At 57.6% G+C, this 57,671-nt stretch carries 43 protein-coding genes, 1 tRNA gene, 2 rRNA genes and 3 pseudogenes (1 of these 49 running past the window's edge); 20 read left to right on the forward strand and 29 right to left on the reverse strand.

What is annotated here, in order from left to right; translation table 11 throughout:
- The first annotated feature begins 306 nt into the window (after nucleotides 1–306).
- The 8 genes and pseudogenes from ASTEX_RS02615 to ASTEX_RS02645 all read left to right on the forward strand — a co-directional run bounded on the left by ASTEX_RS02615 (nucleotide 307) and on the right by ASTEX_RS02645 (nucleotide 7,423).
- Nucleotides 307–3,084: ribosomal RNA gene (locus tag ASTEX_RS02615) — 23S ribosomal RNA — on the forward strand.
- 70 nt (nucleotides 3,085–3,154) lie between these two features.
- Nucleotides 3,155–3,269: ribosomal RNA gene (gene rrf / locus ASTEX_RS02620) — 5S ribosomal RNA — on the forward strand.
- A gap of 109 nt (nucleotides 3,270–3,378) precedes the next feature.
- A tRNA-Met gene (locus ASTEX_RS02625) sits at nucleotides 3,379–3,455 on the forward strand.
- Between the two features lie 158 nt (nucleotides 3,456–3,613).
- The gene (locus ASTEX_RS20780) at nucleotides 3,614–4,309 is read left to right on the forward strand and encodes a tyrosine-type recombinase/integrase (RefSeq protein ID WP_174266568.1); all 696 of its coding nucleotides are present in this window, start codon (nucleotides 3,614–3,616) and stop codon (nucleotides 4,307–4,309) included.
- A gap of 119 nt (nucleotides 4,310–4,428) precedes the next feature.
- Nucleotides 4,429–4,839: pseudogene (locus ASTEX_RS02635) on the forward strand (transposase); the annotation flags it as partial.
- A gap of 763 nt (nucleotides 4,840–5,602) precedes the next feature.
- A pseudogene (locus tag ASTEX_RS19750) lies at nucleotides 5,603–5,860 on the forward strand (integrase core domain-containing protein); the annotation flags it as partial.
- Nucleotides 5,827–6,183: a hypothetical protein gene (locus ASTEX_RS20230; RefSeq protein ID WP_013478056.1), complete on the forward strand. Its 357-nt coding sequence runs from the start codon at nucleotides 5,827–5,829 to the stop codon at nucleotides 6,181–6,183. The pseudogene ASTEX_RS19750 and the gene ASTEX_RS20230, both read left to right, overlap by 34 nt.
- Before the next feature lie 640 nt (nucleotides 6,184–6,823).
- On the forward strand, nucleotides 6,824–7,423 hold the full coding sequence (locus ASTEX_RS02645) for a Fic/DOC family protein (protein ID WP_013478057.1): 600 nt from the start codon (nucleotides 6,824–6,826) through the stop codon (nucleotides 7,421–7,423).
- Between the two features lie 128 nt (nucleotides 7,424–7,551).
- On the opposite strand, the gene ASTEX_RS02650 is transcribed toward ASTEX_RS02645, so the two are convergent.
- The 5 genes from ASTEX_RS02650 to ASTEX_RS02670 all read right to left on the reverse strand — a co-directional run bounded on the left by ASTEX_RS02650 (nucleotide 7,552) and on the right by ASTEX_RS02670 (nucleotide 13,364).
- Nucleotides 7,552–8,367 (reverse strand): alpha/beta hydrolase, encoded by an 816-nt coding sequence (locus ASTEX_RS02650; RefSeq protein ID WP_245532521.1) that lies wholly within the window; start codon nucleotides 8,365–8,367, stop codon nucleotides 7,552–7,554.
- A gap of 360 nt (nucleotides 8,368–8,727) precedes the next feature.
- Complete coding sequence (locus tag ASTEX_RS02655; protein ID WP_013478059.1) at nucleotides 8,728–10,419, reverse strand: serine hydrolase; 1,692 nt, start codon at nucleotides 10,417–10,419, stop codon at nucleotides 8,728–8,730.
- Between the two features lie 90 nt (nucleotides 10,420–10,509).
- Nucleotides 10,510–11,406 (reverse strand): HEPN domain-containing protein, encoded by an 897-nt coding sequence (locus tag ASTEX_RS02660; protein ID WP_041658461.1) that lies wholly within the window; start codon nucleotides 11,404–11,406, stop codon nucleotides 10,510–10,512.
- Nucleotides 11,396–13,072: a type IV secretory system conjugative DNA transfer family protein gene (locus tag ASTEX_RS02665; RefSeq protein WP_013478061.1), complete on the reverse strand. Its 1,677-nt coding sequence runs from the start codon at nucleotides 13,070–13,072 to the stop codon at nucleotides 11,396–11,398. Before ASTEX_RS02665 ends, ASTEX_RS02660 begins: the two co-directional genes overlap by 11 nt.
- Before the next feature lie 22 nt (nucleotides 13,073–13,094).
- Nucleotides 13,095–13,364 (reverse strand): hypothetical protein, encoded by a 270-nt coding sequence (locus ASTEX_RS02670; RefSeq protein WP_013478062.1) that lies wholly within the window; start codon nucleotides 13,362–13,364, stop codon nucleotides 13,095–13,097.
- 403 nt (nucleotides 13,365–13,767) lie between these two features.
- Between ASTEX_RS02670 and ASTEX_RS21040 the strand changes: the two are divergent.
- Nucleotides 13,768–13,860: pseudogene (locus ASTEX_RS21040) on the forward strand (ATP-binding protein); the annotation flags it as partial.
- 522 nt (nucleotides 13,861–14,382) lie between these two features.
- On the opposite strand, the gene ASTEX_RS02675 reads toward ASTEX_RS21040, so the two are convergent.
- From ASTEX_RS02675 to ASTEX_RS02745, 15 genes are all read right to left on the reverse strand, one after another.
- Nucleotides 14,383–16,455 carry a phosphocholine-specific phospholipase C gene (locus tag ASTEX_RS02675; RefSeq protein ID WP_013478063.1) on the reverse strand — a complete coding sequence of 691 codons (2,073 nt, stop codon included), beginning with the start codon at nucleotides 16,453–16,455 and terminating at the stop codon, nucleotides 14,383–14,385.
- A 1-nt stretch (nucleotide 16,456) separates the two neighbouring features.
- A complete protein-coding gene (locus ASTEX_RS02680; RefSeq protein ID WP_245532522.1) occupies nucleotides 16,457–18,007 on the reverse strand; it encodes an alkaline phosphatase D family protein in 1,551 nt (516 codons plus the stop codon).
- Between the two features lie 115 nt (nucleotides 18,008–18,122).
- Nucleotides 18,123–20,378 (reverse strand): TonB-dependent receptor plug domain-containing protein, encoded by a 2,256-nt coding sequence (locus ASTEX_RS02685; RefSeq protein WP_013478065.1) that lies wholly within the window; start codon nucleotides 20,376–20,378, stop codon nucleotides 18,123–18,125.
- A gap of 164 nt (nucleotides 20,379–20,542) precedes the next feature.
- Entirely contained in the window at nucleotides 20,543–21,421 is an 879-nt protein-coding gene (locus ASTEX_RS02690) for a MurR/RpiR family transcriptional regulator (RefSeq protein WP_013478066.1), read from the reverse strand.
- Nucleotides 21,422–21,805: 384 nt separating this feature from the next.
- Entirely contained in the window at nucleotides 21,806–23,005 is a 1,200-nt protein-coding gene (locus tag ASTEX_RS02695) for an IS256 family transposase (RefSeq protein ID WP_013478067.1), read from the reverse strand.
- A 264-nt stretch (nucleotides 23,006–23,269) separates the two neighbouring features.
- Nucleotides 23,270–25,237, reverse strand: a complete 1,968-nt coding sequence (locus tag ASTEX_RS20945; protein WP_013478068.1) for an AAA family ATPase — start codon at nucleotides 25,235–25,237, stop codon at nucleotides 23,270–23,272.
- A gap of 433 nt (nucleotides 25,238–25,670) precedes the next feature.
- Nucleotides 25,671–27,263 (reverse strand): MFS transporter, encoded by a 1,593-nt coding sequence (locus ASTEX_RS02705; protein WP_013478069.1) that lies wholly within the window; start codon nucleotides 27,261–27,263, stop codon nucleotides 25,671–25,673.
- Nucleotides 27,260–27,688: a DoxX family protein gene (locus tag ASTEX_RS02710; RefSeq protein WP_013478070.1), complete on the reverse strand. Its 429-nt coding sequence runs from the start codon at nucleotides 27,686–27,688 to the stop codon at nucleotides 27,260–27,262. Before ASTEX_RS02710 ends, ASTEX_RS02705 begins: the two co-directional genes overlap by 4 nt.
- A gap of 45 nt (nucleotides 27,689–27,733) precedes the next feature.
- Nucleotides 27,734–28,957: an alginate export family protein gene (locus ASTEX_RS02715; RefSeq protein ID WP_013478071.1), complete on the reverse strand. Its 1,224-nt coding sequence runs from the start codon at nucleotides 28,955–28,957 to the stop codon at nucleotides 27,734–27,736.
- Nucleotides 28,957–29,109, reverse strand: a complete 153-nt coding sequence (locus tag ASTEX_RS02720; RefSeq protein ID WP_013478072.1) for a DUF1427 family protein — start codon at nucleotides 29,107–29,109, stop codon at nucleotides 28,957–28,959. Before ASTEX_RS02720 ends, ASTEX_RS02715 begins: the two co-directional genes overlap by 1 nt.
- Entirely contained in the window at nucleotides 29,109–29,345 is a 237-nt protein-coding gene (locus ASTEX_RS02725) for a DUF1427 family protein (RefSeq protein ID WP_013478073.1), read from the reverse strand. The genes ASTEX_RS02720 and ASTEX_RS02725 overlap by 1 nt, the downstream gene beginning before the upstream one ends.
- 11 nt (nucleotides 29,346–29,356) lie before the next feature.
- The gene (locus ASTEX_RS02730) at nucleotides 29,357–31,303 is read right to left on the reverse strand and encodes an amidohydrolase (protein WP_013478074.1); all 1,947 of its coding nucleotides are present in this window, start codon (nucleotides 31,301–31,303) and stop codon (nucleotides 29,357–29,359) included.
- 118 nt (nucleotides 31,304–31,421) lie between these two features.
- Entirely contained in the window at nucleotides 31,422–32,108 is a 687-nt protein-coding gene (locus ASTEX_RS02735) for a hydrolase (protein WP_013478075.1), read from the reverse strand.
- Between the two features lie 209 nt (nucleotides 32,109–32,317).
- Nucleotides 32,318–33,787, reverse strand: coding sequence for a catalase (locus ASTEX_RS02740; RefSeq protein WP_013478076.1), 1,470 nt, complete (start codon nucleotides 33,785–33,787; stop codon nucleotides 32,318–32,320).
- Nucleotides 33,788–33,867: 80 nt separating this feature from the next.
- Complete coding sequence (locus ASTEX_RS02745) at nucleotides 33,868–34,707, reverse strand: alpha/beta fold hydrolase (protein ID WP_013478077.1); 840 nt, start codon at nucleotides 34,705–34,707, stop codon at nucleotides 33,868–33,870.
- A gap of 414 nt (nucleotides 34,708–35,121) precedes the next feature.
- On the opposite strand from ASTEX_RS02745, the gene ASTEX_RS02750 reads away from it, so the two are divergent.
- From ASTEX_RS02750 to ASTEX_RS19175, 5 genes are all read left to right on the forward strand, one after another.
- Nucleotides 35,122–35,499: a response regulator transcription factor gene (locus ASTEX_RS02750; protein WP_013478078.1), complete on the forward strand. Its 378-nt coding sequence runs from the start codon at nucleotides 35,122–35,124 to the stop codon at nucleotides 35,497–35,499.
- On the forward strand, nucleotides 35,496–40,271 hold the full coding sequence (locus ASTEX_RS02755) for a trifunctional serine/threonine-protein kinase/ATP-binding protein/sensor histidine kinase (protein WP_013478079.1): 4,776 nt from the start codon (nucleotides 35,496–35,498) through the stop codon (nucleotides 40,269–40,271). Before ASTEX_RS02750 ends, ASTEX_RS02755 begins: the two co-directional genes overlap by 4 nt.
- A 75-nt stretch (nucleotides 40,272–40,346) precedes the next feature.
- Nucleotides 40,347–40,967, forward strand: coding sequence for a response regulator transcription factor (locus ASTEX_RS02760; RefSeq protein WP_013478080.1), 621 nt, complete (start codon nucleotides 40,347–40,349; stop codon nucleotides 40,965–40,967).
- 187 nt (nucleotides 40,968–41,154) lie between these two features.
- Nucleotides 41,155–42,354 (forward strand): IS256 family transposase, encoded by a 1,200-nt coding sequence (locus tag ASTEX_RS02765; RefSeq protein WP_013478081.1) that lies wholly within the window; start codon nucleotides 41,155–41,157, stop codon nucleotides 42,352–42,354.
- Nucleotides 42,355–42,805: 451 nt separating this feature from the next.
- Complete coding sequence (locus tag ASTEX_RS19175) at nucleotides 42,806–44,287, forward strand: serine hydrolase (RefSeq protein ID WP_013478082.1); 1,482 nt, start codon at nucleotides 42,806–42,808, stop codon at nucleotides 44,285–44,287.
- Nucleotides 44,288–44,384: 97 nt separating this feature from the next.
- Here the strand turns inward: ASTEX_RS19175 and ASTEX_RS02775 are convergent, their stop codons facing one another.
- The 3 genes from ASTEX_RS02775 to ASTEX_RS02785 all read right to left on the reverse strand — a co-directional run bounded on the left by ASTEX_RS02775 (nucleotide 44,385) and on the right by ASTEX_RS02785 (nucleotide 47,700).
- Nucleotides 44,385–46,544 (reverse strand): TonB-dependent receptor, encoded by a 2,160-nt coding sequence (locus tag ASTEX_RS02775; RefSeq protein ID WP_013478083.1) that lies wholly within the window; start codon nucleotides 46,542–46,544, stop codon nucleotides 44,385–44,387.
- A gap of 227 nt (nucleotides 46,545–46,771) precedes the next feature.
- A complete protein-coding gene (locus ASTEX_RS02780) occupies nucleotides 46,772–47,347 on the reverse strand; it encodes an HAAS signaling domain-containing protein (protein WP_013478084.1) in 576 nt (191 codons plus the stop codon).
- A complete protein-coding gene (locus ASTEX_RS02785; protein ID WP_013478085.1) occupies nucleotides 47,344–47,700 on the reverse strand; it encodes a PadR family transcriptional regulator in 357 nt (118 codons plus the stop codon). The genes ASTEX_RS02780 and ASTEX_RS02785 overlap by 4 nt, the downstream gene beginning before the upstream one ends.
- 413 nt (nucleotides 47,701–48,113) lie before the next feature.
- On the opposite strand from ASTEX_RS02785, the gene ASTEX_RS02790 reads away from it, so the two are divergent.
- Nucleotides 48,114–48,491 (forward strand): hypothetical protein, encoded by a 378-nt coding sequence (locus tag ASTEX_RS02790; RefSeq protein ID WP_013478087.1) that lies wholly within the window; start codon nucleotides 48,114–48,116, stop codon nucleotides 48,489–48,491.
- A 147-nt stretch (nucleotides 48,492–48,638) separates the two neighbouring features.
- Here the strand turns inward: ASTEX_RS02790 and ASTEX_RS02795 are convergent, their stop codons facing one another.
- The 5 genes from ASTEX_RS02795 to ASTEX_RS02815 are packed head-to-tail and all read right to left on the reverse strand — an operon-like array spanning nucleotide 48,639 to nucleotide 51,002.
- Nucleotides 48,639–49,139 (reverse strand): hypothetical protein, encoded by a 501-nt coding sequence (locus tag ASTEX_RS02795; RefSeq protein WP_013478088.1) that lies wholly within the window; start codon nucleotides 49,137–49,139, stop codon nucleotides 48,639–48,641.
- A gap of 42 nt (nucleotides 49,140–49,181) precedes the next feature.
- Nucleotides 49,182–49,646, reverse strand: coding sequence for a hypothetical protein (locus tag ASTEX_RS02800; RefSeq protein ID WP_013478089.1), 465 nt, complete (start codon nucleotides 49,644–49,646; stop codon nucleotides 49,182–49,184).
- A gap of 33 nt (nucleotides 49,647–49,679) precedes the next feature.
- Nucleotides 49,680–50,126, reverse strand: coding sequence for a hypothetical protein (locus ASTEX_RS02805; RefSeq protein WP_013478090.1), 447 nt, complete (start codon nucleotides 50,124–50,126; stop codon nucleotides 49,680–49,682).
- Nucleotides 50,127–50,155: 29 nt separating this feature from the next.
- Nucleotides 50,156–50,524, reverse strand: a complete 369-nt coding sequence (locus tag ASTEX_RS02810; protein WP_013478091.1) for a hypothetical protein — start codon at nucleotides 50,522–50,524, stop codon at nucleotides 50,156–50,158.
- Between the two features lie 22 nt (nucleotides 50,525–50,546).
- Nucleotides 50,547–51,002, reverse strand: a complete 456-nt coding sequence (locus ASTEX_RS02815; protein ID WP_041658471.1) for a hypothetical protein — start codon at nucleotides 51,000–51,002, stop codon at nucleotides 50,547–50,549.
- 178 nt (nucleotides 51,003–51,180) lie between these two features.
- Here ASTEX_RS02815 and ASTEX_RS02820 point away from each other — a divergent pair, with 178 nt between their 5' ends.
- The 5 genes from ASTEX_RS02820 to ASTEX_RS02840 all read left to right on the forward strand — a co-directional run bounded on the left by ASTEX_RS02820 (nucleotide 51,181) and on the right by ASTEX_RS02840 (nucleotide 57,532).
- A complete protein-coding gene (locus ASTEX_RS02820; protein WP_013478093.1) occupies nucleotides 51,181–51,825 on the forward strand; it encodes a hypothetical protein in 645 nt (214 codons plus the stop codon).
- A 74-nt stretch (nucleotides 51,826–51,899) separates the two neighbouring features.
- The gene (locus ASTEX_RS02825) at nucleotides 51,900–54,833 is read left to right on the forward strand and encodes a CHAT domain-containing tetratricopeptide repeat protein (RefSeq protein WP_013478094.1); all 2,934 of its coding nucleotides are present in this window, start codon (nucleotides 51,900–51,902) and stop codon (nucleotides 54,831–54,833) included.
- Between the two features lie 82 nt (nucleotides 54,834–54,915).
- Nucleotides 54,916–55,617: a response regulator transcription factor gene (locus ASTEX_RS02830; protein WP_013478095.1), complete on the forward strand. Its 702-nt coding sequence runs from the start codon at nucleotides 54,916–54,918 to the stop codon at nucleotides 55,615–55,617.
- Nucleotides 55,614–56,993, forward strand: coding sequence for a sensor histidine kinase (locus tag ASTEX_RS02835; protein WP_013478096.1), 1,380 nt, complete (start codon nucleotides 55,614–55,616; stop codon nucleotides 56,991–56,993). The genes ASTEX_RS02830 and ASTEX_RS02835 overlap by 4 nt, the downstream gene beginning before the upstream one ends.
- Complete coding sequence (locus tag ASTEX_RS02840) at nucleotides 56,990–57,532, forward strand: hypothetical protein (protein WP_049781588.1); 543 nt, start codon at nucleotides 56,990–56,992, stop codon at nucleotides 57,530–57,532. The genes ASTEX_RS02835 and ASTEX_RS02840 overlap by 4 nt, the downstream gene beginning before the upstream one ends.
- Here ASTEX_RS02840 and ASTEX_RS02845 read toward each other — a convergent pair.
- Nucleotides 57,529–57,671, reverse strand: partial view of a hypothetical protein gene (locus tag ASTEX_RS02845; RefSeq protein WP_013478098.1) — the 3' end only. It continues 301 nt past the right edge of the window; 143 of the gene's 444 nt are visible here — the last part of the coding sequence; the start codon falls outside the window, past its right edge; it ends in the stop codon at nucleotides 57,529–57,531. The two genes, ASTEX_RS02840 and ASTEX_RS02845, sit on opposite strands and share 4 nt — an antisense overlap.

The raw sequence follows: 57,671 nt of genomic DNA on the forward strand, positions 1-57,671 counted from the left end.
TGAGAACGACTTACGATGCGAATGAGTTTCGTCGGATTATGAGGGTGACCTCTGATCTGGCGGTTGTGGGTCGATTGACCTACTTTCTTATTGTGAATGAAGGGTTATCCCGCCGGTCTGGTTCATAGACCACAGGGGAACCTGAAGACATTGTCTGACTAGACGCTTTTCGTCTGGCTGAGAGGCCAGATGTTAAGTCCACTGTCGTCCATACCCTCTTTCCAAGGGCGACGGTGAGTGAAGCGTCTGAAACAAGAACGAACGCGGCCAACGACGGATGTCGTCGGTGCGTTTAGTTGAGAGAACGATCAAGCGTTGAAGGGCTTCTAACGGATGCCTTGGCGCAGAGAGGCGAAGAAAGACGTGGCAAGCTGCGATAAGAACCGGGGAGGCGCTAGCACCCTTTGATCCGGTTATTTCTGAATGGGGAAACCCACCTTTGATTGCCCTCTCATTTTAGTGTTCTGCACTAAAATGAGTTGGTGGTTTGAAAGGTATAATAGACTGAATACATAGGTTTATTAAGCGAACCCGGGGAACTGAAACATCTCAGTACCCGGAGGAAAGGACATCAACCGAGACTCCGAAAGTAGTGGCGAGCGAAATCGGACCAGGCCAGTGATCTTGTGATATAAAGCCGAACAGCTTGGAAAAGCTGACCATAGCGGGTGATAGTCCCGTAGGCGTCAACTAGCAAGATCCTCGAGTAGGGCGGGACACGTGAAATCCTGTCTGAATATGGGGGGACCACCCTCCAAGCCTAAGTACTCCTCTGCGACCGATAGTGAACAAGTACCGTGAGGGAAAGGTGAAAAGCACCCCGACAAGGGGAGTGAAACAGAACCTGAAATTGGAAGCCTACAAGCAGTCGGAGCCCCCGAAGCGGGGTGACGGCGTACCTTTTGTATAATGGGTCAGCGACTTCATGTGCCGAGCAAGCTTAAGCCGATAGGTGTAGGCGTAGCGAAAGCGAGTTTGAATAGAGCGTTAAGTTCGTCGCATGACGACCCGAAACCAGGTGATCTATCCATGAGCAGGATGAAGGTACGGTAACACGTACTGGAGGTCCGAACCGGTGTCTGTTGAAAAAGACTCGGATGACTTGTGGATAGGGGTGAAAGGCCAATCAAACCTGGACATAGCTGGTTCTCCGCGAAATCTATTTAGGTAGAGCGTCGGATGTATTCCTTGGGGGTAGAGCACTGGATGGATGCGGGCGGCGCGAGCTGTACCAATTCTAACCAAACTCCGAATACCCAAGAGAACTGTCCGGCAGACACACGGCGGGTGCTAACGTCCGTCGTGAAAAGGGAAACAACCCTAACCATCATCTAAGGCCCCCAAGTTATGGCTAAGTGGGAAACGATGTGGGATTGCATTGACAATCAGGAGGTTGGCTTAGAAGCAGCCATCCTTTAAAGAAAGCGTAACAGCTCACTGATCAAGCGATCCTGCGCGGAAAATGTAACGGGGCTCAAGCCATACGCCGAAGATATGGGTTCACGTAAGTGAGCGGTAGCGGAGCGTTCCGTAAGCCTGAGAAGGTCAATCGTGAGGTTGGCTGGAGGTATCGGAAGTGAGAATGCTGACATGAGTAGCGATAAAGAGTGTGAGAGACACTCTCGCCGAAAGACCAAGGGTTCCTGCGTAAAGCTAATCTGCGCAGGGTTAGCCAGCCCCTAAGGCGAGGCCGAAAGGCGTAGTCGATGGGAATCCGGTGAATATTCCGGAGCCAGTATGAAGTGACGGATGGTGTAAGTTGTACGTGCTTATTGGATTGTACGTGCAGCGAAGCTGTCCCTGGAAATAACTCATACATAGACTGTACCCGAAACCGACACAGGTGGTCAGGTAGAGCATACCAAGGCGCTTGAGAGAACTATGCTGAAGGAACTCGGCAAATTACACGCGTAACTTCGGGATAAGCGTGACTCACCTTGCGCAAGCAGGACTGAGTGGCACAAGCCAGGGGGTAGCGACTGTTTATCAAAAACACAGGGCTCTGCGAAGCTGTAAAGCGACGTATAGGGTCTGACGCCTGCCCGGTGCCGGAAGGTTAAAAGGAGGGGTGCAAGCTCCGAATTGAAGCCCCGGTAAACGGCGGCCGTAACTATAACGGTCCTAAGGTAGCGAAATTCCTTGTCGGGTAAGTTCCGACCTGCACGAATGGCGTAACGACTTCCCCACTGTCTCCAGCATAGGCTCAGCGAAATTGAATTCCCCGTGAAGATGCGGGGTTCCCGCGGTCAGACGGAAAGACCCTATGAACCTTTACTATAGCTTCGCCTTGGCGTTAGCAGCAACATGTGTAGGATAGGTGGGAGGCTATGAAGCAGGGGCGCCAGTCTCTGTGGAGCCATCCTTGAAATACCACCCTTATTGCTGTTGGCGTCTAACCGCGGCCCGTCTATCCGGGTCCGGGACATGGCGTGGTGGGTAGTTTGACTGGGGCGGTCGCCTCCCAAAGTGTAACGGAGGCGCGCGATGGTGGGCTCAGAACGGTCGGAAATCGTTCGCTGAGTGCAATGGCATAAGCCCGCCTGACTGCGAGACTGACAAGTCGAGCAGAGACGAAAGTCGGCCATAGTGATCCGGTGGTCCTGCGTGGAAGGGCCATCGCTCAACGGATAAAAGGTACTCTAGGGATAACAGGCTGATTTTGCCCAAGAGTCCATATCGACGGCAAAGTTTGGCACCTCGATGTCGGCTCATCACATCCTGGGGCTGGAGCAGGTCCCAAGGGTATGGCTGTTCGCCATTTAAAGTGGTACGTGAGCTGGGTTCAGAACGTCGTGAGACAGTTTGGTCCCTATCTGCCGTGGGTGTTCGAGACTTGAGAGGATCTGTCCCTAGTACGAGAGGACCGGGATGGACATACCTCTGGTGGACCTGTCGTGGCGCCAGCCGCGCAGCAGGGTAGCTAAGTATGGAATAGATAACCGCTGAAAGCATCTAAGCGGGAAACTAACCTCAAAACAAGGTCTCGCTGAGGATCGTGGAAGACTACCACGTTGATAGGCTGGGTGTGGAAGCTCCGTGAGGAGTGAAGCTAACCAGTACTAATAATCCGATCGGCTTGATCGTTCCCTCAAATAAACGCACCGTACAGTGCTCGTTCTTCAAACAATGTCTTCCTTAACTTGTGTTCGATTGACCTGGTGGCTATGCCGGCCGGTCCCCACCCGATCCCATTCCGAACTCGGTCGTTAAGCCTGCCTGGGCCAATGGTACTTCGTCTTAAGGCGCGGGAGAGTAGGTCGCCGCCAGGTCTATCAAACACAAGTCCTAACCCTTCAATCACAACTCTCAACACAAAGACCGGTCCAAAAACTCAGGCCGGTCTTTTGCTTAACCAGACATACCTCTGGTTAAACGTGTCGCGGGATGGAGCAGCCCGGTAGCTCGTCAGGCTCATAACCTGAAGGTCGTCAGTTCAAATCTGGCTCCCGCACCCAAAATCTTAAACAAATACATATGTTTGCAAAACCGGCTCTTCCTCGGAAGGGCCGTTTTTGCGTTAGCCCAAACCTAGCCCAGAAATCAGCCCCGATTGATCTGGTCGCGCAGTGGTGGTATAACGCTATCGCATAAGGCGATTTATGGTGAGGGGGCTATGCAAACGCACACCATTCTGGGCGGTAAGGTTCAGCTGTTTAAGCGCGGCCAGGTGTGGTTCGCGCGGGCGAGCGTCAACAAGCAGCAGATCAAGAAGAGTACGGGCAGTGACAGCCTGTCTCTGGCCCAGCAGGTGGCTGAGGACTGGTATCTCGGCTTGCGCGGCAAGTCGCGGGCCGGTCTTCCCCTGAAGGAGGTGCGCGAGGCGACCTTCAACGATATGGCTGACCTCTTTGAGGTCGAGTATGAAATCATCACGGAAGGCGAGCGCAGCCCGAAATGGGTGGCGGGCCATAAGGCAAGGCTCCGGCTACACCTGCGGCCCTTCTTCGGCAAGATGGGCATATCGCAGATTACGAGTGGCGACATCCAGAACTACCGCCTGCACCGCGCCCAGCAGCATGGGCGCCTGCCGGCGAAGGACGGGGAGGGGGCCTATGTGAAGCCGCTCAAGCCGCCGTCACGCAGCACGCTTCATGACGAGATTGGCACCTTGTCTCTGGTCCTGCAAACGGCCGTACGGCACGGCAAGCTCGGGGCGATACCGATGCTGTCCCCGCCCTATAAGAAGCAGAGGAAGGTGATCCACCGCCCGTGGTTCACGGGCGAGGAGTACAAACAGCTCTATAAGGCCACGGCAGCGGCTGCAAAGGCGGCCCCTGAGGCCTATCTGTTGGGTTTCACCAAAAATTGACCCTTTTAAGCTCGAAATTTTCGTTTCAAGTTGACCCTAGTTTTGGCGACGAACCCGCTGCAGGATCAGGAGAGGCTTGGGTCAATCCTCGGCACACATAGGGGGGCAACTTTTGGTGAAAATCAACAGTCTCGGCCTTCATCGGTACCGCCTTCGCTCAGGAAACGCCTGAAGCCGCCAGCGCACAATGGCGAAACGTCGCCGATCAGCTCAGGCCCAAAATGCCAAAGCTGGCAACGATCATGGACGAGGCTGAGCATGACGTCCTGGCCTACATGACCTTCCCAAAGGAGCACCGCATCAAGCTTCACAGCACAAACCCGATTGAGCGTCTCAATGGCGAAATCAAGCGCCGTTGCGATGTCGTGGGCATCTTCCCGAACGATGATGCCATTATACGCCTCGTTGGGGCTATCCTGCTGGAGCAGAACGACGAGTGGACGGTTCAACGCGGCCGCTACATCACCCTTGAAACCATCGCACAACTCAGCGATGATCCCGTTCTCAGCATGCCAGCCGTGGCAAGCTGACGAAAATCCGGACCCGTCCGGAAACCACTGATGCCTAGCGCTCAGTTACACCACGTCACGGGACACGATCTCTCTTAGTCGCCACAACTTCCTCGACAGTTATGGCATGACTACGATCACGCGCCAATGTCGCGGCAACATAAATCTCCGATGCCATGAATCCTTGTGTAAGCGGCGGTGAAAAACCGACCATGGAAGCACCGGAATCGTGCCGGTGCGGGCGGTGTAAAAATCATCCACCTATTTGCTGTCTCCAGGTCGCAGGGAGGACGGAAAGATTTGAGCGAAATGCGTTGCCCGAAAACGAACCGTTAAATGACAAAAAGTCCCGCTATCCTCACTCCAGAAGTTGAGTGGTCGCGCGCATTTCCGTCGTATCCTATTTGACGCAAGCCGATTAGGCGACGTGGGGGTGCACAGGCACGGATGGCTGCACATTGGGTGCGAATCCAAACGTTTCCAATAGTGCTGTGAGAAGCGAGGCCCGGTATTCATTTAACTGTGCCGTGCTTATGACGTCCGGCCCTGATCTCAGTGTCCGCTTACGGAGATGGCAATCGGTTGAAAGGAGAATGTCCGACTTGGGCGCTAGGCTGCACTTTACGGGGAGGGTATGCATCAGGCCTGTCAAGTCGCATTCAAAGTCGCCCCCTCATAGTCTTTTAAGGTCCAAACTTTAGAAACGGGGAATGCACAGCCTAATGGGGCGAGTTGGACCCAAAAATCGAGCTCGAGGAGGCCAGAATTGCGCGCGAATTTGCACCCGGAATCTAAAGGTATGGCCGAGGCCTTCGTGTAGACCTTCAAACGCGACTACGTACGCGTGAACCCCCTGCCGGACGCCGAAACCGTCATCCGCCAACTACCGAAATGGTTCCAGCACTATAATGAGCTTCGCCCGCAAGAGGCTTTGCGATATCTCTCACCCAGAGAGTTCAGAGCACTGCAAAGCAACCTGAATCGGATTTATGTTGAAAAAATTCTCACATGGCAAAAGAGAATATTGACCCCAGTCTATTGAGATGCCCGAACATCAGAGATGAATTGCTGGCATACCTGAAAGACTGTTCGGAGGTGGCACACTTTGAATCAAGTCAAGACGTTGATTTCGATGTGCATTTCTTCTTTGATGACCATGATTTTGCCAGCAACCCCAACGGCATGATAGGAGAGGTGTTCTACGATCTCGACGAAGTCGAGGCCCTCTCCATCTTCATTCATGAATTTGAGAAGGCAATTGGTCCTGGAAGATCTATGCCGAACCCAGCCAATGTAGATTGGTCTCCGGTTGCCGCCGCCGCGCATTCGGCCTACCAGGCAATTGCAAAAACGAGGTTGAAGTGAGCGCACCGGTTCGACACTCTGTGAACGCAGCGTTATAGCCAACCAACGAAAATCCCCGACTTTGTCCGGAAATTTGGAGGCAACTCCAGAATGATTTTCGGTATCGTCGCGGAGCTGAAGATCTGAACTATCTCTATCGATTGTTGTCCGGATCAACGCCCTGCTAGTAGGAGTGGTCGCTAGTGGTCATGTGATCGTTTGAGGAAATGTCGCTGCTCTAATCCGGTGTCGAGTTAGGGTGGCGGTGGCTATTTTGTCCGGTTTCGGGCGCACCAAACCATCCACACTCAAATGTCCGCAAGGGGCGCGAAAGGGACGCGGGGGGTATGGCCTTTAGGCGCGATTTCGGTGCGCTTTAGCGTGGTTTGGCGCTGAGACGTGATTTCCAAGTGGATGGATGGGGCAGCTTGAGGTATCCTAAATACATGACTCGGTCCCTCTCACGTACGAATACAATCACAGGCCTGACAAAGGCGGTAATGGAGGCTTCCGCTTTTGCCGCGATTTCGGCTGTGGAAGGACTTGTGCCCAGCGAAGAGAGCCAGCGCCGCTTGGACCGCCTCTGGGCAGATAAGACGCTGTCTCCAGACGAGCGCCGTGCTGCCGTTCGAGCTGCCTACCTTGCCCGCCAGTTCAGGGAATGAGCGTTGATGAGGAGAGGTACGAGGCGTTTGACGACCCGTACTGTTATCCTAATTCCGAAGTTCTGAGAAATCTTGCTGATCTTCGCGACGAAGCACTTCTCGACAGCTTTGAAATCGAAATGACCTTCCTGCGTTCGACCGAACCTCTACCAGAGGGTAACTTCGATTTCGAACACTATAAGGCGATTCACCATCACCTGTTTCAGGATGTTTACGGATGGGCTGGGCAATGCCGTACGGTTCGCATTTCGAAGGGTGGCAACGCCTTTTGTTATCCTGAGCATATCGACAATCAGGCGGCGGCCGTGTTTCGAATGCTCAACAGACCTGCGTTTCAGGGGCAGTCCAATTTATCTGACTTCGTTGCTGCCGCCGCAGATTTTCTTGCCGAGCTGAACGCAATCCACTGTTTCCGTGATGGGAATGGGCGATCGCAGTTGGCCTTCATGTACCTTGTTGGACAGCGCGCCGGGTTTCCCTTCAACTTCGAAGGGGTTCAGCGTGACACCTTCCTGCCCGCGATGATCGCCAGTTTCAATGGAGACCTCACCCCCCTGAAGAGTGCGTTGGCCGCACTTTGCTCAGACGGTTTCTGATCGTCTTTTAGCCGCTTTAAGCGTGTTTAATTCTTTGGAAAGTTAATGTCCGCAACGGGCGCGAGGTGGACCTTCCTGACAAGGGGCTTGGTCAGTTCAAGGTATGGCTTCCCTATGCTGCTTTCTGGTTATCCGGCATCACCAGGAAAAAGGAAGCGGACTCCTTGCGTTGCCGCCGGATGATAAATGGTCGCGTGGCTTTCGTCCTTGAGCGGACGATAGCTCCAGGCGATGTTTTCGGCCGCGTTGTCTTTCAGCGCGGCCACCAGACGATCCACACCCGCCTGCATGGTGCCGCCTTCATTGCCGATGGAAAGCCACAGGGTTCGCGGCGTTGTCGTTTTCGTCTTCAATAATGAATCGGACATTTTGGACAGATTGCCATAGTCCCACCACAGGCTGGGGCTGACGGCGATGTACTTCTGAAACTGTCCGCCAAAGCGCAGAAAGGTATCGACCACAAACAGGCCCGCCAGCGATTCCCCCATGATCGCGTTCACCCCGTCTGTGCGGTAGGCTGCATCGACCAGAGGCCTCAATTCTTCGACCATGAACCGGCGGAAAAGATCGGCCTTTCCGCTGGTCGGCAGCTTCTTTATTTCCTCCGGATCAGTCGAGGGCGTGGTGAGCTCGGCCTTGCGGTCCTTGCTTTCGATGCCCACAACGATCACGGGCGCGTTGGCCCCCCATGTCCCGCCCTGCTGGACCATACTTGCGATGTGCGCAAAATCCTGCCAGCCGTCTCCGCCGTCGAGGAGATAAAGGACCGGATAGCGTTTGTGAGCGGTTGCCGGATCGGCATATTCGGTGGGCAGGGATATGTTGACCCTACGCATGTCGCCCAGAATATGGGACGTGATGCGATAGCCCTTGCCTATTTCTACGGGGATCCCAGCACCGATGAAGCCCGTTTCCTGAGGTGTGGCAAAGGTGACAGTCGCCATAGCGCTGCAAGCCGTGCTTAGAAGAAACACCCGCCGCGACGAGACGGAGGCCGGTGTACCGGAACCGAGGGCACGGGAGCTAAAACTGTCCATTTCGTCCAAAACACACCCCCCTTTTGACCGCACTCATGCGGTAGCTCGTTGGATGATAAACATTGCAAGTGTCCTTGGGAAGTCGAGAAGCAGCGGGCAAGCTTGGGCATCAAAGCCAGCTTTTTCCCATCAAAATCCATTCGTGGCACCGTTGCGCCGTTCCTCTGTCAGTATGGCAGGGGAAACTGGGTGTTAATGATCGCTTGCGGGCGTTCGGGCCTTAAGATCGAAGGATGCCAGCCTCGTGCGCAAATGCATCCCCAACGGTTATCGCCTGATCCCAGGGATGCGTTGTCCGGCCTGATGTAATATGCAACCCATCTTCCCATCGTTGTCCCTCACAAACTCCAGCCTCGCCTCAACGGATCTGGCAAAGAACATGGTTTCTGACTCCGGGTAGGCCCTTACACTGTCCTGGCCTGTCGCCGTCACCAAAAGGTGGCTACCTTCAACAGTTACAGCCAGGCTCAGATCAGGCATCAGCACATAGGTGCCGGCATATTGCGCCAGGACCTCCGGAGCGACCTCGATAGCCTTTGGCAAAGGAACGACCTCAGCCGGATAGCCGTGGGCGATTGTGGCAAGCGCCTTTGATATCCACACGGTTGAGCTATTGTCGAGATTGCCGAGGACGATGACTGACAGACCAAGCTCGGGCTGATAGGCTGCGTCACTGACATAGCCTGGAAGATGGCCGCTGTGGCTATACAAGGTCTGTTCGTCAAGGATCGTACGCGAGAGGCCAAGTCCCTGGGCCTTCATTTCGGCAAGGGCCCTTTTCGAGATCAGACGACCTTCAAACAGGCCCTGCTGCCATTTCAACAAGTCATGTCCGGTCGAAACCAGGCCACCTGCGGAAAAGCTGTTGGTCAAGTCTCGATGCGCGGCGGCGACCGGCGCATCGTCCCCCATCTCATAGCCGACGGCGTCCTCCGCGCTGGGCGCTGGGTTGTAGTCGGTGGCATCCATATGGAGCGGCCTGAAAATGTTTGCACGCAGGAAATCCCCGTAAGTCTGCCCACTGACCTTTTCAATCACGAGGCCTAGGATAGAAAATCCAGCGTTGCTGTATTGGTATTTTTCACCGGGCTCGGACGAAACGGGGAGAGTTCGGAGGAGGTTCCAAAGTTGTTGGGGGGTGAAGGCCTCGCCGAATTTCCCGGCCAACAGGTGATTATAGTCCCCCAGACCCGAAGTGTGGGCAAGCAGATGACGGAGGGTTATGCGCCTCCACGCAACGGGAGCATCGGGCAGGTATTGGGTGATTGGATCATCAATGCTGAGCTTTCCACGGTCTTGCAGTATCAGGATCGCCGTCGCGGTGAAGGGCTTGGTGATTGAGGCAATATGGTAGCGTGTGTCTGGCGTGTTTAGTGTTCCGGCCGACCTGTTGGCCATGCCATATCCCTTGTCGATTAGGGGGCTCCCGTTTCGAGTAACCAGAATAGAACCGGTGAAGCGGTCGTCACGGACATAGCCGTCGATCAGCGTCGCCATTACAGCGCTTTCCTCGGCCGCGCTTTCGTAAACACGAGGTTTTCGGGAAGCCGCCCAGGCGTCTGCCAGCGTGGCCGCGTCAGTTTTACGGAGGCTCAAGAGCGATTTATAGCCGCCCTTACCCCATTGAAATGTCCCGACCCACTGGCGGCTGGCAGGGTTCCACCTGGCATTGAAAAGGGCGCCGCCGATCGCTGGGACTTCGAAAGCGAAGTGGCCAGTATCGGCTTTGATGTGTGCAAGTGGTGCATTTGAGACGGCGTGAGCGTCACGGGTCGTCAGCGGGAGTTCGTGGCTGGAATAGGTGCCGTTGTAGGTGCCGTCCGAGGACTTTTCTATTGTGATCAGGGCAATGAGATGGTTATCGATCGCGCCTATCCATCGGCCTGAAACGTCCTGTGCGTGGGCCGGCAATGCCACCAATAACGCCGCCAGTATAAGACCGCATAAAAACCGCTTCATTTCTCCCCCTCGCGGCTATCTGGGCCGCAGCAAAAAGCATCATTCGCACGACACTTGCCGGCCCGTTGCTTAAACGCCCCGAACGGAGCTCTAAGCCAGGCGATCCTGGCACACGGCCTCTATTGTTTTTTGCAGTAATCCGACCCGTTCGCTCAGCCACGAGAGTTCGTCTTCGCCGATGCTGTAGCTCGCTGAGTATCGGGCCTCGACATAAGCCCGCCGAAGCCGATCGAATGCCTGTCGGTGTAGCTTTGTCTCATTCGGCCAAATGCCCTTCAGACGGTCATCCAGCACCTCAGCCTGCGACCGCAGCATGGTTATGCGGTGGCTCTTCGGGCTGTAGAGGGAAAGCGTCAGCAGCAGACAGTGATAGGCTCGCTCCGCTGCTTGATGAAGTAAAAATGCTGCGTCGTTTTTCTCCCCACGTTCCATGTAGAACGCCGCTCCGCTGAGAGCGCTGGAGGCCTTCGAAATCCAAAGGTCATAGTGCCCCCTGGCCTCTGCCAGCCGCTCCGCCTCGGTCAGCGGCTTGGGCGCGACCAGCGGATGCCCCGGGGCCTCGTACAGCATGATGCCATCGCGGGCGATATCGACGAAGAAGGGCCGCCCTCTGGCGAGGTTATCGTTCACCTCATTGAGACTATGCACGATGAAGTTGACCGGAGTGCGGATATGTTCGGTGACGGTGTATTCCCGGATCAGATGCTCGTCGGCCTTGGCCCAGTAATCTTGCAGATCAGTGAAGGCCTGACCGTTGACGACAATGAGGATATCATAGTCCGAGCGATAGCCGGAGGAGCGGTCTTCAACCCAGTCACCACGGGCGTAGGAGCCAAAGAGGATGATCTTGAGAATGCGCCCGGCCTTGCGCTTATCAGAGAGCGCGGTCTTGGTCGCATCCTCGAACTCGTCAAACAGGATCTGCACGACGCGGGTCAGTTCGCGCCGTTTCACATCCGGTAGGTGTTCGAGCTTATCAGCCAGCATCAAAAAGGCCCCGCAGTTCGGGATCAGCATAGTACCGGAGCCGGGTTGCCACAATGGGGCGTTGACCATTGAGGAACAGGAGTTGTGTATCCGGAGGCATCTGACGCACCTCATCGGGCGTCAGAAGCGGCCGCCCGGTGTGATGCTCACTGTAGGAGAGGCCGCTCTTGTTGGAGTCCATATTGCGGCCCGTGGACTGGAATACGACCGTCTCTTGTCCCAGCAGATCCGACACCAGCCTTGAGGTCTCATAGTCGTTGACGCCAAAGACCTGAAGTACGCCGGCGTTCGATAGAAAAGTGCCGGCCCTCTGACCATAGAGGGCGCGTAACTGATGGATGTCCTGAAGGATGGGCCAGAGCTGTACGCCATAGCCCGCCATCAGACTCATGGCCCTCTCCACAAACGACAGATAGCCGAGGCTCGCAAACTCATCCAGCAGGTACAAAACGGGCGAAGGGAGAGGGCGCTTTGCGCGCACCAGTTCCGTCAGACTTTGCGTCACGAGTAGCCTCAGCCACCGCGCATAGGTGTCGAGCCGATCGGGCGGCAGAACGAGATACACGGTGGCCACAGATTGCTTCAGATCACCAAAAGCAAAATCCGACCCGATCATGACCTCCGTCATGCGCGGACTGTCGAGAAAGTGCGTATGCCGCTGCGCTGACGACAGCACACCGGCCGCCTCCCGATCGGCCTTCGACCGATGCCGGTTTGCCGCCCGCCTGATCAGCCCGTGACAGGCGTCCGTTTCCTGCATGCGGTCGAGTAAATCGGCAAACTCCGGAACATTTAGCGTCAGATATTCCCGCAAGGTCGCCAGACTGCGCCGGTGTCCGAACTCTTCAGTGGCGATATAGAGAATAATCCCCGTGATCAGCGCCTTCGCCTCTTCATTCCAGTGCGCTTCCCCGGCGGTGCCCGGCGCATCGCAGACCAGCGCATCGGCCAGCAGCGCCGCATCCTCAGCAATATCCGGACTGTCGGGATCAAGAGCCGCCAGCGGATTGAACGAGGCGGAAGGTAGTCCTGTCACGCCAAACGGATCCAGAATATAGACCGGACCAAACGCCGATCGGGCGCGCGCCGTGATGCGCGTGTTCTCGCCCTTGGGATCCACACAAATCACGGAACGGTTCTGCACAAGAAGGTTTGGAATAACCGTCCCCACGCCCTTGCCCGATCGCTTCGGTGCCAGGGTCAGCAGATGCGCCGGGCCTGAATAACGGATGAGCTTGCGTGTACTCCTATCCCGGCCGATCAGAAGCCCCTCATGCCCGCGCGTAACCGCAGCCATCTCCCGCTTCTCCGCAAAGCGCGCTGAGCCATGGGTGTCAGATCCATCCCCATCACCCAGATGATCAAGAAGGGGCTTCACGAGAAGCCGCCAGAGCACGGCCACGACGATACCCACGACAATCAGATCCAGTACCCGCTTAAGAGGCTTTCCGCCGATGCCGATTAAAGCCAGACGCCCTTCGACCCACTCAGAGAGCAGCGCCAGCAAAATCAAAATCACAACGGACACCACAAGGGCGTACAGTACGGGCTTCCACACCCGAACCGGTGCGCCGACAACCCACAGAAAGGCCCCCAAGGGGTCACGCACAGCGCGCACCAGACCCTTGCGAAGTGCGCGTAACACCCGAAGGACAGAACTGATCATCTCAAAGCCCCCCGAATGCGCCCTAACCGGTCTTGCCGGGACCGATCAGATCCTCGAACAGACGCCGGTCGATGTCGCGGGTCAGAAAGCCCGGTAGTTCGCGCCGAATGAAGTCGCGCAGATAGTCCGCACTGCTCTCGCGCCCCTCTTCGAGACGATGCAGAACCAGCGCCCCCAGCAGCACCTTGCGGCGCGTATCCCGGGCCCGCTCGTCCTTCGACAACCGCGCCTGCAATGACTTCCGCTGAGCCTCAAGTTGCGCCAGCCGTTCTTCAATGGATTTACGCGACATGGAAACCCCCTTTGCGAGACGCCAACCCCAACACACGCGCGTCGCCGGCGACGAACGCAAAGTCAGACTGACCATGCACCAGTCCCGACGAGCCTGGCTCGCTACCAACGCAATAGCTGCAACCATATCAAATACTATCAATGCGGGCAATCTCTATTGTGGTATCGTCCTGATGGTCCGACCCGGCCGTAGGCATCTAAAACGGCGCACTTACAAGCTGCTTCGCAACTCAGGCACGGCATCGGCATGACGATGCGAAGACAGGGCAAGACGCGGGGGCACCGCCCCCGCACCCCGTATGTGGCGTTGTACAGTGACTGTGGCGTCTACGTCTGTCTCTGAGTGTTCTAGCGTGTCGTCTGGATTTAGCTTGAGAGCGGATCAGGGTCAGAAGGCGGGCTGCGCTATCCTCGACAGACTCGTCCACAATGCGCACCGTATCTCGCTGAAAGGCGAATCCAAGCGCCGCCTAAAAACAAACTCACCTTTGACCTGAGATACGTAATCAGACCACCTAATGAACTATCGATGACCCGCCATATGTGCGCGCCAAAATCTCGGAATGAGTGCGCGGCATCGTCGGAATCCCCACTCAGAGCCACTGGGACGACGGACGCGCTTCTAAACCGATGGGGTCAAGCTCAGTGTCAAAGGATGCAAACCATGCCAACAACGCTTCAGGTTCACTGAACGCGTCACCCTCACAACAGATTTTACCCGTTGCATCCACCATAAAGAGGCGTGAGCGTTCCAAAGAGGCATCAATTCCGGCATGGTTTTCGTGGCCGTCTCTCGATGAGGCCTGGCGCAGGCCACGAACCTGACGCAGTAGGGTGATGGCGCCCTCATTCTGAGGGACGACCACCAAAGCGTAAAACCTTGGCTCTAGCCGCCCCTACACCATCTTTGGGCGCCATCCGGCCTCTGCGGGCGCAACCTTGCTTAAACGGCGACGCGCTCTTTAGCCTGGCGGGTTCGCATTTTGCCCCGTTCTCAACACCGTGTGTTCCACAAACCATTAAACCGCCGGATCGCTGATCGACGCGTGTCCGCTCTCAAGGCGTCCCGCGTAGCGCCGCAGTAAGCCCTCTGCCGAAACCGTGACATCATACCAGCCGCCGGTGGCGATTGTGTCGAGCGTGAAGCTCTGTGTCTTGCTCGCATCCAGTGACACCGTCTGCACAGGTCCGCCGTAAAGGCTTTGATCCACCGTGAGATTTTGAGGTGTTTTTGCGTGGTTTTTTAGGATGAGGAAAAGGGTGTTGCTGTGGGTTTCAAGCGTAGATTCGGCAGCAAAGTCCGATTGCCCTGAAAAAATGCGTAGAAAGCCGTTCGGACCCGAAACCCAGAGGTCATAGGCCTTTTCCTTTAGCGACCAGACATCAGACAGGCGCTTACCCGCCTCGATCGTGTAACGGCGCGGAATGTGGTCGAGGTTCAGCCGATCATAGACGTGCAGGACCAGACCCCTTGTTCCGGAATTGCGCATATCAAGCGTCAGGCCTGTGCCACCCACCCGAGCCGTGACCTCTGGCCTGTATGGCAGTGGACGCGAGGGGCGGGTCCCCGGTTCCTGCTGCAAAGGCTGGGGCACGCTCGGCGGCGTGATGGCTTTGCGATGGATTTGTCTCAGAACCTCGCGCTCAGAGTTGGAACTGTCTGGCAAAGGCGGGAAGGTCGGATCATTAGGCTTATCGAAGTCGAAGCACGACGTGAGATCGCCGCACACGGCACGATGCCAGGGGCTGATCGCAGGTATCACGACGCCGAACCGCTTTTCGATAAACTGACCAACCGAGGTATGGTCAAAGACTTCGGAGGCAACAAACCCGCCCTTCGACCATGGTGACACCACGTACATGGGTACGCGGGGGCCAAGCCCCCAAGGCCGCAGACTGCCAGATACCGTGTCGCGCGGATCGCGATACTTGCCGTCCGGGTCCGAAAAGTAGAACCCCTCCAGCGGTAAGGTGGATTTGCCGGCCAGCGTCCCGTCGGCCCGGTAGGACGGCGGCGCCGGCGGGGGTGCATGATCAAACAGACCGTCATTTTCATCGAAGGTCTGAAAGAAGACCGACTGGCTCCAGGTCTCAGGATTGGCGGTCAGGGCTTTAAGAATACCAGCGGTAAACTCCGCACCCTGAAGCGGCGTAGAGGCTGAGGGATGCTCCGACCAGTCTTTGGGAGGTAGGATCCACGAGACGGCAGGAAGTTTGCCTTGCCGGGCGTCTTCGGCGAATTGCTCCAGCGACCAGTGCGCCATGCCCTTTTCATAGAGGGGGTCACCCGGCTTGCACTCGCGGAAACTGCGAAAGGCGAGGCCGCCGTGCATGGCACCGGTCCAGTTATCGTTCGGATCCTGATAGATGCGCCAGGACACCCCGGCCTGTTCAAGCACGTCCGGGATGGTCGGCCAGTCAAACGCTGTCCCTTGATAGGTATAGCCGGGTTCAGGTAGGGCCCCCTTGATCCAGCAACGCAGATTGTTGGGTTCTGAACTCGCTTCTGTGGCGTTGATGCCCTGTGCCCGAAGCTGCGGATCATGGTTGGAGCCTGACCAGAAGACGATGCGGTTGGGGTCAGTACCGGTGGTAATGGAGCAATGATAGGCGTCACAGATCGTAAAGGCTTCGGCCAGGGCGAACTGGAACGGTATGTCTGACCGTTTGTAATAGCCCATGGAATAGGGGTTTTTGAACTTCGGCCAGTAGCCGAAGCGGCCCTGGTTCCAGGCCGCCTGTGAGTCCGCAAAGGAATGCGGTGTGCCCGGCACGGCAATGGCGTTGGTCGTTTTCGTGTCCAGATGGAAAGGGGGAATGATGTTTTGCCCGTCCGATTGTTGCCATACCGGCCCGGCAGGCATGGGCACGGGGTGTCGATCTCCAAGACCGCGCACGCCTTTCAAGGTGCCGAAATAGTGGTCGAAGGAGCGGTTTTCCTGCATCAGTATGACGATGTGCTTCACATCCTGAAGGGTCCCCGAAACCCGCTTTGCGGGAATGTCGAGAGCGGCGGCAATTTCCGGATAAAGGGCGCTTGTGGCCACGCCTGCGCCCATTAAACGCAGAAAGGAACGGCGATCAGTGGCCATCTCAGGCCTCCTTTGTATCGAAGGTGATGTCCGTTCGGACGGGGCTCGTTTCGATGCCGGCGTCGGCCACCACGCGATATTCGGCCGACCAGTTGTCGCGCGTGACGGTGTGGCGCACATAGCCACGCTGATCGCCGTTATAGTGGTGGACATGCGGGTTCTGCGACAAGGCGTCCTTCATGTCTCTCGCCCACGGGCAGGCCGAGGCGATGGAGGTGCCGGCAAATTCATGACCGATGCGCGGTGTTTTGGCCTCATAAGGATCTCGGTGCAGGCTCATCACCGCTGAACAATGCCAGTCGCCGGACAAAACGATCGGGCGGGCCTTGCCCGCGGCCAGCGCATCGATCAGCCGCTGGCGTTGAACCGGGTAGCCATCCCACTGATCGAGATTGCGTTCCGGCGCGTCGGGGGCGCCATTATACCGGAACGAGCCAAACCATGTCTGCGAAGCCAGAACCGTGAACAGGGCCTCACACCTGTTAATGCCCTTAAGCAACCAGTCTTCCTGCGCCGCACCGGTGAGGGTGCGCTTCGGATCGAGCAAGGCTGTGCACGGGGGTTTGCGATTGTCACCGCAGGCCTGATCGTCGCGAAACTGCCGGGTGTCGAGAAGGTTCACTTCGGCCGGGCCGAAGCGATAACGCCCATACATCTGAAGCGTGCTTTTTAACCCCTCAAGTACCGGCGGTTTTTCGATCGGCATATGCTCCCAGTAGGCCTGAAACGCCGCCAGCTTCCGCACGCGGAATTCAAGCATTGTTTGGGCATAGGGGTCTTGCGGCGTGTCGCCCGCCCAGTTGTTGTCCACCTCGTGGTCGTCCATCGCGACGATCCACGGCGCGGCGGCATGGGCGGCCTGAAGATGGGGGTCCATTTTATAGAGGGCGTAACGGTTGCGATAATCCCAAAGGGTAACGATTTCGGCGCTGTTGTGCAGACGGACGGTTTCAAACGCCTGCCGGCGCCCTTTTCCGATATCCCGCATCCGTGTGCCGAGGGTGCCGATGCCGCCTTCATAAATGTAGTCACCGACATGGATGACGCAGTCCGGCATCCATTCGGCCATGTCCTTGTAGGCGGTGAAGTAGCCGCTCTCATAGCTCTGGCAACTGGCGTGGGCGAGTTTTGCCGTCGTGGCTGTGCGTGAGGCCGTGCGCGTGCGGCCGATCGGGCTGTCGGCGTCGGCGTAGTGAAACTGGTAGAAGTAATCGCGGCCCGACTGAAGCCCGCTAAGAACGATATGGACGCTGTGGCCGACGTCGTCACCGGTCATCACGACGCCCTGACGGACCACCTTCGTCATACGTTCGTCTTCGCACAGGCGCCAGCGAACCTCGGCGGGACCGCTCATACCGCCGCCCTTCAACGGCTCTGGCGCAAGCCGGGTCCACAGCACGATCCCGTCTTCACGCGGTGAGCCGGAAGCCACCCCCAGAGTAAAGGGATAGGCGGAGGCCCGCGCGGAGGCAGGCACCCAGAGGGCGGCCGAAGCCGACGTCAGGAACAAACGGCGCGAAAACATGGCAAAGGGCTTTCGATAGGAGGCCAAGGGTGGAATCCGGGGCGCCCCAGATGGAAACAGTGAGGGGACCGAAGGCAGGATGGGTCGGTCTTATCTGTTTAGAAAACCCCTCCCTCCCAAAGGGAGGAGGGGGTGAGACATCTTAGAACGAGGTGGCAAAGGTCGCGTAGAAGCTGCGCGGCTTGCCTTCAAACGGATAACCATAGAAGTAGCGGTCATCGGTATTGGTGTACTCGCCGCGGTTAAACGCCGAGCCGTAGAAGTTGTTGCCGTAGCCGTAGCGCTCCGCGTAATACTCATCGAACAGGTTGACGATACGCAGTTGGAAACGGTGCTGGAGCTGTTCACCGGCCAGGTAGGTGACCGAGGCGTTGACAACGGTATAGTTGCCGAAGTTGTGGCTGAACTTCGGAACCCCGGTGTCCTGACCCCGGCCGTTGACGGCGGGCTTGGTTGTGCCGGCAATAGCCGGACCGCCGCGCGCCCATTCCGAACCCTGAATGCGGGCCAGTGCCAGGAATTTCCAACGGCGGTTTTGCGACGTCCAGTTCACCGAGGCTGTCGAGAACCACGACGGCGTTTCACCCAGTTGCAGGCCTTTACGCGAACCCGACGTTTCCGACGCGTCGGTGCTTGTATAGGCGAAGTTCATATCCCACTGATTGCCGACGCTCATGTCGAGCGAGGCGGTCGCCCCCTTGATTTCGGTGATGGCCGAAGAGTTGAAATACACATTCGGCGTCAGACCCGAGGTCGTGCTGATGCGATTAGTGATCTCAGTATGGAACCCACCCAGTTCACCGGCAATATAGACATCTCCGAAGGTACGGCTATAGCCCATGGCGGCTGCAAAGGTCTTCGTCTCTTCGGGCAGGAGGTCCGGATTGCCGACGGTGAAGACCGGGCTGGTCGCTGCGGGCGGACGCGGATTGTTCTGGTAAAGCTCGTTGGTCTGCGGCAGCGAATAGGAGGTGCCACCATTCGCCCGGATGTAGCCTGAACCGAAGACCGGCTGACGCAGACCGAACTTCCAGATGGTTTTGGAGTCAAAAGCGTCAGAGAAGTCCGTGCGCACGGCCAGAGAAATGTTGGTATCCGGGCTAAAGGCCAGTTTCGGATGCAGGTCGACAAAAACCCCGGTGGTCGCAAAATCATTGTTCGGGGTGGCGAACGCTTCCGAGGAGTCGTCCTTATAAGTCACGTACTGCAAGCCGCCGATCACTTCGAGCAGGCGATGCGCTTGCCAGGTGGCACGCACGGTCGCCCCCATCTCCTTGTAACCCGATTTGAACTGGTTGGTCGTCCCGAAACCATGAGCAAAGGCAGGCTCAACGGCACCGGTCCAGTCGCCGCGCGGTATTGTTTTTGACGGGTTATTCGGATCAACACATCCGGAAGCGATACGGCAAATCTCTGGGTAAAGCTCTGCGTTCCACAGCTTCGGATTCGAATAGTACGCTGAGGCTTCAAATAGCAGGGTGTCTGAAACGCGCTTGGTGAAAGCGGCGTCGATGATCGGATAGCGCAGCGTGTTCGGAGAGTAGGACTCACCTGACGGGAACGGGTCCTGGAACCAGCTTTCCACATAGATGGCATTGGCGCGGAATTCGGTATTGTCGTCGATCTTCCAGAGATACTTCGCGCCGATATTGTTGCGGTTATAGGGATAGTCCTGCACCCCGCCCGACAGCTTGACGTTATCGGTGAATTTTTCAGGATCGAAGATGCGCGGGCTGTCGGTGGCCAGCATGGTGCCGTAGACCATCAGGCTGTGCTTGCCATCCTTGTCGAGCGGAAAGGCATAGTTGCCCCAGATCTCCCGCGTTTCGAACGAGCCGTAAGAGACGCCGAATTCACCCTTCTTCGTCCCATCGGGCTTTTTGGTGATCACATTGACCACCCCGATGCCGCCATTGGAACCAAAATAAAGGCTGTTGCCGCCGCGATAGACCTCGATACGGTCGATCATGTGCGGGTCGATGGCCGTCGCGCCCCAGATGTTTTCGAGGGCCGGGCCGCGGTCATAGGTGGGCACGCCGTCGATTGCGACCAGGGTGTCGCGGTCACCGCCACCATCCAGACGGATGGTAAATTCGCCCTCATCCGGCGAATAGCCAATGTTGACGCCCTTAACGAGGAACTGCATCGCTTCGGCGAGGTTAATCGCGCCAGAGTCCTCAATAGCCTTCGCGCCCACCACCTGAACCTCGGTGCCGTAGGCTTCGGCCTCTTTGGCTAGTAACGAAGTGCGGTTCTTTTCACCTTTGACGGTGATTTCCTGAACGGTCTGATCAGCCGGCGCGTCTTTACCCGTATCGGCCGGACCGGCGGCCATGGCCGTGCCAGCGGCCAGTAAAGCGAGCACGCTGGTGCCCCCGCTAAAAAAATGGCGTTTCATCGAATTGTCCCCAGTAGGTCAGGCGGTCGGGAGGCGGACCGCGTGACACAGGGAAGTATTCACTGATTGTTAATCCTCAGCGGCAAATCCGTGACGAATTGATGAAAAAACCTCAACTCAAAACTCATTGAGAGTGAAATTATCTCAATGCGGGGGTAAGGCGGTCAGAACCGCTTGAGCGACAGGACATCGAAGGTTTCCTGAAGCGTCTGACTGGCACGGCTAAAGTCATGCAGCGCGAGGGCCGCGATCAGCGCGTCGACGACACAAAGCTGGGCAATGCGACTGGTCATGGCCTCGGTTCGAAACAGGGTTTCACGGGCCATGGTCAGGAGGCGTACATCTGCGTGCGCAAAAATAGGCGAGCGGGTGAAGTTCGTTATGACAATGGTCCTGGCCCCAGCCTCATGCGCCAGACGCGTTGAGGTCAGGGTCTCATGGGTGGCACCCGAATGCGAGATCGTCAAAACCGCTACGTCGGGGCCGGTTCGTGACGCACTAATGGCCTGAACGTGCGAGTCGATGACCACCTTCGATTCTAGCCCTATACGTAACAGTCGATAATTGGCGTCTTCAGCCACGGGCGCAGACGAGCCTATTCCATACACTTCGATGCGTTTGGCCTGCGTCATGAGGCGCACGGCCTCCGTCATCGCAACGGGGTCGAGCACCGAGAGGGTATCGCTGAGCGCCTGAGCGCCGGAATGAAAGATTTTACGGCAGGTGGTTTCGATATCATCCGAGGGCTCAAGGTCCTCGTGAATAAAATGCACCGGTTGCACCAGTTCTTGCGCCAGCGACAGTTTGAGCTGCTGAAAGCCTTTGGCCCCCAGTTGCTGGCACAGGTTGATTACCGTGCCCTCGCTCACCCCCGTCTTGTCTGCGAGTTCTGTTATGGACATTCCAACAACCGTGCTGGCTTTCTGCAGGATATAGTCGGCCACAAGGCGGGCACTGGGTCCCAGATTGCTGCGCGCAGCACTTAATCGCGACAGAAAATTCGGTATGGGGGCGGGTGCTGACGCGGATCGGGATGCGGGCATTTAAACGACACACAGGATTGAGTTTGGTAACGCCGCCGTCTCGCGGTCACCTTTCATATGTCAACCCGCTGTCGGAAACACAAACAACTTATTCTCAACTCTTGAATGCGCTGATCCCTATAACAATGAGTTGAGTGACCAGTGCCTATGTCCGGACGCCTTAACCTTGGCAAAGCGGCAAGTCAGGTACATGTCCCGAATTGCGGTGGTTTCTCGCTCGTCACTTGATCTGAGCATACGGTCCGGATCGATATCGAAAACAATTCCTGTAGCGAAACAGACCTTAGATCGACCCGCCCCCAAAGGCATAACGAGATCGTGTCCCGTGACGTGGTGTAACTGAGCGCTAGGCATCAGTGGTTTCCGGACGGGTCCGGATTTTCGTCAGCTTGCCACGGCTGGCATGCTGAGAACGGGATCATCGCTGAGTTGTGCGATGGTTTCAAGGGTGATGTAGCGGCCGCGTTGAACCGTCCACTCGTCGTTCTGCTCCAGCAGGATAGCCCCAACGAGGCGTATAATGGCATCATCGTTCGGGAAGATGCCCACGACATCGCAACGGCGCTTGATTTCGCCATTGAGACGCTCAATCGGGTTTGTGCTGTGAAGCTTGATGCGGTGCTCCTTTGGGAAGGTCATGTAGGCCAGGACGTCATGCTCAGCCTCGTCCATGATCGTTGCCAGCTTTGGCATTTTGGGCCTGAGCTGATCGGCGACGTTTCGCCATTGTGCGCTGGCGGCTTCAGGCGTTTCCTGAGCGAAGGCGGTACCGATGAAGGCCGAGACGACCCGGCGGCCACTCTTGCCTGCATGGGCGCAGACATTGCGCATGAAGTGTACGCTGCACCGCTGCCAGGTGGCGTTCAAAACCTTCGATACCGCGCCTTTGATCCCGATATGTGCATCGGAGACGACCAGCTTGACGCCGCGCAGACCACGACGGGTCAGGTTGCGTAAGAACTCTGCCCAGATCGGTTCAGCTTCTGACGTGCCGACCTCCATGCCAAGAACCTCCCGGCGGCCGTCGGTATTGACGCCCACAGCGATGATGACGGCGACGGAGACAGTCCGGGCCCCACGGCGAACTTTCAGGTAGGTGGCATCGATCCAGATATAAGGCCATTCCCCCTCGATCGGACGATCGAGAAACGCCTTCACGCGCTCATCGATTTCCTCACAAAGGCGGCTGACCTGGCTTTTCGAGATGCCGCTCATGCCCATGGCCTTGACCAGGTCGTCGATAGACCGCGTCGAGATGCCCTGAACGTAAGCTTCCTGGATAACGGCAGTCAGTGCCTTCTCGGCCATGCGCCGTGGCTCCAGAAAGCTCGGGAAATAACTGCCTTTGCGAAGTTTCGGAATACGCAGTTCGACCGTGCCGGCGCGTGTTTCCCAATCCCGATCGCGATAGCCGTTGCGCTGGACCATACGTTCGCCGCTCTTCTCGTGGTAAGCCGCGCCGGTCACAGTGCCGACCTCCATTGCCATCAGGCGCTCGGCGGCAAAACCTATCATCTCACGCAACAAATCGCTGTCGGAGGTCTTTTCAACAAGCCCTTTCAGGGCCATCATCTCTTTGGTCATCGGTGGTTCTTTCGTCTCTGGAATGAGTGTAGGAACCCAAACCATATCCGAAAATCACTGATGACCAACCCGCGACGCTTCAGGCTCGCCTGGCCCTTGAATGGGGCCGCGAGCCTAGCGCTTCGCTCTTACCCAATTACACCACCCGGTGGGACACGACCCATAACGAACCGATGTGCCCCCAAACCTGATGATCGCCCGCGGTAGATTTCGGCAAGCGGCGACAGACCGCTCTGGGTGCCACGGAGACAACGGGGGTGAGAATTAGAACCCAATCTTTACCCCCGTTTCGGGTTTGACTTCGCTCTCATTCCTGAGCCTCGCCAATATCGCCTGGGGGTTCGCCGCTGGCGCATGACGCAACTGACGCTTGACTACCGCGAAATCGCCAGGCGTCAGATTTTGCAAGGACGCCAACCCTTCCGGGGCGGCGATACCAAAGAAGCGCTCAAAGGCACGTTTGGCGCGTTCCGCGCTCAAGGGGCGCAGGTCGAGTTTGAAGACGAAACGCCTGAGTGTCGCGGGATCCAGTGACTCCGGGTGGTTGGTCGCGGCGAGCACCGGCAGCGGGTGGCGGTCGAGCCAGGTAAGCATTTCGTTGACCTGGCCGACTTCCCACGAACTGCGCGCCCGCGTCCGGTCGAATAGCAAAGAATCGGCTTCGTCGAACAGCAATACGCCCTCCTTGTGCCGCGCCTCCGCGAAGGCCCCCGCAATGTTTTGCTCCGTTTCACCGACCCATTTAGACAACAGATCTGACGCGCGGTGCACGAGAAGCGGCCGGTCGAGACGCCACGCCAGGTGATGCGCCAGTGCCGTCTTGCCCGTACCGGGAGGGCCCGTCAGCAGAAGCGAGACATCGAGTGTGCCCAGTTCTTCTATGCGATTGAACAGTGTATTCAGTGAACGGTCGGTCTCGTAGAGATCGAGGTCCAGGTCACCAAACGTTTCATCTGGAAGGTCATTGCCGCGTAACGCTCGCACCAGAGAAGTTGCCGCCCGCGCGCCGCAGTCCGGCTCCTCTGCCAGTCTTGCCGCACGTATGGCGACGCGCAACACGCTGGTGACCTCCGGCACGCGCTCGATTAGCTTTTCGATGGCCTCACCAGGTGTGGCGCCTTCATCGCGAACTATGCGATCAAGAATGCGACGCGCTGCCCTGCGCGGAGGCAGGTCGAGCTTGAGAACAAAGCTCATGCGTCGCAAGATGGCATCGTCGATATTGCCGACCGCATTCGTAACCCAGATAACCGGTGCGGCGTTCGTTTCCAGCATGCGGTTGACAAAGACTTTGCTGCCCTCCCGCTGCGCGAACCAGTCACCTCGCGAACGGTGCGCATTTCCGATAAGGTCTTCCATTTCATCGAACAGAAGAACCGCTCCACTATGATCGCCCAGTACCCGCTGCGCCAGCACAAGCGCGTTGACACGGTCGTCACGTGACGGTTCGGCGGTGTCGTCATCCACTTCAGCAACCGCGTGAAGCGCACAACCCGCTGCCGCCGACAATGTCCGCGCGAGCTCGGTCTTCCCCGTACCAGGTGGCCCATGTATCAGAATATTAACCCCGTGCGCGCGCGCCTTGGTCGCACCGGCCAACAGGCGGACCAGAAAATCAGCATCGGCGACATGGGCGAAATCCGTTAGGTCGAGACAGGCCGGTTGACGCTTTCCCGTCAGGGCTTCAGATAGGCGGGCAAAGCTGGGTTCGCGGTCGAGAAGTCGGCTCAGCGGCCAGTGAACCTCAATCGCATCATCATGGCGTGAGCGGATACCAAAGCCGACCAGACCCAGCGTCATAACCTCGCTGTTTCGAACCTCGCTGCCCGCGTCCGCAGCCTCGGCTCCGGCCAATTCACCTAAGATCGCCGGTAAATCCCGAATGGTTTCTGCAAGAAGATTGAGGACGTTGCTCAGGCGCGTCAGGCGTGCAAAGGCGATCATCAACGTTAGCAACCGCGCGTCGAACGGCTTAAAGTTCAGCAACCGTCCGAGTTCATCGCTAAGGTCCAGGACATAAGGACGCGGCTCCTCCTGCGCGGTCGCGTTTTCGAGCGCCTCAAGCAAAGGCCCCCAATTCTTGTCATCTTTTTCGTGTTTCCAGGCCTTGCCAAGGAGCCAGCCGCTGTTGGCACCGATCCAGGCGCGTAAAGACGCCGCCGTAGCCGAATCTGGCGCAATAACGGGTAGGCTCCGGAGCAACAGGCTCCGGGTAATTGTGTGCTCGTTCATGGGTTTGTCTTTCGGCAAACGCGCGCAGTTACACGCACATTTCGCAATGTTTCTGGTCAGTTTTCAGGAAACAGGCGTCGGCCCGGGCTGTCCTGCCCCGCCGTAACGCCGAAAGAGCGTCAGACGAAAGGCAGGATCGCGGCAGGCTTTTGGCCTTGGCTATTCTTCGATCCCAACAATTCATTTCTCCAATTTGCAGCGCAATTTACAGCGCATTTTGCAGCACTGGGGCTTTAGTAAAAATCGTAACGATATGCAAGTGGGGCGACAATTAACCCAGATAAGCGTGTCGCGACGGCAACAGTTATGGCGCGGGGAATGCCAACTGAGGGGAAAAGCAAAACCTGAATCGCGAGATAAAAAAGTCCTTCCAGAGCGAGTTCCTTCTGGTATCGAATGACCGCCTTGGGCGCCTACCGGTCACATCTGAACGCTACGGCAGGTTTATCAGGTGACGCACCTTTGGGGCCTTTGTGCCCTGATGAAAGCGGTGAACCTCGGCCTGAAGGTCGGCGTCGGCTTTCGAGACCCGTTGATGCTGTCTCAGATGCTCAGCCCATGAGTCTACCAAGAACCACTCTACTATGGCCTCGGGGTAATGGCTGTCTTCGGTTATGCCCCAGGCTGTGGCACCGTCGCGGCGGCGTTCGTCGCTGAGACGACGGATGGCGGCCAGGAACGATGACCGGTCGGCTTCGGCTATCTGATACTCTATCAGGATCATTACGGGGCCACGGTGAGTGTCAGCATAATCCGGACCGGCCGGTTCGGGCCAATGAACCGAAGGGGTAAGATCAGCCTCAGTCGATGGCAGTTTGAAGTGATGAAAGGCAAAAGCGGTCAAGATAAGCCCTGTAGCGGCCACCAGAAGCGCAGAGCCGATGCCGACATGCGTCGCCAACACGCCCCAGCTGAGACTCCCTAGGGTCATGGCCCCATTGAAAACCATCACATAAACCGCCAGAGCGCGCCCGCGCACCCAGTTGGGAAGCACGCCTTGCGCCACGCTGTTGAGCGTGGTCAGGGCGGTGATCCACGCCCCGCCCGTCAGCAGTCCAAGCCCCAGCGCCAGCGCCTTGAGGGAAGTTAGGCTGAGGACGGCCATGGCCGCGGCTGAGATCAGCGCGGCGGCCAGCACCAGACCATCGGGGTTCAGAAGGAGCCGCAGGCGCGGCAGGGCGATAGCCCCACCGATGGCGCCGACCCCCACCGCGCCGAGCAAAAGGCCGTAGAAACCGGCGTCACCCATAAGTTGCGTCCGGGCGACCAGAGGCAGGAGCGCCCAAAGCGCACTGGCGAACAGGTAAAAGATGAAGGACCGGATGAGAACCCGGTGCAGGGGACGGCTCGATTTCACGTAGCGCAGGCCGGCGCGGAACGCCCCGCCGAACGACTCAGACAGATGGCTGTGGCTCATCGCCGGACGTTTCCACCACAGTAAGGCTGCAATGACAAAGCCATAGGTCGCTACGTCCACACCGTAGGTGAGGCCCGCACCGAAGGCCGCCAGCAAAATCCCGCCCAATGCCGGCCCAATGGCACGGGAGATATTGATGCCCAGAGAGTTGAGCGCTACGGCGCTTTTTATATCCGTCTTGGCCACCAGCTCCGGCACAATGGCTTGCCAGGTTGGTCCCATGAGGGCAGCGCCAATCCCGCCGACAAAAGTGGCGGCAATCAGCTTAATGACCGACATCTGCCCGGTTGAGGTCAGGATCATCAGGGTCAGACTGACGCTGGCGAGGAGGAGTTGAATAAAAATCAGCAGCTTACGGCGATCCAAAATATCGGTCAGCACGCCTGCAGGGATGGCCAGCAGAAATATGGGCAGTGTGGCTGCGGCCTGAACCATGGCGACGGCGGCGGGCGCCCCCGAAAGATCGGTCATTAGCCATGCCGAGGCGACATCGCGCATAAAGGAGCCGGTATTGCCAAGTACCGTTGCGGCCCAAAGCACGGCAAAAACGGGCTGTGCCAAGGGTGCAAAGGCCCCGGACGGACGCTTTGTGGACGATGAAGGGGTCATGCCTTTGCCTCTCTTTTGTGTGTGCGAAGCGTTAGAGCGAACCCGCTCAGCAAGCCTCCGGCGACGGCGATGTTTTTAAGAAATTCTTTACGCGCCATCAGTGAGGCAGGTTCCACCATGGCCCAGAAGTCGAAATAGAAAAAGTTGACGCTAAGCGTGTAAACGGCAAGGGCGAGAAGGGCCGGGGTCAGGCACACACCGGCGAGCAGTGCCGCGCTCCCCAGAATTTCCACACTGACTGCCAGCGCAAGCGACAAGGGAGCTAGCGGAATGCCGTGGGCAGCCGCGTCCTGGAGATAGGTCGTCCAGTGCCAAAGTTTATCGACTCCGCTCTCGATGAACATCGCCGCGAGCATCAGGCGGGGCAGCCACAACAAGACCGGCTTTTGCGCCAGACAGAGGGCCGCCTTGGTATCAAACGTCATGAGCTCAGGTTCCTTATGTTCTGACATGCAGGATCGATGGCGGCTCTAAGGAGCCCAGCCCAGCCACACACCGATGTAACGGCTATCGGCAACACCGATGCCATTCAGACGCGAACTGATATTCAGGTGCGACACATGCGTGGTCAGGCTGAGTTCCGGGGTGACCTGCCACGTCCCCCCGATGAAGGCCTGTGCGCCGGTCAATCGTCCGCCTTTTCCCGCCGTCGCGGGTATAGGCAGGTTGGGCTGGCGGTAAAGGGCGTCCGATACCCGGTCTCGCCAGAGACCGTCTGCGCCTATCGTCAGCGTCACTCTTCGATGCGGCTTCAAGGTCAGGGTACTGCCCAGCCGTACCAGATTGGCCGGACCGATCCGGCCCGCTTCATCGAAGTAAGACCCGCGCGGGAAAAGCGGATTGAAGGTTTTTAAATGCGCTTTCCCGTCGTCTCCACTGGCGTGATCGAACTTCAGCGCGATCCGGGGGGTGCTTTTACCCATAAGGGTGTAACTGACATATGCCGAGACATAATGAGCCTGGATCGTTTGGGAGCCGAAGGTGCCGCCCTGAATGACTGCCTCCATGTCATAATCGAAAGCCGCCCGCGCCCCCGACAGGCGCGCACCGAAGCTGGTCCGGTCTTCATCAGCCGTCACGGCACCAAAGCGGACCGCCTTGCGTTCCAGCCGCAGCGCGTAAAGATCCGCCTGCATTCCTGTTGGGGATGGCACCTTGAAGGCTGCGTACAGACCGTAAACGGTTTGATCCCGGTTCGTCGCATCATCGAAAGCCTTCTGACCAATCCGCACGGGATGAGCGACAAAGCCACTCAGACCGCCGATGTTGACACGCAGCGCATCGAAGCTTTGACGGATATTGGGGCCATCACGCCGAGAGATCAGGCGTTGCGTACCAAGCGGCATTTCCTGTCGCCCGGCACGCAGGCCCAAGATATGATGGCGATATTCCACAAAAGCCTGCTGGATATCCGTGCCGCTTTCTTCCGTGGCGGTCAGGGGGCCTTTCTGGCCCACAACGTCGTGGAATCCAAGCTGGCCCAAAACGCGAAGGTTTCCGTCGATAGCCCAGTCAAGGCCCACCAGAGCGCGCCGCAGGACATAGTCGTCCTGAGCCGGTTGAGACATCCCTGCAGTCGTCTCCTCTGACAGATTTTCATATCTCAACCTCGTTTCGAGCGTAAGCTTTACGGGCGGCACGGGGCTGGTCGTTTCCCGGGCCAGCGACACGGCGGCGAGAAGGGCGGCAAACATCAGAACGATCCGCCGGCGATGAAGCCGAGTGTCATGGCGACGACGAGCAGGGCCCCCACCAGTCGAGGCGGCGCGGGTAGGGGCAGATCGAAATAGCGGCAGATAAAGCCGATGCCGAGCCCCAGAGCTATGCCAAGTATGAGCTGTGTCATCACATCTTATCCTTATTGGGTTCGCCGGTGGGACCGGCGCAGTTGGCTTCATTGACTTTCGGGCGTTGGGCAAACCAGCGATCGGTCAGTATCCAGCCGATGGTCATAGACAGGACCAGAAGCGCACCGGTGAGCACCGGCGGGGCGGGGCTGGGGATGCCCGCCAGATTGCAGCCGAAACCAATGGCGAAGCCGAGCAGCAGACCGATGGCGACTTTGAGCGTTTGGGTTTTCATCTTCTCATCTCTCAGGCAAAGCAGGCGCAGCCAAGCACGCCCCAGAAGTCGCGGAGATTGTGGGCCGGGACGTTTGACGCATAGGCTTGACCGTGGGCATGGCCATGCACGGTGCAGTCGCTGCCGCAGGCGCAGGCGACGCGTGAAATGCGATCCAGAGAGGTCACATCGGCCTTCTTGTGCTGATAGCCCCCGAAGGTGCGTACCGGCGACCAGTCTGGACTGATCGGCAAGGGGGGCGGGGCCAGCGGTTTGAACTCGTCCTGAGCGTGGACGACCTTGCCGCCCACGATGGTAAGGCTCGAATAGAGGTCTTTGATGTCGTGCTCCGGCATGGACATCAGATCCTGCGGCAGGACGATGAGGTCGGCATATTGCCCGACCTTGAGTGCGCCCTTACGGCCGTTTTCGGTCGAAAACCACGCTGAGCCTTCGGTGTAAAGGCGCACCGCCTCTTCCCTGTCCAGACGGTTCTGCGCGCTATAGAGGGAAAGGCCGCCCAGGGTCTTTCCCGAAATCAGCCAGTAAAGACCGACCCAAGGATTATAGCTCGCCACGCGTGTGGCGTCCGTGCCCATGCCGACGGGCAGGTCAGCGTCAATCATACGCTTGACCGGCGGCGTCTGTTCGGCGGCTTTTACGCCATAGCGGGCGACGAAGGCTTCGCCCTGATAGGCCATGCGATGCTGGACCGCAATGCCGCCACCCAGGGCCTTGATGCGGTCGATGTTGCGCGGCGAAATCGTTTCGGCGTGGTCGATGATCCAGTGCAGGTCACCGAATGGTATCTCGGCGTTGACGCGCTCAAACACATCTAGGAAACGGGAGATCGATTCATCGTAAGTGCCGTGGATGCGGAACGGCCAGCGGTTTTCGACCAGATGTTTCGTTACGGCATAAAGCTCGTCTTCCAGTGTCGCCGATAGCTCCGGGCGCGGCTCCTTGAAATCCTCAAAATCGGCGGCGGAAAAGACCAGCATCTCGCCCGCGCCATTGTGGCGATACATGGCATCGCCCTGACCGGGCTTCACCAGTTTCGTCCAGGTCTGGAAGTCCTCAAGCTCCTTGCCCTTGTTCTGGGTGAACAGGTTATAGGCGATCCGCACCGTCAACTGATCATTGGCGGCCAGTGTGCCAATGGTGTCGTAGTCTTCGGGATAGTTCTGAAAGCCACCGCCCGCGTCGATTACCGATGTGATACCCAACCGGTTCAGTTCTTTCATATAGTGGCGGGTGGATATGACCTGATCGGCAGGGGACAGCTTCGGCCCCTTGGCCAGCGTTGCATAGAGGATCAGGGCATTGGGCCGCGCGATCAGAAGCCCTGTCGGGTTGCCGGCGCTATCACGCTGGATCTCGCCACCCGGCGGGTTGGGGGTGTTTTTGTCGTAGCCTACGGCACGCAAGGCCGCCTGATTGAGGAGCGCCCGGTCATAGAGGTGCAGGATGAAGACGGGGGTATTGGGCGCAATGGCGTTGATCTCTTCGAGCGTCGGTAAACGCTTTTCGGCGAACTGATATTCGCTGAAGCCGCCGACCACACGCACCCATTGTGGGGCGGGCGTCACGGCGACCTGGGCCTTCAGCATATCGAGCGCGTCGGCCACCGACTTTACGCCGTCCCAGCGCAGTTCCATCAGGTAGTTGAGGCCGCCGCGGATCAGGTGGGTATGGCTGTCGTTCAGACCGGGCAGGACGCGCTTGCCTTTGAGGTCGATCACCTGCGTCTTCGGGCCTATCAGCTTCATGATCCCGCTGTCGGAAGACACCGCACTGAAGACGCCGTTGGTGATGGCCACAGCGGTCGCGTTAGGGTTGGCGCGATCCAGTGTCGTCAGTTTGCCGTTGTAGAGGATCAGGTCGGGGGTCATGGGATCGTCCTTGGCGAAGGCGGAGGTGGCGAGGAGGGCAGCCGAAGCCGTCAGAGCGCGTCGGCGGTTGATCAGGGAAAGCGTCATCGGCGGACCTCGACGGGGAAGGAGGGCCGCCTGTCCGGGCGGGGAGGGGACAGGCGGCCGGAGCACACAGGACAGGAGCAGCGGGCTAGGACCACTCCGTCGGACGTCGGGGCAGACGTCAGGCGTGCTCAAGGGCTTCGGTCTTAACGACCTTATGCGGGAAGGCACCGCGCTGCGGCGCCTTGTGGACGTGGGTATAGGCGTAGTCGACGCCCATGCCGTAAGCGCCGAAATGCTCACGCACGATCTCCATCACGCCGTTATAAGTGCCACGATTGGCCCAGTCGCGTTGCAGCTCCAGAAGCACCGTCACGGCGGTCATGGAATGGGCGCCTGCCTGTTCCATACGGCGCACGGCCGCATCGTGCGATTCTTGCGACGTGCCGCCGGACGCGTCAGTGACTATGAAAACCTCATAGCCGTCTTCGAGCGCCGACAGGACGGGAAAGAGCAGGCACGCTTCGGTCCACAGGGCGGCGATGACCAGTTTCTTTTTGCCGGTCGCCTTGACGGCGGCTACGAGGGCTTCGGAGTCCCACGAATTCATCGACGAGCGTTCAATGGGGTCCTGCTGAATGACATCCAGCAGTTCTGGCCAGATATAGCCCGAGAAACTTTCGGTTTCGACCGATGTCAGGATGACCGGAGCCCCGAACAGCTTGGCTGTCTTAGCCAGCGCGATGGTGTTGTTCTTAAGGAGCTGGCGGTCGATATTAGTGACACCGAACGACATTTGCGGCTGGTGATCGATGAAGATGAAAGCCGTATCGTCAGCATTGATCAGGGATTTGGCGCGGAAGGTCATGATGTATCCTCTTGGGTGGGGGCGTCTGTGGAAGGCAAGGCTTCGCCGTTCAGAGGATTTGGGTCCTCTGGCGCCCACCTTGCCGGTGCAGAACGTGACTGTGAGAGAGTGAGAGAGCGCTGCGAAGCGAACGCAGACTGTGGTACGCTGTACTGATGAACCCGATGTACCGTCTACGCGGCGTTGCGAGTAGAGGCCGAAAGGGTCATTTAGGGTTGCGAAATTTGCAACTCTAAAACGGAAGGTATGTTCAGCGCCGCGCGGATACCCTCAGCGTAGTCCGGGTGGATGCGTTCGAAGTGGGTGAGGGCCCGTTCGATGATGACGTCGGGCACCCCGGCCATGGAGGCGGCGATATTCGCAAACAGTCGCGCCTTTTGGTCGTCATCGAATAAGTTGAAGAGGGCGCGCGGCTGGCTGTAATCGTCATTGCCGTTGCGGTGGTCGTAGCGGTCGGCGTCGCCCGTGATCCGCAGCGGCGGTTCGCGATATTGCGGGGCTTCCCTGGGGCCGTCGAAGCTGTTGGGCTCGTAATAGGCGTTCGGGTTCGACTGGAAGTTATCGAAAAAGCGCATGGAGCCGTCGCGGTGATAATGGTTCACCGGGCATTTCGGCGCATTGACTGGCAGGGCCTCATAGTGCGTCCCCAGACGGTAGCGGTGGGCGTCGGCATAGGCAAACAGCCGCGCCTGCAACACCTTGTCGGGCGAGAAACCGATGCCGGGCACGATGTTGGATGGCGAGAAGGCCGCCTGCTCGATCTCGGCGAAGTAGTTGGACGCATTACGGTTCAGCTCGATAACGCCTACGTCGATCAGCGGATAATCGCTGTGCGGCCACACCTTGGTCAGGTCGAACGGGTTGTAGGGCGTGGTGTCGGCCTCCAGTTCCGGCATGATCTGCACCTTGACGTCCCACTTCGGGTACTGATGCGCCTCGATGGCCCCGAACAAAGCCTCCTGATAGGTTTCGCGCGACTGCCCGATCACATTGGCAGCCTGGGCATTGGTATAGTGGGCGTGGCCCTGACGCGTCTTGAAGTGGAACTTGACCCAGAAGCGCTCATTATCGGCATTGAGGAAGCTGTAGGTGTGCGAACCGAAGCCGTCCATATGCATCGGATCGGTTGGGATGCCGCGATCGGACATCAGTATGGTCACCTGATGCAGAGCTTCGGGCGACAGGGACCAGAAGTCCCAGGCGGCGGTTGAGGAGCGCAGGTTGGTGCGCGGGTGGCGCTTCTGCGTATGGATGAAGTCCGGGAATTTGAGCGGGTCGCGGATGAAGAAGACCGGCGTATTGTTGCCGACGAGGTCCCAGTTACCTTCTGAGGTGTAGAATTTGAGCGCAAAGCCGCGCACATCGCGCTCGGCATCTGCGGCGCCCAGTTCGCCGGCCACGGTCGAAAAGCGCGCCAGCAACGGCGTGGTGGCCCCTAGTTCAAAGACGCGGGCGCGTGTGTATTTTGAGATGTCGTGCGTGACGGTGAAGGTCCCGAACGCGCCCCAGCCCTTGGCGTGCACGACGCGCTCAGGGATGCGCTCACGGTTTTGATGCGCCAGCTTTTCAATGAGCTGATAGTCCTGCATCAGTAGCGGCCCGCGCGGCCCCGCGCTCAGGCTGTTCTGATTGTCCGCCACCGGCGCACCGGCCGTCGTGGTCAGTAATGGCGTGGTCATAGTCGCCTCCGAACGAATGGAAAGGATGGGAAGAGGGGACTGCGCGTGCGGGTGGTGACGGCGGTCCCCGGATAACAGGGCTAGCTCTTAAAATAAGCGAGCAGGTCCGCGTTAATGGTGTCGGCATTGACCGTCGCCATGCCGTGCGAGAACCCCGGATAGGTCTTCAGTGTGCCTTTTTTCAGCAGCTTAACGGCCAGCTTCGCCGAATTCTCGATGGGCACGATCTGATCGTCTTCGCCATGCATGACGAGGACCGGGATGTCGATTTTCTTTAGGTCCTCGGTGAAGTCGGTTTCCGAGAAGGCCTTGATGCAATCGTAATGCGCCTTGGTGCCGCCCATCATCCCCTGACGCCACCAGTTGTCGATCACGCCTTGCTGCACTTTGGCACCCGGACGATTGAAGCCGTAGAAGGGGCCAGACGGCACGTCGCGGAAAAACTGGGCGCGGTTACTGGCCACCGCCGTGCGGAAGCCGTCGAACACAGACATGGGTAGGCCATTCGGATAGGCCGCTGTCTTAAGCATTATTGGCGGCACAGCCCCCAGAAGCACGCCCTTGGCCGCGCGCTTCGTCCCGTGACGACCCAGATAACGCGCCACTTCGCCGCCGCCGGTCGAGTGCCCGACGTGAATGGCGTTCTTCAGGTCGAGGGCGATCACCAGCGCGTTCACATCGTCGGCATAGGTATCCATTTCATTACCGCTGTCGGTCTGGGTCGAGCGACCATGCCCGCGGCGATCGTGGGCAATCACGCGGTAGCCATTGGCCAGAAAGAACAGCATCTGGGCATCCCAGTCGTCGGCCGTCAGCGGCCAGCCGTGGTGGAAGACGACGGGTTGCGCAGTCTTGGGGCCCCAGTCCTTGAAGAAGATCTGAACGCCGTCGCGAGTGGTGAGATAGCTGCCATTGAGCATGGAATGGGCTCCTGAAGGTAAGGATGAGGGTTTTGCGGTTTTGGTTTTGCCCGTGCCGGCTTGGGCAGGAGCTGCCAGTGTGACCGCGGCCGTGGTGGCGAGCGCCATAGCGCCGCCCATCACCTGTCGCCGGCCGGGTTGGTAAAGATCTGACATGAGAGGGTTCCGATGCAGGTTGTGATCCGCCAAGCCGCCAGAGGGTTCACCGAGGTCTTCGGCACGCCTCTGGTTGCCAGCCTCTTCAGCTTGCCGCTGAAATGCCATTCGGGAAATTGAACCTAGATAGGGGGCGGGGCCTACATGGGATGGGATATACCTATACCAAGGTTTGTCCTGATTTATCCCGTAGGCCCGGTTATGATGCGGTGAGGCCTGCGTCGTGTTCTGACGCGTCTGTATGTAGGGAGTAGGTGAATGCCCAAAGGCTTGGTAGCCATTGTGGATGACGACGAAATGGTTCGAATGGCTACAGCAAGTCTGCTCAACTCTTTCGGTATTTTCACACTTCATTTTGCATCGGCGCGTCAGTTCCTTGAGGCCAATCGCAAGAATATTGCCTGCCTCATTACCGACATACAGATGCCGGACATGTCCGGCCTTGATCTGCTTCGCGTGCTGAGACAGGCCAGAGATCGCCTGCCCGTTATTTTGATTACCGCTTTCGCTACGCCGACCCTTCTCACGCAAATAGAGCCGCTGGAGACAGCGGGCCTCCTTGAAAAGCCACTCGATGGTGACAAACTGATTGCGCTGGTTCTGGCCGCACTGGACGAGGGCAAGGAGCAGCCATGACCAGGGGGATCGGGAATTCACCTGAAGTGCACGTCCGCCCCACAGGTACTGGGCCCCTGTCCCTCGCGGCCTTTCTCGATGTCGCTGTTGGAGCCACCCAGAGCCTGACGCAGAGCCATCTGAAGGGTGAGGCTATGGGTATGGCAGGCATCGCCGGGCTTATCCCGGCGGGGCGACTGGACCCCCAGTGGCTTCTGGGTGAAGACTACGTATACACGGCGCCCGAACGCCTGAATGGTTCCGCTGTCAATCAGGACACCCCGTCCAGTGATCTCTATGCACTGGGGATGTTGTTTTATCAGATTCTTACTGAGCGGCGGCCCTTTGACGCCGTTGGCAGAGCAGAATGGCGACATGCGCATCTGGCTATCGAGCCGCGTCCCCCGAGTGCTTTCATTGCCAGTCTTCCGCCACTGATCGATGCGATTGTCCTGAGACTGCTCAACAAGGATCCCGCTGACCGCTACCTCAGCGCCGAGGCCCTCTGTGTCGATCTGGCGGCCTGCGCCAGCGCTCTGAACAGCAAGGGCGGCTTGCCGTGGTTCGAGCCGGGGGCCTCAGAGGCTCCGTTTCGCTTCGACAACACGGATGGGCTGCTGGAACACTCCGAACAAGTCAGGCAGATCGACGCCGTGATCGGTCGCGTTTCGCGTGACGGGGAGCACGCGATGGCTTTTGTTTCCGGTCCGGGCGGGATCGGAAAAACCTCACTGGTTCACTACACCATAAAAGCCGCCGGCGCGGCCTCAGCGGCGGGTAAAAGTGACAAGCTCCAGCGCGACAAGCCCTATGATTCGGTGGCTCAGGTCCTGCGTACCCTGTTCAACCGCTTGCTGAGTGCGGGCGAAGATGAGATCGAAGGGGCCCGTACACATCTGCTGCAACAGCTTGAGGGGCATGGTCGGGCGATTGTCGATCTGGTCCCGGAAGCCGAAGCTGTGCTTGGGCCGACGCTACCTCTGGCAGAGGTGTCCGCGCAGACGGCCCTGTCGCGCACGCAAAACGCCATTTGTCAGACCCTGGAGTTTTTTGCGGCCTCGGCTCGGCCTCTGGTTTTGTTTTTCGATGACTTGCAATGGGCGGACGACCTGACTCTGGGGGCAATCGGCGCAGTGATCAGCCGGGCGCCGAAACATCTGTGCCTGATTGGGGCGTATCGGGATGGTGATGAGATAACCGCAGAACTAGCCCGGTTGATCGAACTCGCCAGATCAGGGCAGAGCCCCTTCACGGAACTGGTGGTTAGTCCGCTTTCGCTTGAAGACACCCGCAGGGCTCTCCATGCCTCACTGCCTGGCAACGTGCCGCAGATGGACGCCATCGGCGATATGATCCATCGGCGCACCTCCGGAAATCCTTTCTTTATCAACCAGTTTTTGCGAACCCTTCTGGAGACCGGTGCTATTCGCTTCGATCCCTTGTCGGAAAGCTGGTCGTGGCAGCCCGACGGGTCTCAGGGGACCTCTGCTCCCAGAGATCTGGCGTCATTCATGGCGGAAAAGCTGGCCGGCCTGCCGCCGGAGACCCAGCATCTGCTGCGCCACATGGCCTGCGTTGGGCGCACGGTAAACACGGACCTATTGTGTGCCCTGATGGCGATAGAGCCCACGACCTTGCGGCGGCAGATAAGGCCACTGATCGACAGCGGACTGCTTGTGGAAGAGCGGGCGGACTATGCCTTCGTCCACGACCGCGTGTTCGAGGCCGCCTATGGCCTGTCCACCGACCTTCAGCGATCTGAGGTTCACGCGCGTATCGCAGACCTTTTGCTCGCTCAGCCGACAAGGCCCACCGATGATGGGCTTTTTGACATCGCCAACCATATTGAGCGCGCCAATCCGGAAGCGCTTTCACTGGATCAGAAATTGATCTTTGCGCAGGCCCTGCACGATGCCGCCACCGCGGTACGCCAGTCCGGCGGCATTGTGCAGGCAAAACGCTATCTGAGCGCCGCCATGCGCCTGATCTCTGAAACATGGTGGCGGGCGTCACACACACTGACCTTTGATATCCACGTCGCCTATGCCGAAATATTGCTGGCCGATGCCCAGACCCAAGCGGCGGCCGAAGTAATCACGCTGTTGCTTCAACATGCGCAGTCCGGGATCGAGGAAGCCGCCGCACGACGCTTTCAGGCCCACTATCTGACGCTTCAGTCCGATTACGACGCGGCGATCGACGTTGCCCTCATAGGATTGAAGTCGCTGGGCATCTCGCTGGAGCGCTATCCGTCGGCCGAGACAATTGATCGCGCCTATGTCCGCGTTCAACAGGCTCTTGGTGGTCGTCCCGTGGCTTCTCTAAGTGAACTGACCCCGATGTCAGACCCGCAGATGCAAAGTGCCATGGCACTGTTATCCACCTTGATTTCCTCCATTTTCACGACGGATGGCCTGCGCTTTGTGCATCTGGCCACCATCGTCGAACTGTCGATCCGCCATGGGGTAACACCGGAATCGGCCTATGGTCTGGGCTGGTACGGGCCCATGATTGCGGCCATGTACGGCGCCTATGAGGATGGATACACCTATAGTCAGGTCGCGCTCGAACTGGTCGAAAAGCACGGCTACGATGCGCAACGCACCTCTGCCCTGACCGCCGTGGATCAGATCTGCGTGTGGAAACAGCCCATGTCTTACGCTCTGACTCAGGTTTATGAGTCGATCAGTGCGGCTGATAAGGCGGGCGACGCCGGCATGATCTGCTACGCCCGCAACCATCTGATTTCGGACCTGCTGGTGATGGGTGTCCCCCTGTGGCGCGTGGCCGAAGACCTGACGCCTTCACTGGCCCTGACCCAGAAGTTTGGGTATCGCGACATTGAACTTCTGCTCAAAGGGCAGCAGCATTTGGTTCACAGCCTGATGACCACAGGGCATGATGTGGCACCGGATCTGGCCAGTCACGGCGATGTCGCCGTGACCACCCGATTCTGGGTCAATCTGTACTTAGGCATTGCGGACTACTGGCTGGGCCGGGTTGATTCTTCGGTGGCCAGGCTGGCAGAGGCTTCGGGTCTGACCTCTTATCTGCTGGCGCATATCGACACCGCATGGTGCGATTTCTTTCTCGCCCTCGCGCTAGCCGCTCAGGCCGAAGACGAGATCAGCCGTCCGCAGGCGCTGCAAAAGATCGCGCCACTGAGGGACAAGTTTGCACAGTGGGTTAACCTTAACCCGCTCACCTTTGAGAACAAACTGTTACTGATCGACGCAGAAATCGCCCGCCTTTTGGGGCAGGACCTGCGGGCTCTGTCTCTTTATGAGCATGCCGCTTCTGCGGCTGAAAAAGCTGGTTTTATTCACGAGCAGGCGCTGGCTCATGAGCGGGCAGGGCGGCACCTGTTTATGGCGGGCACTCGATCTACGGCGGCGCATCACACAGATATCGCTGCGGATCTTTATGCCCAGTGGGGGGCGGCCGCCAAGACGGAGCAGCTTGCCCAGGAGTTCGGGGCCTCTGTGCGCCGGGAAGACCGCCCACTAGCGACGGATGATGATCTTGATATGTCGCTGGCCTTACGCACATCGCAAGCCCTTTCCGAAGAAATACTGCTTGATAATCTCGTCCGCTCGTTAATGCGCGACATGATCGTCCATGCCGGCGCCGATTTTGGCACATTAATCATGATGCGCGCTGGAATGCCCGTCGTAGAGGCCAGTGGCACGATTACGGATGGCAAACTCAGCGTAAAGCGCGAGATGGAGCACGATAGTGCGCCTGTCGTTCCGGCGACCATCCTCAATACCGTCAAGGCGACCCGCAAGGCGTTTCTGCTAGCGGATGCGCGCACCGATTTTCAGGGTCTGCATGGCTCCGTGACGGGGGCGCGCTCCATTCTCTGCGTGCCCATTGTCCGACGCGGCGATCTGACCGGCGTCGTCTATCTCGAAAACAATCTAGCGGGCGGTGTTTTTGCCCCGGCGCGGATTTCCATGATCGAATTGCTGGCATCGCAGGCGGCCATTTCCCTCGAAAACGCAACGCTTTATTCCGAGCTTGTGCAGGAGAACGAGCGACGGGCGCGAAGTGAGGCCGCTCTGCTAACGGCGCGTGCCGAGCTGGCGCGAACCTCACAACTGACCACTCTGGGCGGGCTGGCCGCCTCCATCGCGCACGAAATCAATCAGCCTTTGTCGGCAATAGCCAGCCACGCCGATGCCAGCCGCCGCTGGCTGGAGCGGCCTAGGCCGGACCTGCCCAATGCCCTGAAAGGCGTTGAAAGTATCCGGGCGGGTGTGGACCGTGTCACCAAGATCATTCAGGCGCTGCGATCCATCGCGCGTCAGGTACCGCAGACGTTCGAAGAAATGGCGGTGGATCCGATGATCCGGCACGTCCTGCATCTGACTGAGGCAGAGGCGGTGATGTCCGAAATCAGCGTCACAACGCGTCTGGGTTCCGAGCAATACCGGGTGATGGGCGATCGGACGCAACTGGAGCAGGTGATGCTGAACCTGATCACAAATGCGGTGGATGCTATGGTCAAATTGCCGGCAAATCGCCGCAAGCTTGAGATCGAATCCTTTGTTGAAGAGGCTCAGGTGACGGTTGCCGTGCGCGATAACGGACCGGGTATTCCTGCGGCGGTGTCTGAAGCCTTGTTCGATCCGCTGGTGACGACCAAGGTTTCGGGCATGGGCATGGGGCTCGCCATCTGCAAATCCATCATCGAAGCCCATCGGGGCGTCCTTTCGGTGGAAAGCCGCGAGACGGGGGCGGCTTTCAGCTTTTCCATTCCCGTGGCGTCAAACCGGCCTAACGGCCATTGACGCGCGGAGACTATCAGGGGCAATCGGGGTATCACTATGTTGGCAACATCAAGAGCCGTGAGAAGGAAGCCTGACATGCAGGGTTCAGGTGCACCGGTGATCATCATCGTTGATGACGATCCTATGGTTCGTAATGCCATAGATGATCTGTTTCGTTCGATGGGCTATAGGACGCGCAGTTTCGAAAGCGCGCAGGACGTGCTCGAACTGGATCTGGCTGACGAGTTGGCCTGTATCATCACCGATGTCCGCATGCCGAGAATTGGCGGCCTAGAGTTTCAGAAGCTTCTGGCCGAGCGGAGAGATTTTACGCCCGTCATCTTTATTACTGGCTACGGTGATATCCCGATGACGGTCCATGCCATGAAGGCGGGCGCTGTTGACTTTCTCGCCAAACCTTTCCGGGATCAGGACCTTCTGGAGGCTGTCAATTCAGCGTTGGAACTGGCGCGGGAACGGCGGTTCAGTTCCGAGGAGCGCAGTGCCGCTCAGCGCCTTTATGACACACTGACGCCACGTGAACGCGAAGTCATGGACGGGGTGGTCAGAGGGTTATTGAACAAGCAAATTGCCGGGGAACTGGCTATCGCTGAGATCACCGTAAAATTGCATCGCGCCAGCCTGATGCGTAAAATGGGCGTTCGCACCGTACCCGAGTTGATTAAATATCACGATTTGGTCTCCCGTGAGAATTAGGGCTCGATTAGCGTAAAGGCAAAAAGGGTCGTGTCCCACCGGGTGGTGTAATTGGGTAAGAGCGAAGCGCTAGGCTCGCGGCCCCATTCAAGGGCCAGGCGAGCCTGAAGCGTCGCGGGTTGGCCATCAGTGATTTTCGGATATGGTTTGGGTTCCTACACTCATTCCAGAGACGAAAGAACCACCGATGACCAAAGAGATGATGGCCCTGAAAGGGCTTGTTGAAAAGACCTCCGACAGCGATTTGTTGCGTGAGATGATAGGTTTTGCCGCCGAGCGCCTGATGGCAATGGAGGTCGGCGCTGTGACCGGCGCGGCTTACCACGAGAAGAGCGGCGAACGTATGGTCCAGCGCAACGGCTATCGCGATCGGGATTGGGAAACACGCGCCGGCACGGTCGAACTGCGTATTCCGAAACTTCGCAAAGGCAGTTATTTCCCGAGCTTTCTGGAGCCACGGCGCATGGCCGAGAAGGCACTGACTGCCGTTATCCAGGAAGCTTACGTTCAGGGCATCTCGACGCGGTCTATCGACGACCTGGTCAAGGCCATGGGCATGAGCGGCATCTCGAAAAGCCAGGTCAGCCGCCTTTGTGAGGAAATCGATGAGCGCGTGAAGGCGTTTCTCGATCGTCCGATCGAGGGGGAATGGCCTTATATCTGGATCGATGCCACCTACCTGAAAGTTCGCCGTGGGGCCCGGACTGTCTCCGTCGCCGTCATCATCGCTGTGGGCGTCAATACCGACGGCCGCCGGGAGGTTCTTGGCATGGAGGTCGGCACGTCAGAAGCTGAACCGATCTGGGCAGAGTTCTTACGCAACCTGACCCGTCGTGGTCTGCGCGGCGTCAAGCTGGTCGTCTCCGATGCACATATCGGGATCAAAGGCGCGGTATCGAAGGTTTTGAACGCCACCTGGCAGCGGTGCAGCGTACACTTCATGCGCAATGTCTGCGCCCATGCAGGCAAGAGTGGCCGCCGGGTCGTCTCGGCCTTCATCGGTACCGCCTTCGCTCAGGAAACGCCTGAAGCCGCCAGCGCACAATGGCGAAACGTCGCCGATCAGCTCAGGCCCAAAATGCCAAAGCTGGCAACGATCATGGACGAGGCTGAGCATGACGTCCTGGCCTACATGACCTTCCCAAAGGAGCACCGCATCAAGCTTCACAGCACAAACCCGATTGAGCGTCTCAATGGCGAAATCAAGCGCCGTTGCGATGTCGTGGGCATCTTCCCGAACGATGATGCCATTATACGCCTCGTTGGGGCTATCCTGCTGGAGCAGAACGACGAGTGGACGGTTCAACGCGGCCGCTACATCACCCTTGAAACCATCGCACAACTCAGCGATGATCCCGTTCTCAGCATGCCAGCCGTGGCAAGCTGACGAAAATCCGGACCCGTCCGGAAACCACTGATGCCTAGCGCTCAGTTACACCACGTCACGGGACACGATCGCAAAAAGCATTCCTATGGAATCGCCGGGGAACTACACACCCACCGTTCACTTCCGAAATGGTCACTTCGGGGGTGATTTTGAACTGTCACCTCATCAGTTTTATTTCCGCCTCGGGCGCGATCCGGCAGTATGAACTCGGCATCGCTTGCATTTAAAAAAATCGCTTATCAATGGATGGCCCGGCCATTTCCTCGGATTGCACCCAATCAGTCGAGAATCTAGTTTCGGCAGACACTTACACTCATGTAATTTGACCCTGAGCGAGCTTTCCGGATAGTTGTGTACTGGTCAAATCGATAAGTAAGGTTGAGGTGGTTGTCGACAATCCCTTTAAACCTGACGACGGTTCGCCGACGCCTTTCCAGCCGAAAGAGAACGCATGCGCCACTCAATATTCGCCAAGGCGATCGTCCTCGCCCTTGCTTTGGCGTGTGGTCGCACGCCCGTCGCCGCTCAGACTGAGCCGACGACCGTAATCGCACAATCTTCGGCCTCTGAACTTCCGCCGCTGAGCGAGTTCGTTGGGACCTATACCTACCAGGGCGGCACTATGGAGATCGCTGCGCCTCCCGACGGATTGTACGCAGTGATCGACGGCGGCAAATATCCCCTGCGTCGCAAGTCAGCGGATGTTTTCATCAACGGGGGCGGAGCAGATGTCACCTTCCACCGCGGCCCCGATGGGGTGGTCAACTCCGTCGAAGACAATTCTGGCCGGTATCCGCGTCTGTCTGCCCGCATCACGTCCTTGACTGAAGCCGGTTTCCTGCCTCGTCCGGCGGGTTCGCCACCCTACCGCTATAAGGTGCCACGCAACCTACGAGACGGCATCTCCGTGGGCGATGTCGCCAAATCCGATCTAGGCGCTGAGGCTGCCAATCGTATTGTAGCCGGCGTCCTCGACAAGACATGGCCTGACGTTGACGGAGTTCTCATCTTTCAGGGCGGCAAGCTCGTGCTGGAGGAGTACTTCTACGGCTATGACCGCAATACGCCGCACCAGATGCGTTCGGCGACCAAGTCGGTTGTCGGGGCCGTTGTGGGCGCGGCGGTCGCTAACGGTGCAATTACGCTTGATGAACCTGTTCTGCGGAGGCTCGGCTACGCGGACATTGCCAACCCCGATCCGCGTAAGTCCGTCATCAGCCTGCGCCACCTGCTCACCTTACAATCGGGCCTCGACTGCAACGACTATTCGGCGAGTTCTGCGGGGGGCGAGAGTAAACTCTACGGTACTGCGGACTGGACCCGTGTGATGGTTGACCTGAAAATGGTCGAAGCGCCCGGTACGGTGGGCCACTACTGTACGGGTGCGACCTTCCTCGCTGGTCGCGCCGTCGAGAAGGCGACGGGTCACACCCTGCCTGATTATGCCCAGGAACATCTGTTTGGGCCATTGGGCATCCGTCGGACCGACTGGACCTGGAATCACGACCTGACCAACGCAGATAAAACCTTTGGCATGATGTCCATGCGGCCACGCGATATGTTGAAGTTCGGTATGCTGTATGCGAATGAGGGGCGCTGGGGTAAGACGCAGGTCCTGCCCGCCGCGTGGGTGAAGGAGTCGTTGTCGTCTCTCAGCACCGTCGAGAATACGGCTTACGGCTACCTTTGGTGGCGGATGTGGTTACGCGTTGAAACGCCGGATGGTCCGCGTCGCGTCTATATGAGTGCCGCTCAAGGCAATGGTGGCCAGAAGATTTACATAGTTCCGGAACTCGACCTGATCGCCGTTTTCACCGGATCGCGTTACAACACTGGCGCAGCCGCCCCAAACAAGATTATGGCCAGTGTCGTGCTTCCCGCGTTGCTTAAGGTGCGCGGGATAAAAGGCGATATTGGCGCCCCGGTCCACTAACGCCAGCTTGAGGCCCGAACCCTCTCTCATGTCTGATTTCGCGAATTTGCAGGTCGTCCCAATGGGCCGCAATCCGCGCTTTTCGGAGGTTCACGCGTCAGCGCGTAGCTCTGCTGATACCGAACGGATTGATTTGCAAACCGAACATGACATTGAGGCCGCCCAGATTAAATTCAGTGACAGTGTGACCGGCCTGGTTCTCAATAATGCTGCGCGATGTGGAGTGATCCTGAAGGCTAGCTGTCGCGGTCAGTTTCCCATTGATCCGGCGGCTGTAGCTTACGCTCCAGCGATGCGTCGGTTCTGTATAGCCCTGGCCCGTCAGTTGTTTGCCTGCCGTATTGAGCGAAACCTGCACCTGATCGTTAGGCGACATCCGGTAGCCGATGCGCACACCACCTGCCATCGTTTGCGCCTCAGTGATCGTTGTGAAAGTTGACGATCTCGGGGGACGACGCTCACGCTTGAATGTGGTTTGCAAATTGACATCCCACTTCGTCCCGATACGTCGATTATACATTAGATCAAGGCCATTTTCCGAGCCAGAACCGCCGTTTTCCCGACGGCTCAGATAGAGGTTATCGTCGATGTAGGTGCTGCGTTCAACAAAGACGTTTTCGGTCTTCTTGTAAAACCAGGTTGCTGTAAAAGTCAGGTTTTTGGGGCGGTTATTGTATTCGTAGCGCAGTTCACTGAGGTGCGTTTCTGAGGGTTGCAGATCCGGATTACCGGAACGGGCATTGCGGTCGTCCCAATAGATGATGAAGGGATTGAGGTCGCTCACATCAGGCCGTGTTATTCGGTGGCCGTAATTATACCTCAGCTTAGACGTTTCGCTCAGCAGGTACTGTATCGCAAAGCTCGGATGTATGTGGCTGTAGGTTTGCCTGACAGAAACGTGGCTGGTCACCTGATTGAGGGTCAGGTTCGTGGTTTCGACCCGCAGGCCGCTCAGCACTGTCCAGCGTAGGCCGAGGGCCTTCTGATAGGTAACGTACCCGTCAATCTGATCCTGATTAACTTCGTAGGCGTTGCTGCGTCGGGTATCCAGAGCGTGTGCGGCCGTGGTCAGGCTGATATCATATTCGGCATTACCGGTTCTCGCCGCCGTGGTGCTCAGTTCAAAGCCGGACGTGAAAACGCCACTCCAAAGCTGACGGCTGTAGTCAACGCTCATAGCCAGGGCACGCTGAGTGTTGTCACCGGATCGCAAAGTCCTTCGGTTTGGAGAGGCGGTTGAAAAGCTGTAGTCGGATACGGTGTCGCGGGATAGCGTGCTACGGTTCTTCCGCAGGTCGGCCTTCAAAGTTTCACCTTCTGTGTCACCACGATGACTAAAACTCAGACGTACCGATCCTTGCTGACTTTCATTGCGGCGGTCGTCACGGCTCTGGTATTGGGTCGTGATCTTTCCGACAGGATCGCGTTCCTCAAAGGCGCTTAGCCCCGTAGACTCGAAATCGCTACGGTTCAGTGTCACCTCTAAACCCAGGGCATCAGTATCGCTAGGACTGAAGCCAGCAGCACCGATAAAACCATAGCTGTCGGTTGACTGAGGTAGGTCGCTCACGCCGCCAAAACGAAATGTACCTGTCGGAGTGTAACGTTCACGGTCTAGGCTAAATTCGGGCTGGCGCGTATCCCGGTTAAAGTTCAGGCTGCCGTTGACGTTTAACCGGCCTTTGGTTGCCCCGGCATTCACCCCCATACTGTAACGGCCCTCATTACCGGCCCCAAGCCGCATCCCTAAGATTGGGCGGAGCGTTCGGTTTTTCTTCATGACGATATTGATGATGCCGCCGCCGCCATCCGCGCTGAATTGTGCTGATGGCGTGGTCATGACCTCAATAGAGGCGATGGCATCGGCGGGCAGGGATTGTAAGGTAATCGCCCGAAAATTGCCCTGCATCAGGGCAGAGGGTTTACCATCGACCAGGATCTGTACCGCAGAATTGCCACGCAGGGTGACATTGCCTTCCGGATCGACGTTGACGCCGGGTGCTTTATTCAGGACATCGACAGCATTTGAGTTGGGCATTGCCGGTTCGGTCTTGGGATCATAGACATCGCGGTCGATCTTCGTCGTAGGCTTCGCGGCAGTCACGGTTACGGTTGTAAGGTCACTGTCTGTCTTGGCTGTCTCTGGCTTCGGTTTCGGCTTTTCACGTGTCCCTTGTGCGGCAACCGGCCCGGCCATAGTCATAACCAAAGCCGTAGACGTCAGAAGCGCCATAAAGGGCGAATAGTGCCATTTCATGTGAGGTTTCCTGTGAGATCATACGCGCACAACCTCAGCCTCTGACGCTGCACGCAGAGTTTCCGAAGATCGGCGGTTTTGTGGATTGGCTTAGGTCTTTAGAGGCGGATGACTTCAGATAAAAACATCATTCCGCCTGCGGCTTTGCAGTGGCCGCGCTGCTCTTGCGTAAAGCGGGGCCCGCTTTATGGAATTCCGTTCTCGTTGGGATTTGAGGCGATCTGATATTAAGCCGATTGTGAGCGGGCCCGCACAATGGCAAATCCCGACAGACGCAGACACAGCCTGGCTAGGAATAGCGAAAGGATAATCCCGGCTATCGTGAGCACATACCACCAAGGGCCGAGCTGTTCGGTGGCGCCGAGGGCACTTGCCGGCAAATGACCTATGTAGTTGTTAGCGCCAGAATCTGTGAAATACCCAACCTTGTCGGGGCTGCCAATCTTATCAATCAGCCACAGCAGATTGATCAGGGTCAAGCCCCCAAAGGTGGCGGCGAAGGTCAGACCGAGAAAGGCAACGATGCTTCTGGCGGAATGGGTGACCAAGGCTTTGATCATATGCAAACTATGGTTTGATGTGATGGCCCGCGATAACAAAAAGTCCTCTATGAATGGGCGCGCATAGTCCTTGACGGTGCCAAACCCATGCAGCGCCGAGCGGGCTGAAAGGCCGGCGGCCACCCGATCTTCGAGATGTGCGCGCGCTTCGTTGACGATGTCCCGACGGCTGGCTTCAGGAAGACCCGCCAGCGCGCGTTCAAGTTCGTTCAACCAGATGTGGATAGTGTTGGCGTCGTTCATGACGATCTCCGCAACAGAAAGGCGTTCAGGTTTTGAGTAAGGGTCAGCCAGTCATCGCGCTGAGCGTTTAGCTCTGCCTGACCTAGTGCGGTCAGTGCATAGTATTTGCGCGGGTGTGAGGCGTCGGCCTCGTGTCGCCATTCTGACAAAATCAGACCGGCCTTATTCAGTCGGTGAAGCAGCGGATAGAGCGTGCCTTCGGACAGATCCAGGCCTGCCCCTTCGCGGAGCTGATCCAAAATCCGCAGGCCGTATTGCGGCTCTTCATCTAGCAAACTCAAGAGCGCCAGCTCCAGCACGCCCTTGTACAGCTGGGTTCGTCGAGTATCTGAGCTTTTGTCGGATGAAGTCATTATGCATCACATGTTGCTTTGTGATGCAAGGTATGTGGTCAAGCCTTATAAATTGCAAGCGATAATTTCAGGCAAGTGGTCTCTGGGCATTGGCGAGGCGTTTCTAAAAGACAATCGTAATGCCATTTTTACACGGCGCGGATACCCGCCGTCGGAATTCTAGGTTGGATTTCTGTACGGGCGGCGCGCCTGGCTGAGATAAATTGCCCCTAAAGTCCGCTTTCAGAATGGACCTTTAACGGGCACACACATGTTCGCAATGGGCGCGCAGCAGTCTAGCCCGATTGCGCCGGATGGGGAGGCGGCCAGTCCATCTCATTGGCATACAATCTTTTTCACCCTTACAGGCATTGTAAGTAAAGGAGGCGCTTCGCGCGTGATAGCTCTGAAGGACTGTTTCAGGAGCCCCTCACATGTCTCGCCGTCTCGCCCTCAGTGCCTTGCTGGCCTTCCTTACTCCCATGTCCGCTCATGCCGATACAGCGTTCAATGACGCCGTCCTTAGGTACGAGATAAACATGAAAAATGTTGAGGTTCAGGTGACGGGTGCGGCCACACAGGCACAATTGGGGCAGGATGCCGCCGCCTGCGCGGCCTTGAAAGAGGCGATAAAGTCCTATGACTATGCGCTGGGCAGTCTCGACATGGCGGAAAAAGCCCCCGCCAATCCGGCTGACAAACCGCGTCCGACTAAAGAACAATTCGAAACCGCGCGCCAAGACATCCGCGACAAGAAGGCCATGTTTGCCCCTATCGTCGAAGAAAGCTGCAACCGCGCTAAAGTTAAATAAAATCGGTCAGATAGGCAATCAACGGCGTGCCATCGAAAGGCGGGGGATAGTCCCGCACCTGTTTGGGCTGCACCCATTTTAGTACTGTGTGTGCTTTGGCCTCAGGGAGGTCGCAGACCTGGCGGTGGGCGTTTCCCGGGTGACACATCAGCCAAGCTTATAAGTGCTTTTCACGCACGATATGGTGAGCGTTATAGAACCTTTCTGGGTCGTTTTCGCGTCGTCAAAGAAGCCATAGACGATTGGTATCGTTTGCGAAGCGATTTGGTATGAAGCCTGATAAGACATGACACTATAGTCATTGCTTTCAACCTCTCTGGCCGCGATATCGCCGACAACGATTTCCTTGGCCGACACGCTGATGATCGGTGTGGGCTCGCCAAACTCCTCAGGTTTGTAAAAGCGCGGGTGGCAAGAAGTCCCGCCCTTGAGGTCCACGGCCAGCTCGACGGTCTCATCGATAATTCCCTGGTAATCCTCTGTCTTCAGAAGCGTACCAAAGCTGTTAGTACCTTCCAGATGGCTGCTCTGGGACTTGCAGGTCAGGTTAAATGCCGTCGCGGTTTGCGCCTGAGCGGACCCCGACAGCGCAAAAATGACAAGCCAGGTTCCGCAGGTAAGTTTAAATTTCTCATGGACATACGGCAAGGCGGCCACTCCAATTCGATACGCACACTCAAGGCGAAAGAGTCAGCACAGGTCTTCTTTTTTCACTTCGGTCAGAACGAACTCGAGCGTTTTGCGAAATTTGTCCGCGGTGGCTACCACGTCTTGGGGAGCCTTCTCCGGTTTCGCATTTTCCAGATAGCCAATCGCCGATTTGAAATCACCGCAGGCCTTTCGCAAGTTGCGCTTGCTGTAAAAACCATCAACACCACGGCAAAATGAACGGTGGCTTTCCGCAGCCCAAATGGGCACAACGCCCCCGATTTTGAACAGTTCACCGCTTATGCCCTGACACGCCATCTTTTGGCGCTCAAACAGACCCTCGTTGGTAAGGCCTTCCCCGGTCGTGGCTTCAACAAACTGTTGCGTTCGCGCCATCCAGATACTGGCGCCCTCGCCCTTAAAAGGGATGGCCAAAGCCGATTGAGCGCTGAAGGCAGCGACCAGGATGGAACCTGCGAGTGCTGCGGAAATACGAAAAAACTTCATGGTTAGATATGTCCCCTTAACCAAATGGCTAGATCAGTTTTTGCCCGCAGACGTACCTCGGATGGTCTGAAGCGTCAGCACCACGGCCGCCATCGCGAGCTTTTGTTCGATATCGCACTCTTCGGCGCCGACTTCACTTTCATTGGCTGGCACATCGAGATAGTCGGCCCAGCAGGTTGAGCGCATCTCCTGCGGGCAGTCGGCTTCGAACGACTTTTCGCGTTCAGAGACGAAGCGTTCGGCCATGGTCGCATCAGTCAGTTGGCTCAGAACGCTGAGGGTCAGTGATTTGGCCTCGGCATAGGGCTTTTCACCGGTCAGGCCGCGGCAATAATAGGCGCTTTCCATCAGGTTTTTCAGATCGTGGGGAAGCTTTTTGACCGCCTCTCTTTGGGCATCGGTCGCCGCGCCCCAGGAAGGAGGCGCCGCGTATAAAGACAGGCCGATGCTGAGGCCAAGGATGAATGATAAGCGCCTCATGGGATGTGGGCTTTCCGATGGCTGATTGTTTAGGGGCAAGGATATGCGGCACTGAGCATGCGTTTTTGGTAGGCGCTCAGCGTCTCATCATCTGTGGGCTTATTGTCCTTCATCGTCGCCTTGAGGCGCGTGAGATGCGTATGAGGCTGTGACAGCAGGCCGATCAGGCCGGGCGCACATTTGCCAGACGTATCGCCGGTTTTGCGTAACGCCACGAATGAGTCGACATAGCAAAGCTTGAGCTGATCCGGATTATCGGATTTTGCATTTTTGCATTGCTTGTAAAAATCCTGAGCAGATAGGTCGGCCTGGCCTGAACCCTCTTGCGCAAGGGCGGAGGGCGCCAAAGGGGCCAGGGTTAAGCAAAGCGTGGATAGGACTATGGGTAAGGACTTCATATCGGTTTTCCAGTACTAAGCGTCAGGCAGCACAGTGCTCGCGTTCCACCATTTCAATGGCGGCGGTGAAAGAAATGTAGGTGTAGATGTAGGCGTTCTCTTCAGACCGGACATTGACCTTGTCGAAGGTCAGGGCAGATTTTCGGATGATCTTGCAGGCTTTGGCCTTGTCTGTGCCTGAGTTCAGCGCATCGATGCCGTTGCACAGATCGGTCTGGCCGCTCACGGCCCACTTCGGCACCTGCCCGCTGTAGGTTTCAAGGCCTGAGCGCATCTGCCCGCACGCGCGCACCATAGCGTTAAGACCCATAGGGCGGGCCTCGGTAAAGGCTATAATCCCCGAAGTGAACTGGGCCTTAGCTTCGGCGGAAAAACCATTCCCTGCATGGGCGGGCGCTGTGGCGAGACCCAGCGCACAGATGGCCCCGGTTAATCCGCTAAAATTTTGCGTAAATTGTTGTGAAGGCGATCGTGCCATTTTTCCCTCTTCAACCTCTGCTGTGTCGTCGGTGAGGGAAAGGTGGCAAGCTGGCTCGCAACTGTCACCTTACATACGCTGTAAGTATTAGCCTTCCTGTTTCCTTACAGAGTTTGTCATTTTTCACGGATCGATCCTGCCCGTAAGCTCATGTGCATCGCCCACCTGGATTTGATAGATGCGCTTCTCCTCCGCCGTTGCCTCCGTATGCGGTCTCTTCGCTGGCGCCCTGGTGCTTGTGCTTGCGACATCGGGCGAGGTGAAGGGGCAGACAAGTCCAAGCCCCGTAGGCGAAGATAGGGCGTTGGATTGCGCGGCGGCGCTTGCGGGGGTTGCGCTGGCTTTCAAGCTAAACGAGCCCGATAAGTTGCCGCCGATTATGGCCGATCTTGAAGCGTGGATCGGAAAGCTCGGCAAATCGCGTCAGGGCGAAATCGTTCCACACTTCAAAAAGATGGATGCGCAGTATGGCTCACACTGGTCGATAGATACTGCCATCTCGTGTCGTAATGAACTGCATAACGCCACCCCGGCCCAATGCCTTCAGGTCATCAAGGAACGGCAGGACCAGGCCATATGGTATTTCAAGGCCGCCGCTGAACAAGCCAAACTGGGACGCGCCATCGGCGGGCACATAGGGTATGCCGAGCAGGACATTAGGCTTGGCTGTAAACATATCGATTATGCCCGGGCGTGGCTGCGTGAGAAAAACTGCGATGCCCGAAGTATCGAAGTTATGGAGGAAACATGGCGCAACTACGTGCTGGATGTCCCCGGAGAGAAGGGCAGTGCACGCCTTGCCTGTATCGGAAATGGTAACTAAAGGCGCACTTGCCAATACCCGTGTTACTGCGGCAAGGTGCACTGAGGGACGAAAGGCGAGGGGAGTGGGATACCATGATTAGACAGAAGGTCGGGCCATGGATTTTGACGGCCGCGTTGATGCTCGTCCCCGGCGTGAGCGCCGCAGCCAAGGCTCCTGGGCAGCCAGGTTCTAAAGCGCAGGCGTCAAAGTCACAGACCTTGAGGCCGGCCTTATATCAGAACGATCTTCATAAGCGCATTCAGTCCGCCTATGACGCTACCCCACCTAGTGACGCCAAAGAGGAGCTTGCGGCCCTTGAACCTCTTATGCAGGAGGCCAGAGCGGCAAAAGCAATCGACCCCAATGACTTCGCCAATCTGTCGCTCATCTATGCTCTGGCTCTCTATCACAATGAGCGCGTAAAAGACGCCTCCGACACCATCGCCGAGGCCCTTACAGTCTATGAACGGGCAGGCTTTGGCGACACGGCGCAGCTTTCTGATCTATTGAAAAATCAGGCGGTTTACCTCAATGCGTCCGGACGCCCTGACGCGGCCATCGAAATGCAGAAACGTGCCCTTGAGGTCATTTCGCGGCGCGGAGGGGCCGACGGTCAGCAGGCCGGCTCAATTCTGGCTTCCATGGCCTTTGCGTACACGAAGACCGGCCGTTTACAGGACGCGCTTAAGACCTATGAGCGCGCTATGGCCCGAATGACGGCGGAAAACGGCATGGCCGGCTCCTACAGCGGCCATCTTGGCAACTATGCCGGACAGCTAAGCTATGTCGGGGATTATGATCGTGCCGTCGAAATGAGCCAGAGGTCTCTTGAGGTCGCTTTAAAAAACCTACCTGAGAATAATCGGGCCGTGCGATGGGCCTACTCAAAACTTGGCGATCAGCTCAGTGATCTCGGCCGCAATACCGAGGCGGAAATCTACTCGCGTAAGGCTTTGGAACTGGCCGTCGCCCACACTGGAAAGGTGTCTTCGGAAAGTGGCGCATTTGGCTATAATCTTTCGCGCGTGCTTCATCGCATGGGCCGAACCGAAGAAGCTGAAGCGCTCGCGCTCAATGCCCTTGAGGTGGTGAAACAAAAGCCGCCGGTCAACACACCTGATACGATTGGCATCGTATGGATGGAACTGGGCGATCTGGCTTTTGAACGGGGAGATCTGGAGCAGGCTGAGGCGCGGTTTCGTCAGGGCCTCTTAGCCATCGAACCCTTGGGCAATCGCGGCGTGGTTACGCGCTTTGCCATTCACACCCGCTTATCTAGCCTGCTGTTGGTTCAGGGTCGTCTGGATGCAGCGCTTGAGACCTTAGGGCCGGCTCTGCCCTATTATCGCAAAGAATATCCCCTCCACGCCAAGGCGCGCCTTGACGCTGAAATGCTCGAGGCCTTGATCCTTTCGCGTCAAGGTCAGGCCGAAAAGGCGTTTGACCTCGCTCGCCCCCTCGGAGAAGCGATGCGCGAGCGTCTCCTCAGCGCGCAGCTTACTGTGCGGGAACGGGCCGAACTGGCCGAGGTCTACCGCAACAATTTCGCCCGGTTTGCCGATATTGCGTTGAGTGCCGGACAGTTAGGCATCGCATTTGATGCGGTGCAACTGGCGGGGTTTTCCGAGAACGCGGTGAACGCCCATATGATCGCCCGCCGGGCCAGCTTGCCTAACCCAAGAACACAGGCGCTGTTTGCTGACCTTGAAGCTACTCAGGCCCTGATCTTCCGGCTGGAGCGCGAGCGCGCATTTGCGCTTGGTAAATCCGACGAAGTGGTCGCGGAGGTCCAGACGCAACTCGATCATGCCCGGCAATCGCTTGTGTCGCTAAATGCGGCTTTGGACTTAGAAGTCCCTGAGTTCAAGGATCTGATGCAGCCAAGTCCTATGCCGCTTGAGATCGCCAGAGCCCGTCTGCGATCTAACGAGGCGCTGCTGATGCCGGTGTCGGTCGACGATCAGCTCATCACAATGGTGCTGACGCCGAAAGGCCTGATCTATGACATTGCGCCGATTAGCCGCTCGGGGGTCAGGACCTATGTAGAAAACCTTCGTCTTAGCCTCAAGTCTGGCGAAACCGGTGGCGCCTTTGACGAGGTCGCCGCCCTAGGCCTCGGGCAGGCGATTTTCACTGATCGCAATATGCGGGCTCTCAAAGGCATCGAAGATGTGGCCATATTGGGCGCGGGGCCCGTCATGCGCGTACCATTTGCACTTTTGTTGACCAGATCGGGAGGCGCAACCCCGGCCTATGCCATCAAACGTTTCGGTTTTTCCGTCAAGCCGGCCCTTTTGATGAGACCTGCGCCGGGAGCTCTTTCATCTGGATTTGCCGGTATAGGCGCGCCGGTCCTCGGACCTGAAGCCCCGACCGTTGACCTCCCCGCAACGCAGGCTCTATTCAGGGGGGGCAAAGTCGATGCCGATCTCATACGCCTGTTGCCGAGCCTCCCGATGGCCCGATTTGAGCTTCAACGGTTACAGACCGCGCTCAATGAACCGAATAATCTCTTGATCATTGGCGATGAGGCAAATGAGTCGAGAGTAAAGGCGGCAGCACTCGACCGATATGGCATAGTTGCTTTTGCGACCCACGGCTTGTTGGGCGGCGATTTAAAGTCGTTGAGCGAGCCTGCGCTCGTTCTCACACCTCCTGAAAAGGCAACGGCCGATGACGACGGCCTTTTGACCGCTTCGGAGGTCGCCGGTCTTAAACTGAATGCGCAATGGGTTATACTTTCGGCGTGTAATTCCGGGGCCGAACGAGAAGCCGGGGCTGGGGTCTATTCGGGTCTAGCCCAGGGCTTTATTCAGGCTGGAGGGCGCAATCTTCTGGTCTCTCTCTGGCCGGTGCGTGATGACGTCGCCGAGCACTTAAGCGTCGAGACGGTTAGGTTCCATAAGCGGGGGCTGTCGAAGCCGCAGGCATTGCGGCGTGCCATGCTGAATCTGATGAGAAACCCGCGCGTCGATAGTGCTAGCCAGCCCGTTATCTGGGCGCCTTTCTCACTGATTTCTCAATGATCCTGACAGGGTTTGTAAATTGCCTACCTGCTCTTTCTTGCTCTAATTTCCTATTTGTGTGAACAGCCTAAAGAGTACATCTATGCCGCCTTCGTCCATATTGTTGATCGAAGATGAACCCGAAGGGGCGGCGATCGTCGGTGAAGCCCTGACCCGGGAGGGCTATGAGGTCGTCTGGCGCGCGACGGCGTCAGCTGGCCTCAGCGAGGCCGGGCTAGGTCAGCATCACCTGATCATACTCGACCGGATGCTTGGCAATACTGATGGCTTAAACGTTCTCACAACCCTTCGCGAGGCCGGGATAACCACACCCATTCTGGTACTGTCGGCCCTGGCGCGCAGTGAAAACCGTATCGACGGGCTTGACAGCGGGGCAGATGACTATCTTGGCAAACCTTTTGAACCTAAGGAGCTTCTTGCTCGGGTTCGCGCTCTGATCCGCCGCTCGCAGAACCGCATGCATAGCGCCATACTAATCTACGGCGATCTGGAACTGCACGTTAAGTCGCGCACGGCGCATCGCGCCGGGCGACATTTGGCCTTAAGTCCTAAAGAGTTCGAAATTCTCAAGCTCCTGATGGAACACGCGGGGGATGTGGTTACACGCGACATGTTGTTGCAGAAGGTGTGGAGGCTCAATTTCGACCCGCAGACGAATGTCATTGACGTCAACATGAGCCGTCTTAGAAATCGCCTTGAAGACGGTTTTGAACAACCCGTGCTGGAGACCGTCAGAGGGATAGGGTTTCGCCTGATCTGTCCCGTCAGCGAGGCGAACCTTTGAGCCGGCTGCACGTCTATCACTCACTGGCGCTGGGGGTAGCACTCAAGGTCGCCGCGGCGACCGCCGTGGTGGGCGCCTTGTTATTCGGCGCCATTTATCAAGGGCTTGCCCATCAGGGGCGTAGCGCGCTTCTGGGAGCGATTGATACGGATATTGCCGGTTTGGTCGACATCTACGCTGGTCAGGGACGTGAAGGACTAATTCTGCGTCTGAAAGAACGGCTAGATGTCGCACCGGCTATATCTGAAACCCCCTATTACCGTTTGACGGATTCTCAACAAGAGGTTCTAGTCGCAAACCTTCCAGCTCTGCCGGCGATTAATCCAGCCACCTCCCCGACCTTCAGTATGCGTCTCTCTGACCCGCCGGTGGCCGTACAGTTGCGCGCTACACGGCTTCGAGACGGTCTGATCCTTGCCGTTGGCCGATCGGAGCAGAGGCTTGAGGCCTCCCTTACCCAGCTCCAACTTATGTTTGGCGGGGCACTGCTTGTTATGGTGTCCGCGGCGTTTGTGATCGGCGGCCTTGCAAGCCTGAGCCTTCGACGTCGGATTTCCGCCATGAACACCCTGTTTGAAAACCTGATCGGCCCGTCTCCCGTGGCTGTAAACGGCTCATTTAACGGCGATGAAGTCAGCTATCTGGAAACCAATATTCGGGATGCTGCGACACGTATTGAGCGTCTGCTAAGCGCTCAGCGCGACATCAGCGACCATGTCGCGCATGAAATGCGCACGCCATTGATGCTTCTGGAGAACAGGTTGCGGCTGGCGATGGAAAAAGTGGTCAGTCCAGACGTCTTGGCGTCGCTTCAGGCGGCCAGCGACCAGACGCATTCCCTATTGCAGCTTCTGGATGCTCTGCTGGATATCGCCTCTGCTGAGGCCCAGAGAGGCGACCTTAAAGGGCTTGGCGATATCAGTCTGTCAGAGGTCAGCCGATCTATATGTGAGCTTTATGCGGCCAGCGCGGAAGAGGCGGGTCTCAAACTGATTTGCGAGATCGAGGATGATGTCACCATGCGTGCCGACGCTATGCAAATCTCACGGCTTCTCGTGAACCTTCTCGACAATGCGTTCAAGTACGGAGCGTCCGGAGAATTCATTCGCCTTAAAGTCTCTTCAGGTCCCGCGATTGAGATTGAGGACGATGGGCCGGGGGTGGCAAAGGCTGATAGGATCAGAATATTTGAACGCTATGGCAGAGGGGGGGCTGATCACAGCCGTCGCGGGCACGGTCTCGGGTTGGCGCTTACCCGCGCCATCGCTGCCCGTTATGGACTCGATGTGAGGCTTGAGGATGGAGCCTCTGGGGGTGCACGGTTCATTGTCTCGCCAGAAGTCACCAATCCAAATGCTGCGGGGAAGACGTCATGAAATCCATTTTACTTGCAGGCCTTCTCATAACCGGGGGGAGCCAAACTCCATTGGATCAGCTGGCAACGGCGTTACGTGCTGGGTTTGAGGCTGAGGATAAAGGCGATGGCGAGGCTCTTATGCAGGCTGCAGTTACGCTCAGGAAAATCGGCGCACGGCCCATTGAGGGCGAACCCGATTTGGCTAACCTGTGGGCCGAACGTGCCAGATTATTAGGAACGAAAGAGACAAAATTACCGCTTTGGCGTGGGCGAGTGTTAGGCCCGGCTTATCGCTATGGCGAATTGGCGGCTAACGCGCGCTTTAGGACGCGACAAAGCTTCATTGCTGGACAGAAGGCAAATGTCGTCGTCGAGCCACAGGGTGGTGTAAAGCTTGAACTGGCTGTAAGCGACGATACGGGGGCACCGGTTTGTCAGGTCAGTGCCTCATCTAAATCCTTAGGCTGTCAGTGGGTGCCGACCTTCACGGGCACCAACGACATCGATATTGTCAACATTGAAAACCGCCCCGTAAGGTTTTATCTAATCTTGAATTAAGTGGTCCCGGTAATGATTTTGAGAAGCGACTTAATCAGGGCCAAGGTTTCGTTGTTTTTCTTAAGACAGGCGATCTCACCCTCGTCCTCGCTTTGGGTCGGCATATTCATGTAGGTTCGCCAGCAACTTTCCTTGTCTT

It is taken from the genome of Asticcacaulis excentricus CB 48 (assembly GCF_000175215.2).
Taxonomy (GTDB): domain Bacteria; phylum Pseudomonadota; class Alphaproteobacteria; order Caulobacterales; family Caulobacteraceae; genus Asticcacaulis; species Asticcacaulis excentricus.

Excerpts from the sequence above, each read along its gene's own strand:
- ASTEX_RS20780 (WP_174266568.1), top strand. The coding sequence starts at position 3,614 with ATGCAAACGCACACCATTCTGGGCGGTAAGGTTCAGCTGTTTAAGCGC.
- ASTEX_RS02720 (WP_013478072.1), bottom strand. The coding sequence starts at position 29,109 with ATGACACAGCTCATACTTGGCATAGCTCTGGGGCTCGGCATCGGCTTT.
- ASTEX_RS02820 (WP_013478093.1), top strand. The coding sequence starts at position 51,181 with ATGCGCTTCTCCTCCGCCGTTGCCTCCGTATGCGGTCTCTTCGCTGGC.
- ASTEX_RS02780 (WP_013478084.1), bottom strand. The coding sequence starts at position 47,347 with ATGAACGACGCCAACACTATCCACATCTGGTTGAACGAACTTGAACGC.
- ASTEX_RS02740 (WP_013478076.1), bottom strand. The coding sequence starts at position 33,787 with ATGACCACGCCATTACTGACCACGACGGCCGGTGCGCCGGTGGCGGAC.
- ASTEX_RS02690 (WP_013478066.1), bottom strand. The coding sequence starts at position 21,421 with ATGCCCGCATCCCGATCCGCGTCAGCACCCGCCCCCATACCGAATTTT.
- ASTEX_RS02730 (WP_013478074.1), bottom strand. The coding sequence starts at position 31,303 with ATGACGCTTTCCCTGATCAACCGCCGACGCGCTCTGACGGCTTCGGCT.
- ASTEX_RS02695 (WP_013478067.1), bottom strand. The coding sequence starts at position 23,005 with ATGACCAAAGAGATGATGGCCCTGAAAGGGCTTGTTGAAAAGACCTCC.
- ASTEX_RS02645 (WP_013478057.1), top strand. The coding sequence starts at position 6,824 with ATGAGCGTTGATGAGGAGAGGTACGAGGCGTTTGACGACCCGTACTGT.
- ASTEX_RS19175 (WP_013478082.1), top strand. The coding sequence starts at position 42,806 with ATGCGCCACTCAATATTCGCCAAGGCGATCGTCCTCGCCCTTGCTTTG.
- ASTEX_RS02745 (WP_013478077.1), bottom strand. The coding sequence starts at position 34,707 with ATGCTCAATGGCAGCTATCTCACCACTCGCGACGGCGTTCAGATCTTC.
- ASTEX_RS02675 (WP_013478063.1), bottom strand. The coding sequence starts at position 16,455 with ATGGCCACTGATCGCCGTTCCTTTCTGCGTTTAATGGGCGCAGGCGTG.
- ASTEX_RS02650 (WP_245532521.1), bottom strand. The coding sequence starts at position 8,367 with ATGGCGACTGTCACCTTTGCCACACCTCAGGAAACGGGCTTCATCGGT.
- ASTEX_RS02815 (WP_041658471.1), bottom strand. The coding sequence starts at position 51,002 with ATGGCACGATCGCCTTCACAACAATTTACGCAAAATTTTAGCGGATTA.
- ASTEX_RS02755 (WP_013478079.1), top strand. The coding sequence starts at position 35,496 with ATGACCAGGGGGATCGGGAATTCACCTGAAGTGCACGTCCGCCCCACA.
- ASTEX_RS02750 (WP_013478078.1), top strand. The coding sequence starts at position 35,122 with ATGCCCAAAGGCTTGGTAGCCATTGTGGATGACGACGAAATGGTTCGA.
- ASTEX_RS02810 (WP_013478091.1), bottom strand. The coding sequence starts at position 50,524 with ATGAAGTCCTTACCCATAGTCCTATCCACGCTTTGCTTAACCCTGGCC.
- ASTEX_RS02715 (WP_013478071.1), bottom strand. The coding sequence starts at position 28,957 with ATGTTTGCCGCCCTTCTCGCCGCCGTGTCGCTGGCCCGGGAAACGACC.
- ASTEX_RS02760 (WP_013478080.1), top strand. The coding sequence starts at position 40,347 with ATGCAGGGTTCAGGTGCACCGGTGATCATCATCGTTGATGACGATCCT.
- ASTEX_RS02710 (WP_013478070.1), bottom strand. The coding sequence starts at position 27,688 with ATGACGTTTGATACCAAGGCGGCCCTCTGTCTGGCGCAAAAGCCGGTC.
- ASTEX_RS02840 (WP_049781588.1), top strand. The coding sequence starts at position 56,990 with ATGAAATCCATTTTACTTGCAGGCCTTCTCATAACCGGGGGGAGCCAA.
- ASTEX_RS02830 (WP_013478095.1), top strand. The coding sequence starts at position 54,916 with ATGCCGCCTTCGTCCATATTGTTGATCGAAGATGAACCCGAAGGGGCG.
- ASTEX_RS02725 (WP_013478073.1), bottom strand. The coding sequence starts at position 29,345 with ATGAAAACCCAAACGCTCAAAGTCGCCATCGGTCTGCTGCTCGGCTTC.
- ASTEX_RS02785 (WP_013478085.1), bottom strand. The coding sequence starts at position 47,700 with ATGACTTCATCCGACAAAAGCTCAGATACTCGACGAACCCAGCTGTAC.
- ASTEX_RS20945 (WP_013478068.1), bottom strand. The coding sequence starts at position 25,237 with ATGAACGAGCACACAATTACCCGGAGCCTGTTGCTCCGGAGCCTACCC.
- ASTEX_RS20230 (WP_013478056.1), top strand. The coding sequence starts at position 5,827 with ATGGCAAAAGAGAATATTGACCCCAGTCTATTGAGATGCCCGAACATC.
- ASTEX_RS02825 (WP_013478094.1), top strand. The coding sequence starts at position 51,900 with ATGATTAGACAGAAGGTCGGGCCATGGATTTTGACGGCCGCGTTGATG.
- ASTEX_RS02790 (WP_013478087.1), top strand. The coding sequence starts at position 48,114 with ATGTCTCGCCGTCTCGCCCTCAGTGCCTTGCTGGCCTTCCTTACTCCC.
- ASTEX_RS02665 (WP_013478061.1), bottom strand. The coding sequence starts at position 13,072 with ATGATCAGTTCTGTCCTTCGGGTGTTACGCGCACTTCGCAAGGGTCTG.
- ASTEX_RS02765 (WP_013478081.1), top strand. The coding sequence starts at position 41,155 with ATGACCAAAGAGATGATGGCCCTGAAAGGGCTTGTTGAAAAGACCTCC.
- ASTEX_RS02735 (WP_013478075.1), bottom strand. The coding sequence starts at position 32,108 with ATGACCTTCCGCGCCAAATCCCTGATCAATGCTGACGATACGGCTTTC.
- ASTEX_RS02805 (WP_013478090.1), bottom strand. The coding sequence starts at position 50,126 with ATGAGGCGCTTATCATTCATCCTTGGCCTCAGCATCGGCCTGTCTTTA.
- ASTEX_RS02775 (WP_013478083.1), bottom strand. The coding sequence starts at position 46,544 with ATGAAATGGCACTATTCGCCCTTTATGGCGCTTCTGACGTCTACGGCT.
- ASTEX_RS02705 (WP_013478069.1), bottom strand. The coding sequence starts at position 27,263 with ATGACCCCTTCATCGTCCACAAAGCGTCCGTCCGGGGCCTTTGCACCC.
- ASTEX_RS02660 (WP_041658461.1), bottom strand. The coding sequence starts at position 11,406 with ATGCTGGCTGATAAGCTCGAACACCTACCGGATGTGAAACGGCGCGAA.
- ASTEX_RS02655 (WP_013478059.1), bottom strand. The coding sequence starts at position 10,419 with ATGAAGCGGTTTTTATGCGGTCTTATACTGGCGGCGTTATTGGTGGCA.
- ASTEX_RS02685 (WP_013478065.1), bottom strand. The coding sequence starts at position 20,378 with ATGAAACGCCATTTTTTTAGCGGGGGCACCAGCGTGCTCGCTTTACTG.
- ASTEX_RS02800 (WP_013478089.1), bottom strand. The coding sequence starts at position 49,646 with ATGAAGTTTTTTCGTATTTCCGCAGCACTCGCAGGTTCCATCCTGGTC.
- ASTEX_RS02670 (WP_013478062.1), bottom strand. The coding sequence starts at position 13,364 with ATGTCGCGTAAATCCATTGAAGAACGGCTGGCGCAACTTGAGGCTCAG.